We start from the raw sequence: 57,671 nt of genomic DNA on the forward strand, positions 1-57,671 counted from the left end.
CCGGATCGCCACCGCGGCGGCCTGGCAGCACCTGGGAATGGTCCCGCCGCCCGCCCCGCAGACCGGGTTCCGGCCGCCGCTCCCCGCCCAGCAGGACCTTTTCGACCGGTCCCCGGAGCCGCCGGCCGAGAAATGATTCCGTGCACATAACTTCGCGGGACTCGCCACTTGCGGAACCCGGATGACATGCTTGGCGTTGTCCGACCATGGCGGGTCGCCCTAGACTCCGCCGAGCCGCTCCTCCCAGGGGCGGTCAGACCTCCTACCTCATCGGTCGCTCCCCTGCGGCCCCGCAAAGGACCTGTCAAGCCGTGCTTACCACCCTTCTCCCCCTGCTCCTTCTGGTCGGCGTCATGTTCATCATGACCCGCAACGCCAAGAGGAAGCAGGCCCAGGCGCTTGAGATGCGCAACAACATGGGGCCTGGCTCCGGGGTCCGCACCATCGGCGGTATGTACGCCCTGGTCAAGTCGGTCAACAGCGACACCGTCGAGCTTGAGGCCGCCCCCGGCATCCACATCCACTTCGCGAAGAACGCCATCGCGGCGGTGCTGGACCCGCAGGAGTACGCGGCCATCGTGCACGGCGTCCCGGAGACCGAGGACGACATGTCGTCCTTCGAGGAGGACGCGGCCGACGAGGCCGGGGACGCCCCGGTCGAGCTCCACAAGGACGCCTCCAAGGCACTCGACCTCGACAAGTCCGTGCCGGCCACCGCCGGGGACGACAAGGTCACCGGGGACGCGGAGGACGAGGGACCGGCGGCCAAGTAGGGCCCGCAGGTGCGCTTCGCCGGCCGGACGGCACCTCCGCCGCCCGGTCCTCAGGACTAGTGGACCGCCGTGCCCGCCACTCCGCCAGGCCGCACGACGGTCCGGGGCGGCCCGGCGCCGGGCCGCATGGACAGGGAGAAACGAGAAGGTGGCAACACCCAAGTCGCGTCCTCGCGACGGACACCCAGGACGGGCGCTGGCCTTCATCCTGGTCGTCGCCGTCGCGCTGGTCGGCCTCATGTTCGGGACGGGACACCGGACCCCGCGGCTGGGGATCGACCTCGCCGGTGGCACCAGCGTCACGCTGACCGCGAAATCCAAGGACCCAAGCGCGATCAACCAGGCCAACATGAACACCGCCTCGGCCATCATGCTGAAGCGGGTCAACGGCATGGGTGTCTCCGAGGCCGAGGTCCAGGTCCAGGGCAGCAAGAACATCGTCGTCAACATCCCCAAGGGTGACGGCAAGAACGACACCCGTGACGCCGTCGCCCAGATCGGTACCACGGCGAAGCTGTACTTCCGCCCGGTCCTGGCCACCGGCCTCTCGGTTCCCCCGGAGCTGATGAAGCCGAGCGCCTCCCCGTCGGCCTCCGACAGCGCCTCGCCCGGCGCCAAGCCGTCCTCCAGCGCCCCGGCCAAGGTCTCCGGCTCCGGCAGCCCCTCGCCGAGCAGCACCAACGCCGGCCGCGCGGTGAGCCAGGCGCTCCAGGCGGACTCGTCCGCCACACCGGACAGCTCGGCCTCCGCGTCGGCCGGCGGCTCGCCCAGCCCGACCGGCGCCGCCTCGCCCGCCGCGTCGCAGCCGGCCGACGCCGTCAACGGCAACTCGGTCACCACCGGCGGCACCGTGCCGACCGACATGGAGAAGCAGTTCGCCGCGCTGGACTGCACCAAGGAAGCCCAGCGCAACCACAACTACCAGACCTCCACCACGGCCAACACCGTCGCCTGCGACCAGGACGCCAGCAGCGACGGCACCTACGCCAAGTACGTGCTCGGCCCGGTCGCCATCAACGGCCAGAACGTCTCCAACGCCGCCGCGGTCTTCGACACCCAGAACTCCAAGTGGATCGTCCAGCTGAAGTTCGACGGCACCGGCGCCAAGGCGTTCACCGCCGTCACCGGCCAGCTGGCCGCCCAGAGTGACCCGCAGAACCGCTTCGCGATCGTGCTGGACGGCCAGAACGTCTCCGCCCCCTCGGTCAGCGCGGCCATCCCCGGCAACACGGCGGAGATCAGCGGCAGCTTCACCCAGAAGGAGGCACAGGACCTCGCCAACGTGCTGAGCTACGGTGCCCTCCCGCTGGACTTCACCACCGAGTCGGTCAGCACCGTCTCCCCGCAGCTCGGCGGTGAGCAGCTGCACGCCGGTCTGGTGGCCGGCGGCATCGGCCTCGCGCTGGTGGTGCTGTACTCGCTGGTCTACTACCGCGGCCTCGGCCTGGTCAGCATCGCCGGCCTGGTGGTCTCCGCGATCCTCACCTACGCCATCATGTGCCTGCTCGGCGCGGGCATCGGCTTCGCGCTGAACCTGCCGGCGGTCTGCGGCGCCATCGTGGCGATCGGTATCACAGCGGACTCCTTCATCGTGTACTTCGAACGCATCCGCGACGAAGTCCGTGAGGGCAGCCAGCTGCGGACCGCCGTCCAGCGCGCCTGGCCGCGAGCCCGGCGCACCATCCTGGTGTCGGACTTCGTGTCCTTCCTCGCCGCCGCCGTGCTGTACGCGGTCTCGGTCGGCAAGGTGCAGGGCTTCGCGTTCACGCTCGGCCTGACCACCCTGCTCGACATCGTGGTGATCTTCCTCTTCACCAAGCCGATGATCACGATCCTGGCCCGCACCAAGTTCTTCGGCTCCGGCCACTCGTGGTCCGGGCTCGACCCCAAGCGGCTCGGTGCCCATCCGCCCATCCGTGGCGGCCGCCGCCGTCCCAGCGTCGCCAAGGAGGCCTGATGTCCCGGCTCGGCACTCTCGGCCATCGCCTCTACCAGGGCGAGATCAGCTTCGACTTCGTGGGCCGCCGCAAGCTCTGGTACAGCATCTCCGCGGTGATCCTGCTCGCCGCCATCGCGGGTCTGGGGATCAACGGCCTCAAGCTCGGCATCGAGTTCACCGGTGGCTCGGTCTACACGGTGAGCAAGCCGGGGCTGACCGTCACCCAGGCGAAGACCGCCGCCGACAAGGTGGTGGAGCACACCGAGCCGATCGTGCAGTCGATCGGCAGCAACAAGATCACCATCCAGATCAGCAAGGACGAGACCAAGAGCACCGCCGAGGTCACCGACGAGCTGGCCAAGGACCTCTCCGTCAAGCCCGACACCATCAACGCCGACCTGATCGGCCCCAGCTGGGGCAAGGAGATCTCCAAGCAGGCGCTGACCGGTTTGGTCATCTTCATGGTGCTGGTGACGATCTACCTGGCGATCGCCTTCGAGTGGCGCATGGCGGTCTCCGCGCTGGTCGCGCTGATCCACGACCTGGTGATCACCATCGGTGTATACGCCCTGGTCGGCTTCGAGGTCACCCCGGGTACCGTGATCGGCTTCCTGACCATCCTCGGTTACTCGCTCTACGACACGGTGGTCGTCTTCGACACCGTGAAGGAGAACACCCGGACGCTCGGCAAGCAGAACCGGCGCACCTACAGCGAGGCGTCCAACCACGCGCTCAACCAGACCCTGGTGCGGTCGCTCAACACCACGCTCCTGGCGCTGCTGCCGGTCGCCGCGCTGCTCTTCATCGGCGGCGGCATCCTCGGCGCCGGTACGCTCAACGACATCTCGCTGGCGCTGTTCATCGGCCTCGCGGCCGGCGCCTACTCCTCCATCTGCGTCGCCACCCCGCTGCTGGCGCAGCTCAAGGAGGAGCAGCCCGAGATGAAGGCCCTGGCCAAGCGGGTGCTCCAGCGCCGCGCCGCCGACGCCAAGGCGGCCGCTGAGAAGCCGCAGCAGCAGGACGGCGACGACGACGGCGAGGACGGCCCCGAGGCCGAGGACGACGACGCCGTACCGGCAGGTATCGTCGGTCAGCGGAACCAGCCGGTCGGCCGGCGCGGCAAGGGCCGCCCGTCCGGCAAGCGCCACTGACCGCCGACGCCACCGACCGCCGAGAAGAGGACCCTTGTGACCGCCGCCCACACGGCCACCCCGGACGCCCACCTGGCTGAGCTGCTGCTCTCCCGGATCAGGGATGTCCCGGACTACCCGCAGCCCGGGGTGATGTTCAAGGACATCGCACCGCTGCTCGGTGACGCCACCGCCTTCGCGGCGCTGACCGACGCGCTGGCGGCCCGGGTGACGGCCCTGGGAGCGACCAGGGTGGTGGGTCTGGAGGCCCGCGGCTTCGTGCTGGCCGCCCCGGCCGCCTATGCGGCCGGGGTCGGCTTCGTACCGATCCGCAAGCAGGGCAAGCTGCCCGGCGCGGTGCACTCCCGGTCGTACGACCTGGAGTACGGCTCGGCCGTGGTCGAGGTCCAGCAGGACGCCTTCACCCCCGGTGAGCGCGTGCTGGTGGTCGACGACGTGCTGGCCACCGGCGGTACCGTCTCCGCCGCGCTGGACCTGCTCCGGCAGGCCGGGGCGGAGCCGGCGGGCGTGGTGGTCCTGATGGAGCTGGGCTTCCTGGACGGCCGCAGCCGGATCGCCGGGCATCTCGGCGCCGCACCGCTGGAGGCCCTGATCACCGTCTGAGCGGTCCACCGCGCAGTCGACCGCGAGTGCAGTAGACCGAGGGCGGGTCCGGAACACCGGGCCCGCCCTCGGCGTCGTGCGGCACCCGCGCCGGAACGGATCATCCGCCGCATGGGTACCATGAAGATTCGACCCTCTGCTTCTCCGCTGGACAGAGGGGGCTCGCCCCAGGGAGCGTCTTTGCCAGAAGAGGTTGTGCCCAAGGCCGAGGCTGTCCAGGACAGCGCCCCCACCCGTGGGGACGGCTCCGCCCGGACCGCCGGCACCGACGCGCGCCCGGCCAGGGGGCCCGGCCCGGCGGCCGCACCGACCTCGACCGGGTCCGGCACCTCCCGTTCGGTCGCCCCCGCCGCCGGCGGCGGCGCGGCCCGGCAGTCCGCCTCCTCCAGCGGCCGGGTACGCGCCCGGCTGGCCCGGCTCGGCGGCCAGCGCACCAGCACCTTCAACCCGGTGCTGGAACCGCTCTTCCGGATAGTCCGGGGCAATGACCCCAAGGCGGAGCTGCGCGACATCGAGCGCGCCTACACGGTGGCCGACCGCTGGCACCGCGGCCAGAAGCGCAAGAGCGGCGACCCGTACATCACCCACCCGCTCGCGGTGACCACCATCCTCGCCGAGCTGGGCATGGACGCCCCCACGCTGATGGCCGGGCTGCTGCACGACACGGTGGAGGACACCGAGTACGGCCTGGACACGCTGCGCCGCGACTTCGGCGACACGGTCGCGATGCTGGTCGACGGCGTCACCAAGCTGGACAAGGTGAAGTTCGGCGAGGCCGCGCAGGCCGAGACCGTACGCAAGATGGTCGTCGCCATGGCCAAGGACCCCCGGGTCCTGGTGATCAAGCTCGCGGACCGCCTGCACAACATGCGCACCATGCGCTACCTCAAGCGGGAGAAGCAGGAGAAGAAGGCCCGCGAGACCCTGGAGATCTACGCCCCGCTGGCCCACCGGCTGGGCATGAACACCATCAAGTGGGAGCTGGAGGACCTCGCCTTCGCGATCCTCTACCCCAAGATGTACGACGAGATCGTCCGGCTGGTCGCGGAGCGCGCCCCCAAGCGCGACGAGTACCTGGCCACCGTGATCGACCAGGTCCAGGGCGACCTGAGGGCCGCCCGGATCAAGGCGACCGTCACCGGCCGACCCAAGCACTACTACTCGGTCTACCAGAAGATGATCGTGCGGGGCCGCGACTTCGCCGAGATCTACGACCTGGTGGGCATCCGGGTGCTGGTCGACACCGTCCGCGACTGCTACGCGGCGCTCGGGACCATCCACGCGCGGTGGAACCCGGTGCCGGGGCGGTTCAAGGACTACATCGCGATGCCCAAGTTCAACATGTACCAGTCGCTGCACACCACGGTCATCGGGCCGGGCGGCAAGCCGGTCGAGCTCCAGATCCGCACCTTCGACATGCACCGCCGCGCCGAGTACGGCATCGCCGCGCACTGGAAGTACAAGCAGCGTGCGGTAGCCGGCGCCTCCAAGGTGCGCACCGACGCGCCGGCCGGGGCCCGCAAGGGCGACCGGGCCGACATCAACGAGATGGCCTGGCTGCGGCAGCTGGTCGACTGGCAGAAGGAGACCGAGGACCCGGGCGAGTTCCTGGAGTCGCTGCGGTTCGACCTCTCCAGCAACGAGGTCTTCGTCTTCACGCCCAAGGGCGACGTGATAGCGCTGCCCGCCGGGTCCACCCCGGTCGACTTCGCCTTCGCCGTGCACACCGAGGTCGGCTACCGCTGTATCGGCGCCCGGGTCAACGGGCGGCTGGTACCGCTGGAGTCCACCCTGGACAATGGTGACCTGGTGGAGGTCTTCACCTCCAAGGCGGCCGGCGCCGGGCCGTCCCGCGACTGGCTGGGCTTCGTCAAGTCGCCGCGCGCCCGCAACAAGATCCGGGCCTGGTTCTCCAAGGAGCGCCGCGAGGAGGCCATCGAGCAGGGCAAGGACGCCATCGCCCGCGCGATGCGCAAGCAGGGCCTGCCCATCCAGCGCATCCTGACCGGTGACTCGCTGGTCACGCTGGCCCACGAGATGCGCTACCCCGACATCTCCTCCCTCTACGCCGCCATCGGCGAGGGCCATGTCACGGCGCAGTCCATCGTGCAGAAGCTGGTCCAGGCGCTCGGCGGCGAGGAGGGCGCCACCGAGGACATCGCGGAGATCACCACCCCGTCGCCCGAGCACGCCCGCCGCCGCCGCCCCAAGGGCGACCCCGGTGTCATCGTCAAGGGCGTCGAGGACGTCTGGGTCAAGCTCTCCCGCTGCTGCACCCCGGTGCCGGGCGACCCCATCGTCGGCTTCGTCACCCGGGGCAACGGCGTCTCGGTGCACCGCGCGGACTGCGTCAACGTGGAGTCGCTGGCCCAGCAGCCCGAGCGGATGATCGACGTGGAATGGGCGCCCACCCAGTCCTCCGTCTTCCTGGTCGCCATCCAGGTCGAGGCGCTGGACCGGTCCCGGCTGCTCTCCGACGTCACCCGGGTGCTGTCCGACCAACACGTCAACATCCTGTCGGCGGCGGTGCAGACCTCCCGGGACCGGGTGGCCATGAGCAGGTTCACCTTCGAGATGGGCGACCCCAAGCACCTGGGCCACGTCCTGAAGGCCGTACGCGGCGTGGAGGGCGTCTACGACGTCTACCGCGTGACCTCGGCCCGCCAGCAACGGTGACGCTGCCCCCGGCACCACGCCAGGGGCGCGGGGAACCGCGCGAACAACCCCCTACCTCCGTAGTGGGCTGAGCGCGCGGTCCCCCGCGCCCCTCGGTGGTTGCCTGGCCGAGCGTGCAGTTCCCCTGATCACCGCCCGGCATCCCGGCGGCTGCCGGGCCCATCACCGCCCCCGCCCGGGGCGGCCGCATCGCTGCGCACCGCTCGGGCGGGGGTCGGCGGATCAGCCGCTGAACTCCTCCAGCGACTTCTGCGCCTGCTGCAGCAGCTCCCGGCGGCCGGACAGCTCGGCCTCCAGCTTGGCGGCCTTGCCCGCGTTACCGGCCGCACGGGCCCGGTCCAGCTCGGCCTCCAGCTTGTCCACGGCGGCCTGGAGCAGCCCGGTCATGCCCTGGGCACGCGCCTTGGCCTCCGGGTTGGTACGGCGCCACTCGGCCTCCTCGGCCTCCCGGATGGCCCGCTCCACGGTGTGCAGCCGGGCCTCCAGCCGGGGCCGGGCGTCCCGGGGCACATGGCCGATGGCCTCCCAGCGCTCACCGATCGACCGGTACGCCGCCTTGGCGGTCCTGAGGTCGGAGATCGGCAGCAGCGCCTCGGCCTCGACCAGCAGCGCCTCCTTCTGCGTCTGGTTCTCCCGCTGCTCGGCGTCCCGCTCCGAGAAGACCGCCGTACGGGCCTGGAAGAAGACGTCCTGGGCGCCCCGGAAGCGCGTCCACAGCTCGTCCTCCACCTCCCGCTGGGCGCGGCCGGCCGCCTTCCACTCCGCCATCAGCTCGCGGTAGCGGGTCGCGGTGTCGCCCCACTCGGTGGAACCGGAGAGCGCCTCCGCCTCCCGGACCAGCTGCTCCTTGCGGGCCCGAGCCTCGTCGCGCTGCTGGTCCAGCGTGGCGAAGTGCGCCTTGCGCCGCTTGGAGAACGCCGAGCGGGCGTGCGAGAAGCGGTGCCACAGCTCGTCGTCGCTCTTGCGGTCCAGCCGGGGCAGGCCCTTCCAGATGTCCACCAGGGCCCGCAGCCGGTCCCCGGCCTCCCGCCACTGGGTGGACTCGGCCAGCTGCTCCGCCTCCGCGACCAGCTGGTCCTTGGCCGTCCTGGCCTCCTCCTGGGCCTTGGCCCGGATCGCCTTGCGCTCCTCGCGGCGGGACTCGATCTCCCCGGTCAGCGCGTCCAGCCGGGCGGCCAGCGCCGCCAGGTCGCCCACGGCGTGGGCCTCGACGACCTGGGCGCGCAGATGCTCGACCGCGGTCAGCGCGTCCTTGGGTGCCAGGTCGGTGGTACGTACCCGACGCTCCAGCAGGCCGATCTCCACCGCGATGCCCTCGTACTTCCGCTCGAAGTACGCAAGGGCCTCCTCGGGGGAGCCTGCCTGCCAGGAGCCGACGACGCGCTCTCCTTCGGCCGTCCGTACGTAGACGGTCCCCTGCTCGTCGACACGGCCCCACGGGTCGCTGGTCACAGCGCCTCCTCCACATGACCTCCGGTCCCGGCGGCACGGGGCCGCGGGGACGCGGGCGGTCGTCCACAGTTGATGTACGGCGGCCCGATGGGGCGGACCGGCCGTCCGGCATGCCGCTCTCCGGGTGCGAGGGTGACGGCCGCCGGGCCAGGGCACCCTACACAACAGCAACATAGGCGACGGGCACCAGTGCTGTCCGCATCCCGACCGGCCCTTTTCACGCGGCGCACCGGTTTTCGAGCGCCACCGGGGGTCCGGCGCACGCTCGGGCGGGCGGCGCCGGGCGGACCGGCCCGCCCGGCGCCGGGTGTCGCCCGGCCCTCAGCTCTTGGTGGCGGTCACCGAGTTCATCACGACGCCGGCCACCGGAGCGCCGTCGCCCGGCTGGTTGCGGTTGTCGGACCCGCCGGCGGCGATGTTCTTCAGTACGTCCATCCCGCCGGTGATCCTGCCGAACGGGGTGTAGTCGGCCGGAAGCTGGCTGTCCTGGTAGACCAGGAAGAACTGGCTGCCGCCGGAGTGCTTCTCCGTGGTCCGCGCCATCGCCACGGTGCCGGCCGGGTAGGTCGCACCCTCGAGGTTCTCCTCGGGCAGGGTGTAGCCGGGGCCGCCCGAGCCCTGGCCGGTCGGGTCGCCGCACTGCAGCACATAGATGCCCGAGGTGGTCAGCCGGTGGCACGAGACGTGGTCGAAGTACTTCTGCCCGGCCAGGAAGACGAAGGAGTTCACCGTGTGCGGGGCCTTGGCGGCGTCCAGCTCCAGGGTCACCTTGCCGCAGTTGGTCTCCAGCACCGCCTTGTACGTACCGCTGTCCGCGGTCAGCGCGGGCTCGGTCTTCCACTGCTTGCCGTTGGGCTTGCCCGGCGCCGCCGCCTTGCAGCCCTTCACCGACGCCGGGTCGATGGTCGGGTTGGTGGCGGACGGCTCGGGCGCGAGCGGCGAGGGGGAGGCGGTCGGAGAGGCGGCCGCGTCGACCTTCTTGTCGCCGTCGCCGGACATGGCGACACCGGCGCAGGCCGCACCACCGGCCAGCAGCACCACGGCGACCGCCGCCCCGATCACCGTGTTCCGGCGCCGGGCCCGCTGCCGGGCCTCGACCCGGCGCTGCTGCTGCCGCTCGTACTTCTCGCGGGCGAGCTGCCGCCGCCGCTTCTCGCTGTCCACCGGTGCCGTCTCCTTGCTGCTGCGGGGGGATGGTGCGTCAGGGTGCGACACGCACCTGTCGGCGGCCCAGTGTAGGGAGGCGGTACGTAAGCCGGGTATCAGCAGGCAGTGACAGTTGTGGAGGACCGGCGGAACGGACCTCGCCGGGCCGCCGGACCGGCATCTGGTTCGCAAAGCGGACCGCACCGCCGGTAGGCTGCCCGAAGACCTCAAGAGCAGCCATCCACCCGACCCGAGGACGCACGTGTTCATCGCCGGATTTCCCGCCGGAGCCTGGGGCACCAACTGCTACCTGGTCGCACCGGCCGCCGGTGAGGAATGCGTGATCATCGACCCGGGGCACGAGGCCGCCGCCGGAGTCGAGGACCTGGTGCGCGAGCACCGGCTCAGGCCGGTCGCGGTGATCCTCACCCACGGCCACATCGACCACGTGGCCTCGGTGGTCCCGGTCTGCGGCGCCCGTGGCGTCCCCGCCTGGATACACCCCGAGGACCGCTACATGATGGCCGACCCCGTCCGCGGCCTCGGCCGCGCGCTGGGGCAGCAGATCATGGGCTCCATCACGGTGGGCGAGCCCGACGACGTCCGGGAGCTCACCGACGGCAGCGTGCTCGACCTGGCCGGGCTGCGGTTCACGGTCGACCACGCGCCCGGCCATACCAAGGGGTCGGTGACCTTTCGGACGCCCGCCGCCGGAGACGTCCCTCCGGTGCTCTTCTCGGGTGACCTGCTGTTCGCCGGCTCCATCGGACGCACGGATCTGCCCGGCGGAGACCACGCCGAGATCCTGAGGTCGCTGGCCCGCGTGTGCCTGCCGCTCCCGGACGAGACGGTGGTGCTCTCCGGCCACGGCCCGCAGACCAGCATCGGCCGCGAGCGCGCCGCCAACCCCTACCTCCAGCAGGTGGCAGGCGCCGCCGCCGGGGCCCCCGAGGCCCCGCGACGAGGAATGTGACGGAAGCGAAGTTGAGCACCTTCAGCGCCCCCAAGGGCACCTACGACCTGACCCCGCCGGACTCCGAGGTCTTCCTCGCCGTCCGCGAGGCCATCGCCGCGCCGCTGCGCGACGCTGGCTACGGCTACATCGAGACCCCGGTCTTCGAGGACGTCCAGCTGTTCTCCCGGGGCGTCGGCGAGTCCACCGACATCGTCTCCAAGGAGATGTACGCCTTCACCACCAAGGGCGGCGACGACCTCGCGCTGCGCCCCGAGGGCACCGCGCCCGTGCTGCGCGCGGTCCTCCAGCACAATCTGCACCGGGCCGGCGGACTGCCCGTCAAGCTCTGGTACTCCGGCTCCCAGTACCGCTACGAGCGCCCGCAGGCCGGCCGCTACCGGCAGTTCTCGCAGGTCGGCGCCGAGGCCGTCGGCGCCGAGGACCCGGCGCTCGACGCCGAGCTGATCATCCTCGCGGTGGACGCCTACCGCTCGCTGGGCCTGCGCGACTTCCGCCTGCTGCTCAACAGCCTGGGCGACCGCGAGTGCCGCCCCGCCTACCGCAGCGCCCTCCAGGACTTCCTGCGCGGCCTGGATCTGGACGAGGACACCCGGCGCCGCGCCGAGCTCAACCCGATGCGGGTGCTCGACGACAAGCGCGAGTCGGTGCAGCGGCAGCTCACCGGCGCCCCGCTGATGCGCGACCACCTCTGCGAGGCGTGCAAGGCGTACCACGAGCAGGTGCGCGAGCTGCTGACGGCGGCCGGCGTCGCGTACGTGGACGACCCCAAGCTGGTGCGCGGCCTGGACTACTACACCCGGACCACCTTCGAGTTCGTGCACGACGGCCTGGGCTCGCAGTCCGCCGTCGGCGGCGGCGGGCGCTACGACGGGCTCTCCGAGATGATCGGCGGCCCGGCGCTGCCCTCCGTCGGCTGGGCGCTCGGCGTCGACCGTACGGTGCTCGCGCTCCAGGCCGAGGGCGTGCGGATCGAGCCGCCCGTCCGTACCCAGGTCTTCGCGGTGCCGCTGGGCGACCAGGCCCGGCAGTTGCTCTTCGGCCTGGTCACCGAGTTGCGCCGGGCCGGCGTCGCCACCGACTTCGCCTTCGGCGGCAAGGGCCTCAAGGGCGCCATGAAGGCCGCCGACCGCTCCGGCGCCCGCTGGGCCCTGGTCGCCGGTGAGCGTGACCTCGCCGACGGCGTCGTCCAGCTCAAGGACCTGACCACCGGCGACCAGACCCCGGTCGCCGTCGACGCTGTCGTCACCACCCTGAAGGAGAAGCTTTCGTGATCCGCACGCACGACGCGGGTACGCTCCGCGCGGAGCACGCCGGGACCACCGTGACCCTTGCCGGCTGGGTCGCCCGCCGGCGCGACCACGGAGGCGTCGCCTTCATCGATCTGCGCGACGCCTCCGGCACCGTGCAGATCGTGGTCCGCGACCTCGACTCGGTGCACGGCCTGCGCGCCGAGTACTGCGTCAAGGTCGTCGGCGACGTCCGGGTACGCCCCGAGGGCAATGAGAACCCGGAGATCCCCACCGGCGCGGTCGAGGTCGTCGTCAGCGCACTGGAGGTGCTCTCCGAGGCCGCCCCGCTGCCTTTCCCGGTCGCCCCCGCGCAGGGCGCAGAGAAGGACAGCGGCGAGCCCGGCACGGTCAACGAGGAGGTGCGGCTCAAGTACCGCTACCTCGACCTGCGCCGCGAGGGCCCGGCCCGCGCGCTGCGGCTGCGCTCCAGGGTCAACCATGTGATCCGCACGGTGATGGAGGAGAACGGCTTCCTCGACATCGAGACGCCCAACCTCACCCGCTCCACCCCCGAGGGCGCCCGCGACTTCCTGGTCCCGGTCCGGCTCCAGCCCGGCACCTGGTACGCGCTGCCGCAGTCCCCGCAGCTGTTCAAGCAGCTGCTGATGGTGGCCGGCATGGAGCGGTACTACCAGATCGCCCGCTGCTTCCGCGACGAGGACTTCCGGGCCGACCGCCAGCCGGAGTTCACCCAGCTCGACGTGGAGATGTCCTTCGCCGACCAGGAGGACGTCCTGGAGATCGGCGAGCAGGTCGTCGCCCGGGTCTGGAAGGACGTGCACGGCTACGACCTGCCGCGCCCGCTGCCCCGGATCAGCTACGCCGACGCGATGAACCGTTACGGCTCCGACAAGCCGGACGTCCGCTTCGGCCAGGAGCTGGTCGACCTCACCGACTACTTCGCCGGCACCGCGTTCCGGGTCTTCCAGGCCCCGTACGTCGGCGCCGTGGTGATGCCCGGCGGCGCCGCGCAGACCCGCAAGCAGCTGGACGCCTGGCAGGACTGGGCCAAGGCGCGCGGCGCCCGCGGCCTGGCCTACGTGGTGGTCGACGCCGAGACCGGCGAGCTGCGCGGCCCGGTCGCCAAGAACCTCTCCGCCGAGCACCTGGCCGGGCTGGTCGAGGCCGCCGGCGCGGCCAAGGGCGACGCCATCTTCTTCGCCGCCGGCAAGAGGACCGCCTCGCAGGAGCTGCTGGGCGCCGCCCGGCTGGAGATCGGCCGCCGCTGCGAGCTGATCGACGAGTCCCGGTGGGAGTTCCTCTGGGTCGTCGACTTCCCGATGTTCGAGCCGGTGGAGGACGACAAGGGCGAGCAGATCGGGTGGACGGCCATCCACCACCCGTTCACCGCGCCCACCCCGGCGTGCCTGGACAGCTTCGACAAGGACCCGGCGAACGCGCTGTCCAACGCCTACGACCTGGTGCTCAACGGCTCCGAGATCGGCGGCGGCTCCATCCGTATCCACCAGCGCGAGGTCCAGCAGCGGGCCTTCGAGGCGATCGGCCTCTCCCCGGAGGAGGCCGCCTCGCAGTTCGGCTTCCTGCTGGAGGCGTTCAACTACGGCCCGCCGCCGCACGGCGGCATCGCGCTCGGCCTGGACCGGCTGGTCACCCTGCTCGGCGGGTACGACACCATCCGGGACGTCATCGCCTTCCCGAAGACCTCGACGGGCGGCGACCCGCTGACCGGCGCCCCGACGCCGATCACCGTCGAGCAGCGCCGCGAGGCGGGGATCGACGCCAAGCCCAAGCCGAAGGGCGAGGCGGAGCAGAAGTCCGAGGTCTGACCCCGGGCGGCAGGACCTTCCGGGCCCCGGCGACCGCGCAGCGCGGTCGCCGGGGCCCTTTCACAACGGTGTGACGTGGAGGGAGCGGGCGATGTTCGAGCGCGACGGGGTGGTCCGGGCCAGACCGGAGGAGGCCGAGGACGCCCCTGCGGTACGGCGGCTGCACATGGCGGCCTTCCCCGGGCCCGGCGAGGCGGACCTGGTCGATCTGCTGCGCAAGGACCCGGTGTGGCTGCCCGGCCTGTCCTGGGTCGCCGTCGACCACCGGGGGCTGGTGATCGGCCACGCCCTGCTGACCCGGCTGGCGGTGGGCGGCGGCGACGCGCTGGCGCTGGCCCCGGTGGCGGTCGCGCCGGAGTGGCAGCGTACGGGGGTGGGCACCCTGGTGGTCCGGGCGGCGCTCCAGGCGGCGGAGGGGGCCGGGGAGCGGCTGGTGGTGGTGCTGGGCGACCCGCGCTACTACCGCCGGTTCGGCTTCACGCCCGCCTCCGGGCACGGGGTCACCGGTCCGTACGACGTCCCCGACGCGGTCTTCCAGGCGCTGCCGCTGGCGGCGTACGACGGCGCCCCGCGCGGTGCGGCCGTCTACCCGCCGCCCTTCGACGCGGTGTGAGCCGGGAGCACCGGACCGGGCTGTCCGACCGGTGACGTAGGCTGCTGAATCGTGGAGCCCGATCTGTTCACCGCCGCCGCCGAGGAGCGTCAGGCCAGGGAGCCCGGCCGGGCACCGCTGGCCGTGCGGATGCGTCCGCGCACCCTGGACGAGGTGGCCGGCCAGCGGCAGCTGCTGGGCGAGGGGTCGCCGCTGCGGCGGCTGGTCTCGGCCGGGTCCAGCCAGGCCGCCACCTCCTCGGTGATCCTCTGGGGGCCGCCCGGCACCGGCAAGACCACCCTGGCCTATGTGATCAGCAAGGCCACCGAGCGCCGCTTCGTGGAGCTCTCCGCCATCACCGCCGGGGTGAAGGAGGTCCGCGCGGTGATCGAGAGCGCCCGCCGCGAGGTGGGCGCCTCCGGCCGGGAGACGGTGCTCTTCCTGGACGAGATCCACCGCTTCTCCAAGGCCCAGCAGGATTCGCTGCTGCCCGCCGTGGAGAACCGCTGGGTCACCCTGATCGCGGCCACCACCGAGAATCCCTACTTCTCGGTGATCTCCCCGCTGCTCTCCCGCTCACTGCTGCTGACGCTGGAGTCGCTGACCGACGACGACATCCGGGAGCTGCTGCACCGCGCGGTGGCCGACGAGCGCGGGCTCGGCGGCGCGCTGGCGCTGGCCGAGGAGGCGGAGCGGCATCTGGTGCGGCTGGCGGGCGGCGACGCCCGCCGGGCGCTGACCACGCTGGAGGCGGCGGCCGGGGCGGCGCTGGCCAAGGGCGAGCCGGAGATCACCCTGGCCACCACCGAGGTCGCGGTCAACAAGGCCGCCGTCCGCTACGACCGGGACGGCGACCAGCACTATGACGTGGCCAGTGCGCTGATCAAGTCCATCCGGGGCAGCGACGTGGACGCGGCGCTGCACTACCTGGCCCGGATGGTGGAGGCGGGGGAGGACCCGAGATTCATCGCCCGGCGGCTGATGATCTCCGCCAGCGAGGACATCGGCCTGGCCGACCCCACCGCCTTGCAGACCGCCGTCGCCGCCGCGCAGGCGGTGGCGCTGATCGGCTTCCCGGAGGCCCGGATCACCCTCTCCCAGGCGGTGATCGCGCTGGCCCTGGCGCCCAAGTCCAACGCCGCCTACCTGGCCATCGACGCGGCCCTCGCGGACGTCCGCAAGGGCCTGGCCGGGGCGGTCCCGGCCCATCTGCGGGACGCGCACTACGGCGGTGCCAAGAAGCTCGGCCACGGCCAGGGCTACCAGTACCCGCACGACCTGCCGGGCGGCATCGCCGCCCAGCAGTACGCGCCCGACGAGGTGCACGGCCGGCGGTACTACCGGCCGACCCGGTACGGCGCCGAGGCACGCTATGCCGAGGTCGCGGAGCGGGTGCGGGACAAGCTCGCGGGGGAGTAGGCGCTAGCGGACGGCCCGGTGCAGGATGCGGTGCATGGCGGTGCGCAGCTCCTCGGGGGTCTCCAGCACCCGGTCGAAGTCGAAGCGGACGTCCACGAACCGCTCCTCGTCCAGGAAGCGCACCCGCAGCCCGAAGCGGTCCAGCGCCACCGGCACCGCCTGCGGCCGCGGACCGGGCAGCCGGTCGGCGACCAGGGCGCCCAGCAGGTCCAGCCGGTCGGTGTGCGCGGCGGCCAGGTGCTGGAGCAACTCCGCCTCGTACGGCGCCAGCGGGTCGGCCTCGACCGCCGCGAGCCCGGCGGCGTCGGTCCGCGCGGTGCCCCAGAGGTCGTCCACCCGGATGCGGTCGACCTCCAGCCGCAGCAGCCGCCAGGCCGACCGGCCGGTGGGCGGTGCCATCGCCTCGTCCAGGCCGAGCGCGCCGACGGCGGGGTGCCGCCGGGCCAGCAGTCCGGCGTGCCGGGCGAAGTCGGCCGGCAGTACCGGCACCAGCACGCCGCCGGCCCAGGCGCGGCCCCGGATGCGGTGCCGCATCGCCACCGGGGCGACGTCCACCACCTCCAGCACCGCTTGCAGGCCGCCGTCCCGGTCGTGCATGGCGTGCCGGGCGGCGGGGGAGTCACCGGGGGCGAGCAGCAGCACATCGCCGTCCGGCAGCACCGTACGGGTCAGCGGGTACGGCGGGCCGGGTCGGGCGAACAGGTCCAGCCCGGGGATCTCCAGGGACGCCGAGGAGGCGTGCTCGACCAGGGTGCGGGCCCGCTCGGCGGGGCAGGGTGCGGTGGTCGGCTTCCCGTGCTGCGGCATGATGCCTCCTCAGTCGACTTAGGTGAGCCTAACCTAAATCAATTCACCGCCGCCGGGAAGACACCCCGCAGTGCACAAGTACTCCCGTACACCCGGTAACATGGCCGGAAGTGCCACGTCCCGTGCACGGGAGGCTCCCGGTCGAACCGGGCCGCCGACCGGCGTCACCAGCGGGGCGTCGGTCGGCGGCGCCGCACCTTCCGGGTGTGGACGCCTCCAGGAGCGTCGCGCACGTCCAGTGCCGCGGGCAGCCCACCACCTTTCGGCGGTGGGCCGGTCGCATGCACCGGCGGGCTCCAGCCCGGGAAGCGGCTGACCCCCTCCGCCACGGCGGCGACGGGTTTTCCCGGTCCGCAGCAGGCGACCTCCTTCAACAGTGGTGAGCCAGTCACAACTAGAGAGGTTCGGTTCACAGTGAACCAGGCACGTCCCAAGGTCCGGATCGCCCGCGCGCTGGGTATCCCGCTGACCCCGAAGTCCGTCAAGTACTTCGAGGCCCGCCCCTACCCGCCCGGCCAGCACGGCCGTGGGCGCAAGCAGAGCAGCGACTACAAGGTCCGTCTGCTTGAGAAGCAGCGCCTCCGCGCCCAGTACGACCTCAGCGAGACCCAGCTCTCCCGCGCCTTCGACCGCGCCCGCAAGGTCGAGGGCAAGACCGGTGAGGCGCTGATCGTCGAGCTGGAGCGCCGGCTGGACGCCCTGGTGCTGCGCTCCGGCATCGCCCGGACGATCTACCAGGCCCGCCAGATGGTCGTGCACGGCCACATCGAGGTCAATGGCCGCAAGGTCAACAAGCCCTCGTTCCAGGTGAAGCCGGGCTACGTCGTCACCGTGCGTGACCGCAGCAAGGAGAAGCACCCCTTCCAGGTCGCCCGCGAGGGTGGCTACGCCGGCGAGGGCCAGACCCCGAAGTACCTCGAGGTCAACCTCAAGGCGCTGGCCTTCCGGCTGGACCGCGACCCGCAGCGTCGTGAGGTCCCGGTCATCTGCGACGAGCAGCTGGTCGTCGAGTACTACTCGCGCTGACGCCGTGTGCTACTCGCGCTGACGCCGTGTGCTACTCGCGCTGACGCCATGTAGTACTCGCGCTGACGCGCGGGTACGTCACTCGTCGTACGCGGAACCGAGCCCCCGCAGCCGCTGCGCTGCGGGGGCTCGTCCGTTGCCCGGCACCCGGCCGCCCGGCGCGGAATTGCGGTCGGGAATGCGGGCAGGGGCGCGATAGGGTTCTGCTCTGCGGCTTGACGTGCGCGCCTCCACAGTCCGCGCACCGCCGGGGTCCCGCTGCCGCGGATTCCCGGCCGATGGCGAGCCCGCAGCCGAGCAGCATGTGAGGGAGCGCGCAAAGGTGTCCGTGGGAGAGCTGGCCGGTCTGGTCGTGGCCGTCTTCTGGGCGGTCCTGGTGACCCTGCTGGCCGTCGTGCTGGTACGGCTCTCCGCCGTCCTGCGCGAGACCACCACGCTGGTCAGGGCGGTCTCCGAGCAGGCGGTGCCGCTGCTGGAGGACGCCTCGGCGGCGCTCGCCGACGCCCAGCAGCAGCTGGACCGGGTCGACGAGATCACCGCCCATGTGCAGGACGCCGCCGCCAACGCCAACGCCCTCTCCTCCACCGTGGCCGCCACCCTCGGCGGACCGCTGGTGAAGGTCGCCGCCTTCAGCTACGGCGTCCGCCGGGCGGTGGCCCGGCAGAGCGGCGGCGCGGGCGTACCCGCCCCGTGGACCGGCCCGCAGTCCGACCGGGAGGCGCTCGCCGCCCTGGTCCGCGCCGAGGTGCGGTCCGCCACCGCCCCGCGCGGCGGCCTGGTCTCCCGTATCCGGCGAGCCGTGAGGGGTTGACGCAACCGTGCGACGCGTCTTCTGGATGGCGGTCGGCGCCGGCGCCACCGTCTGGGCCATGAACAAGGCGAACGAGGCCGCCCGCCGGCTGACCCCGGACAGCCTGGCCGGCACCGCCGCCCGCGGCGCCCTCAACCTGGGCGAGGCCGTGCGGTCCTTCGCCGGCGAGGTACGCACCGGCATGGCCGAGCGCGAGTACCAGCTCCGCGCCGACCTCGGGCTGGACGGCACCGCCGTGCCGCCCGCCGCCCAGCGGCGGCCCGCCCTGGCCGCCCCCGGCGAACCGGTCGAGTACCGAGCTATCGCGCCGGCCCCGGGCATGCCCGGCGCCGGCCCCGTCCGCCGCCTCACCTCCCCCAAGCCACCGCTCGCCCTCGAATCGACACCCGATCCGCACGAGGCAGGATTGCGCGGCCGACGTCCGCGCAGGGGCAGCACCCACAACCGGAAGGACCACTGATGGAGTCGGCAGAGATCCGCCGCCGCTGGCTGCGCTTCTTCGAGGAGCGCGGCCACACCGTCGTTCCGTCGGCCTCGCTGGTCGCCGACGACCCCACGCTGCTGCTGGTGCCCGCAGGCATGGTGCCCTTCAAGCCGTACTTCCTCGGGGAGGTCAAGCCGCCCTTCGTCCGCGCCACCAGCGTGCAGAAGTGCGTGCGCACCCCCGACATCGAAGAGGTCGGCAAGACCACCCGCCACGGCACCTTCTTCCAGATGTGCGGCAACTTCTCCTTCGGCGACTACTTCAAGGAGGGAGCCATCACCTACGCGTGGGAGCTGCTCACCTCCTCCGTCGAGGACGGCGGCTACGGCCTGGAGCCGGAGAAGCTCTGGATCACCGTCTACCAGGACGACGACGAGGCCGAGAAGATCTGGCGCGATGTCGTCGGGGTGCCTGCCGAGCGCATCCAGCGCCTGGGCATGAAGGACAACTTCTGGTCGATGGGCGTCCCCGGCCCCTGCGGCCCCTGCTCGGAGATCAACTACGACCGGGGCCCCGCCTACGGCGAGGAGGGCGGCCCGGCGGTCAACGGCGAGCGCTACATGGAGATCTGGAACCTGGTCTTCATGCAGTACGAGCGCGGCGCCGGCGACGGCAAGGACGGCTTCGAGATCCTGGGCGACCTGCCGAGCCGGAACATCGACACCGGCCTCGGCCTGGAGCGCCTGGCCACCATCCTCCAGGGCGTCGACAACATCTTCGAGACCGACACCACCCGGATGATCCTCGGCCGGGCCGGCGAGCTCACCGGGCACCGCTACGGCGCCGGTGAGAAGACCGACGTCTCGCTGCGCGTCATCGCGGACCACATCCGCACCGCCGTGATGCTGATCAGCGACGGTGTCACCCCCGGCAACGAGGGCCGCGGCTACGTACTGCGCCGCATCCTGCGCCGCGCCATCCGCAACATGCGGCTGCTGGGCGCCACCGAGCCGGTCGCCCACGAGCTGGTGGACGTCACCATCGAGGCGATGGGCCCGCAGTACCCGGAGCTGTTCGAGGACCGCAAGCGGATCAAGACGGTGGCGGTCGCGGAGGAGGCGTCCTTCCTCCAGACGCTGCGCACCGGCACCACCATCCTGGACACCGCCGTCTCCGAGGCCCGCAACGCGGGCAGCGCCGTGCTGGCGGGCGACAAGGCGTTCCAGCTGCACGACACCTACGGCTTCCCGATCGACCTCACCCTGGAGATGGCCGCCGAGCAGGGCCTCTCGGTGGACGAGGCGGGCTTCCGCCGCCTGATGAAGGAGCAGCGGGACCGCGCCAAGGCCGACGCCAGGGCCAAGAAGCAGGGCCACGCCGACGTCTCCGCTTACCGCGAGGTCGCGGACCGGGCCGGCGCCACCGCCTTCACCGGCTACAGCGACACCGCCGGCGAGGCGTCGGTGGTCGGCCTGCTGGTGGACGGCGCCCCGGCGCCGGCCGCCCATGAGGGCGACGATGTGGAGGTCGTGCTCGACCGCACCCCGTTCTACGCCGAGGGCGGCGGCCAGCTGGCGGACCACGGCCGCATCCGCTTCGACTCCGGCGCCGTCGTGGAGGTCCGCGACGTCCAGCAGCCGGTGCCCGGCGTCACCGTGCACAAGGGCTCGGTGCTGGTCGGTGAGGTGGTGCTCGGCTCGGCCGCGTACGCGCAGATCGACGAGAACCGCCGCCGCGCCGTCTCCCGGGCCCACTCGGCCACCCACCTCACCCACCAGGCGCTGCGGGACGCCCTCGGCCCGACCGCCGCGCAGGCCGGCTCGGAGAACGCCCCGGGCCGGTTCCGCTTCGACTTCGGCTCCCCGACCGCCGTCCCCGGCACGGTGCTCACCGACGTCGAGCAGAAGATCAACGAGGTGCTGGCCCGCGAGCTGGACGTCACCGCCGAGGTGATGACCATGGACGAGGCCCGCAAGCAGGGCGCCATCGCGATGTTCGGTGAGAAGTACGGCGACGCCGTCCGGGTGGTCACCATCGGGGACTTCTCCAAGGAGCTGTGCGGCGGCACCCACGTCGCCAACACCGCCCAGCTGGGCCTGGTCAAGCTGCTCGGCGAGTCCTCCATCGGCGCCGGGGTGCGCCGGGTCGAGGCGCTGGTCGGCGTGGACGCGTACCAGTTCCTGGCCCGTGAGCACACCGTGGTCTCCCGGCTCACCGAGCTGGTCAAGGGCCGTCCGGAGGAGCTGCCGGAGAAGATCTCCGGGATGCTCGCCAAGCTCAAGGACGCCGAGAAGGAGATCGAGCGGTTCCGCGCCGAGAAGGTGCTCGCCGCCGCCGCCGGACTGGCCGACTCCGCCCAGGACGTGCACGGCGTCGCCCTGGTCGCCGCCCGCGTCCCGGACGGCACCGGCGCCGACGACCTGCGCAAGCTGGTGCTGGACGTCCGCAGCCGGCTGGGCTCCCGTCCCAGCGTGGTCGCCGCCTTCACGGTGGCCAACGACCGCCCGCTGACCGTGATCGCCACCAGCGACGCGGCCCGCGAGCGCGGCGTCAAGGCCGGCGAGCTGGTCCGCACCGCCGCCAAGACCCTCGGCGGCGGCGGCGGTGGCAAGGACGACGTCGCCCAGGGCGGTGGCAGCGACCCGACCGCCGTGGACCGGGCGATCGAGGCGGTCCGCCGCCTGGTCGCCGAGCGCACCGCCTGATGCGCCGGGGCCGACGGATCGCCGTCGACGTCGGTGACGCCCGGATCGGGGTCGCCTCCTGCGACCCGGACGGGCTGCTGGCCACGCCGGTGGAGACCGTGCCGGCGGGCGGCGCCGCTCGGGCGCGGATCGCCGCCATCGCCGCCGAGTACGAGGCGATCGAGGTGGTCGTCGGGCTCCCCCGCTCGCTGAACGGGCGGGAGGGGCCCGCCGCCGCCAAGGTCCGCGCCTTCGCGGTCGGCCTGGCGGCGCTGCTCGGCCCGGTTCCGGTGCGGCTGGTGGACGAGCGGATGTCCACCGTCACCGCCACCCAGGGGATGCGCGCCTCCGGGGTGAAGTCCAAGAAGGGCCGTTCGGTGATCGACCAGGCGGCCGCCGTGGTCATCCTGCAGAGCGCCCTGGAGACCGAACGGGTGAGTGGCCGCCCGCCCGGCGAGAGTGTCGCGCCGGTGTGACCACCGCATCGCCCTAGCCTCAACGGCAAGGGGGCCCGCCGACCGCCCGGACACCGTCCGGCAGGTCGGCGGGCCCCTCGCACATCCGCCCCCGGGCCGCCCCGCCCGGCCCGCCGGTGAGGGACCCATGACCGACCAGGACCCGACCGGGGCGCCGCCCCCCGGACCCATCGACGCGCTGGCCGAACACGCCGCCACCGACCCGGGCCCCACCCCGGAGCAGCGCCGCCGCACCCGGCTGGCCTGCGGAATCACCGCCCTGCTGCTGGCCGGCACCGCCGGGTTCGGCGGGGTGCTGCTGTACGACTGGTGGACCGACCAGCAGCTGTCCGCGCCCGCCGACTACGCCGGAACCGGCACCGACCCGGTCCGCGTCGACATCCCGCCCGGGGCCAGCCTCACCCGGATCGGCCGCCTGCTGCACGACGGGGGAGTGGTGGCCAGCGTGGCAGCCTTCACCCGGGCGGCGGCCACCGACCCCGGTGCGGCCGCCATCCAGCCCGGCGACTACCCGCTGCGCCACCGGATGTCGGCGCTGGCCGCGCTGCACGTCCTCACCGACCCGGCCAACGCGGGCGGCCTGGTCGTCGTCGAGGGGCGCCGGTCCGCCCAGGTCTACGCGGCGATCGACGCCCGGCTCGGCCTGCGGGCCGGCACCACCGCCGCCCGAGCACGCGACGATGTCGCGGCCCTCGGCCTGCCGGCCTGGGCGGGCGGCCATCCGGAGGGCTTCCTCTTCCCGGCCCGCTACGGGGTGGCCAAGAGTGCCGGGGAGCTGGCCGTGCTGCGGGCGATGGTCGCGCAGGCGAAGGCCGAGTACGCGGCGGACGGGATCGGCAGCGGCGCGGCCGCGTACCAGGTGGTGGTCATCGCCAGCCTGGTGCAGGCCGAGGCGCAGCAGCCGGCGGACTTCGGCCGGGTCGCCCGGGTGATCCGCAACCGGCTGGACCGGGGGATGCCGCTCCAGCTGGACTCCGCCCTCAACTACGCGCTGGGCCGTACCACCGTGGACACCACCCATGAGGACATCAAGGTGGAGACCCCTTACAACACCTATCTGCACCCCGGTCTGCCGCCGACCCCGGTCGGCAACCCCGGTCATGCGGCGATCCGGGCGGCGCTGCACCCGACCCCCGGCGACTGGCTGTACTTCGTGACCGTGAAGCCCGGCGACACCCGTTTCACCGACAGTTACCGGGAGCAGCAGCGCAACGTGGCGGAGTTCAACCGCTACCGGCAGCAACACCGCAGCTCACCGGGCACTGACCGGCCCTGAGCTGCGTTCTCACTGAACCGGGGTGGATACGTCACCCTGTTGCGGTACGGTAACGTCTCCCTCCATGGCGGTGCGGGATAGCACGCCGGTTCGAGCAGGAGAGCGGGACGCGTCGTCCCGGACGGTCGGTGGGGAAGCCGGCCGTGGCTGTCGGCATAAGGGGATCGATGACTGACCTGGGGCGGGGCTACGGCTCCCAGGGGTGGAACTCGGGGGAGCCGCAGTACGGCGGTCCGCCGCAGGGCGGCGTCCCCGGCGGGCCTCCCCAGGCCCAGGGCGGCTACGGTCCCCAGGGCGGTTACGGGCCGCAGGGCGGCCAGGGCCAGGGCCACCCGCAGCAGGGCTGGCCCGGTGACCCGTACGGCCAGCAGGGGCCGCAGACCGGCGGCTGGCAGCAGCCCTACCCCCCGCAGCAGCCCGGACCGTACGGTGGCCCGCAGCAGCCGTACCCTCCGCAGCAGCCTGGGCCGTACGGTGGCCCGCAGCAGTATCCACCGCAGCAACAGCAGCCCTATCCGCCGCAGCAGCCACAGCCGCCGCAGCAGGCCCAGCCGCAGCAGCGGCCGCCGCAGCCCCGGCAGCCCGAGCCGCCGCAGCCCGAGCCCGACGGCTTCGACTGGGAGGCCGAGGCCGCCGCGCTGGACAACCCGTCCGCCGGGTCCGAGCCCGAGCCCGAGCCGGAGGCGGCCTGGGCGGAGGACGAGGAGCCGGAGGAGGAGCCGCAGGAGTCGTTCTTCGGCAGCGAGGACGACAGCCGGGGCGCCGAGCGCCGCCGCAAGCAGCAGGGCAAGAAGTCCGGCCGCCGCAACGGCGGCGCCTGCCTGGTGGTCTCCGTGGTGCTGGTCGGCGTCCTGGGCGCCGGCGGCTACTACGGCTACGGCTTCTACCAGGACCACTTCGGCCCGCCGCCGGACTACACCGGCTCCGGCACCGGCTCGGTCCAGGTCGAGATCCCCGACGGCGCCTCCGGCACCCAGATGGGCATCGCGCTCCAGAAGGCGGGCGTGGTCAAGAGCGTCGACGCCTTCATCAAGGCGTACGAGGGCAACGACCGGGCCAAGACCATCCAGCCGGGCTTCTTCACCATGCCGCTCCAGATGTCCTCGGCCGAGGCGGTGAAGTTCCTGATCGACTCGGCGGGCGGCGATGTGCTCATGGTGCCCGAGGGCCGCCGGGCCACCGAGATCTACGCCATGATCGACGCCAAGCTGCACCTGGACAAGGGCACCACCGCCCACACGGCCAAGGTCGACCTGAAGAAACTGGGCCTGCCGAGCTGGGCGCACGGCAACCCGGAGGGCTTCCTCTTCCCGGCGCGCTACCCGGTGGGCAAGGACACCAAGCCGCTGGCCCTGCTCAAGCAGATGGTCAGCCGGTCCAACGACGAGTTCAGCAAGCTCGGCTTCGCGGACGGCTACAAGAAGGACGGCCTCAAGTCGCCGTACGAGCTGCTGACGGTCGCCAGCCTGGTCCAGGCCGAGGGCCTCAACTCGGAGGACTTCGGCAAGATCGCCCGGGTCGTCTACAACCGGCTGAAGCCGGACAACGAGGAGACCCACGGCTACCTTCAGTTCGACTCCACGTACAACTACGCCCGCAACAACCGGACGCTGCATGTGACTGTGGCCGAGATGAAGGCGTACAAGAGCGACCTCAACACCTACTACATCCAGGGCCTTCCCTCGCGGCCGATCAGCAACCCCGGCGAGGAGGCCCTCCAGGCGGCGATGGACCCGACCCCGGGCACGTGGATGTACTTCGTCTCGGTCACACCGACCGACACCCGGTTCGCGACCACCTACGCCGAGCACCAGAAGAACGAGAAGGACTTCGAGGCCGAGTTGAAGAAGAGCAACGGATGACCGGCACCAGGCGCGCGGCCGTGCTCGGGTCGCCCATCGCGCACTCGCTCTCGCCGGTGCTGCACAACGCCGCGTACGCCGCCCTCGGGCTGGACAACTGGTCGTACGGCCGCCACCAGGTGGACGAAGCCGGGCTGCCCGGCTTCCTGGCGGCGCTGGACGTCGAGGGTGAGGGCTGGGCCGGGCTCTCGCTGACCATGCCGCTGAAGCGCGCCGTGATCCCGCTGCTGGACGAGGTCAGCGCGACCGCGCTGGCGGTGGACGCGGTCAACACCGTGGTCTTCACCGAGGACGGCCGCCGCACCGGCGACAACACCGACATCCCCGGCCTGGTCGCCGCGCTGGCCGAGCGCGGCATCGACAAGGTCGAGACCGCCGCCGTGCTGGGCGCGGGCGCCACCGCCTCCTCCGCGCTGGCCGCGCTGGCCCGGGTCTGCACCGGCGAGGTCACCGCGTACGTCCGCACCCCGGAGCGGGCGGCCCAGATGCGGGACCTGGGCGACCGGCTCGGCGTCGCCGTCCGTACCGCCCCCTGGGAGCGGGCCGTCGAAGCGCTCGCCGCCCCGCTCACCATCTCCACCACCCCGGCCGGGGCCAACGACGACCTCGCCTCCGGCGTCCCGGCCCGGCCCGGTGCGCTCTTCGACGTGCTCTACCACCCCTGGCCCACCAAGCTCGCCGCCGCCTGCGCCGAGCGCGGCGGTACGGTGCTGGGCGGCCTGGACCTGCTGGTCCACCAGGCCGTTCTCCAGTGCGAGCGCTTCACCGGCGTCGCCCCCGCCCCGCTCGCCGCCATGCGCGCCGCCGGCGAGGCGGCCCTGGCCGGGAACTGAGCGCTGTCCGCACAGCGGAACGGGCTCCGCGGCACCCCCGCGGCGTGAAAGGATCAGGGTCAGGACGCCATACAAGCCCGGCCCGTCCGCACCCGGGCCGACGACGAAGGAGCTCCGTTGGGTAGGTTGCGCTGGCTGACGGCGGGGGAGTCCCACGGCCCCGCACTGGTCGCGACGCTGGAAGGGCTGCCCTCCGGTGTACCGGTCACCACCGACCTGGTGGCCGACGCGCTGGCGCGCCGCCGGCTGGGCTACGGCCGCGGCGCCCGGATGAAGTTCGAGCGCGACGAGGTGACCTTCCTCGGCGGGGTGCGCCACGGGCTCACCCTGGGCAGCCCGGTCGCCGTGATGGTGGGCAACACCGAGTGGCCCAAGTGGGAGCAGGTGATGTCGGCCGACCCGGTGGACGCCGACATCCTCGCCGGGCTGGGCCGCAATGAGGCGCTGACCCGGCCGCGCCCCGGCCACGCCGACCTGGCGGGCATGCAGAAGTACGGCTTCGACGAGGCCCGGCCGATCCTGGAGCGCGCCAGCGCCCGGGAGACCGCGGCCCGGGTCGCCATCGGCGCGGTGGCCCGCTCGTACCTGAAGGAGACCACCGGCATCGAGCTGGTCTCGCACGTGGTGGAGCTGGGCGCCGCCCAGGCCCCCGCCGGGGTGCTGCCGCTGCCGTCGGACGAGGCCCGGCTGGACGCGGACCCGGTCCGCTGCCTGGACGCGGACGCCGCCGAGCGGATGGTCGCGGAGATCGACCAGGCCCACAAGGACGGCGACACCCTCGGCGGCGTGGTCGAGGTGCTGGCGTACGGCGTGCCGCCGGGCCTGGGCTCGCATGTGCACTGGGACCGCCGACTGGACGCCCGGCTGGCCGCCGCCCTGATGGGCATCCAGGCGATCAAGGGCGTCGAGGTCGGTGACGGCTTCGGGCTGGCCCGGGTGCCCGGCTCGCAGGCGCACGACGAGATCGAGCCCGGTCCGGACGGCGTCCGGCGCCGCTCCGGCCGCTCCGGCGGCACCGAGGGCGGGCTCAGCACCGGCGAGCTGCTGCGGGTGCGGGCCGCGATGAAGCCCATTGCCACCGTGCCCCGCGCGCTGGCCACCCTGGACGTGCGCACCGGCGAGCCCGCCCAGGCCCACCACCAGCGGTCCGACGTCTGCGCGGTGCCCGCCGCCGGCATCGTGGCCGAGGCGATGGTGGCCCTGGTGCTGGCCGACGCGGTGGCGGAGAAGTTCGGCGGCGACTCGGTCGCCGAGACCCGCCGCAACGTCAAGGGCTACCTGGACAATCTGATCATCCGCTGAAGGACGCCGACACCGTGACCGAGAACCAGCCCCGCAGCACCCCGCTGGTGGTGCTCGTGGGCCCGATGGGGGCCGGCAAGACCACCGTGGGCCGACTGCTCGCCCAACGCCTCGGCGTGGTCTTCCGGGACACCGACGAGGACATCGAGCGCAGCGCGGGCCGCCCGATCTCCGAGATCTTCGTGGACGAGGGCGAGGAGGGCTTCCGGGCCCTGGAGCGGGCGGCCGTGCGGGCCGCCCTCTCCGGGCACCCCGGCGTCCTCGCCCTCGGCGGCGGCGCGATCCTGGACCCGGGCACCCGGGCCCTGCTCACCGAGCACCCGGTGGCCTTCCTGGACGTCGGCGTGCACGACGGCGTCAAGCGGGTCGGGCTGGACGCGCCCCGCCCGCTGCTGGCGGTCAACCCCCGGGCCCGCTGGCGCGAGCTGATGGAGGCCCGCCGCCCGCTCTACCTGGAGGTGGCCCGCGCGGTCGTCCTCACCGACGGCCGCGACCCCGGCGAGGTGGCCGCAGCCGTCCTCGAAGCACTGGAGCTGATGACCGCATGACCGACACCGACACCGCCACCGGCGGCACCCAGGCCGCCCCCGTCCGCATCCCGGTCGGCGGCGACGCCGGACACCAGCCGTACGAGGTGCTGGTCGGCCGGCATCTGCTGGGCGAGCTGCCCGCGCTGATCGGCACCCGCGCCCGCCGGGTCGCGGTGATCCACCCGGAGGCGCTCTCCGCCACCGGCGAGGCGATCCGCGAGGACCTGGCCGCGCAGGGCTACGAGGCCATCGCGCTCCAGGTGCCCAACGCGGAGGAGGCCAAGAGCGCCGAGGTGGCCGCGTACTGCTGGTCGGTGCTCGGCCAGACCGGCTTCACCCGCAGCGATGTGGTGGTCGGCGTCGGTGGTGGCGCCACCACCGACCTGGCCGGCTTCGTCGCGGCCAGCTGGCTGCGCGGGGTGCGCTGGATCTCCATGCCGACCACCCTGCTCGGCATGGTGGACGCGGCGGTCGGCGGCAAGACCGGCATCAACATCGCGGAGGGCAAGAACCTGGTCGGCGCCTTCCACCCGCCGGCCGGGGTGCTCGCGGACCTGGCGGCGCTGGAGACCGTGCCGCGCCACGACTACGTCTCCGGACTGGCCGAGGTGATCAAGGCCGGCTTCATCGCCGACCCGGTGATCCTGGACCTGGTGGAGGCCGACCCCGAGGGCGCCACCGGCCCGGGTGGGCCGCACACCCTGGAGCTGATCGAGCGCTCCATCCGGGTGAAGGCCGAGGTGGTCTCCGGCGACCTCAAGGAGTCCGGCCGCCGCGAGATCCTCAACTACGGCCACACCCTGGGCCACGCCATCGAGCGCAATGAGCGCTACAAGTGGCGCCACGGCGCCGCCGTCTCGGTCGGCATGGTCTTCGCCGCCGAGCTGGGCCGGCTCGCCGGCCGGCTGGACGACGCCACCGCCGACCGGCACCGCACCGTGCTGGCCTCGGTCGGCCTGCCGCTCAGCTACCGGGCGGACGCCTGGCCGCGACTGCTCGACGCGATGAAGATCGACAAGAAGTCGCGCGCCGACCTGCTGCGCTTCATCGTGCTGGACGGCCTCGGCAAGCCCGCCGTGCTGGAGGCCCCCGACCCGTCGCTGCTGGCCGCCGCGTACGCGGAGGTGGCCGGATGACCCGCGTCCTGGTGCTCAACGGCCCCAACCTCGGCCGGCTCGGCAGCCGCGAGCCCGATGTGTACGGCAGCACCAGCTACGCCGGGCTGGTCGAGCGCTGCACCGCGCTTGGCAAGGAGCTGGGGCTGGAGGTCGAGGTCCGGGAGACCAACGACGAGGGCGAGATGATCCGCTGGCTGCACGAGGCCGCCGACGGCCGCATCCCGGTGGTCCTCAACCCCGCCGCCTTCACCCACTACTCGTACGGCATGCGGGACGCGGCGGCGCAGCGCACCGCGCCGCTGATCGAGGTGCACATCTCCAACCCGTACACCCGGGAGGAGTTCCGGCACCTCTCGGTGATCGCCGGGATCGCCTCCGGCACCATCGCGGGCTTCGGCCTGGGCTCCTATGAGCTGGCGCTGCGGGCGCTGGCCGAGCAGTCGGCCGGCGGCTGAGCCGTCGTCAACACGCGGGCGGCCGGCCCGGTGGCGGTCTGTGCCCGCCGCCGGGCCGCCGTGTATTGTCCGCGCCGGAGGTGTTCGTGACGCAGCACGCCGGGGGAGCACCACCGCCCCCCCATCCGCCCACGCCGTACGGGACGGGACCGCAGGGCCCACCGCCCCAGCCGCCGGGCTGGCCCGCCCCGCACCACCAGCCCCACCCGCAGCACCAGCAGCCCCACCAGCACCCGCACCCCCAGCACTCCGGCCACCACCCCGCCGTGCCGCCGCCGCCCCAGACGCCCCCGAGCCCCGTCCCGCCGAGCCCTGTGCCGCCGAGCCCCGTGCCGCCGAGCCCGGCGCAGCCCCCGGTGCCCGCACACGCCCCGGCCCCGCCCGGCGCCACCGGCCACTTCCCGCTGCCGCCCGGCACCGCCGCCCAGCTCCCCCCGGCGGGCCCGCCGCACCCGGCCGCCCCACCCGGGCCGATCGCGGTGCTGCTGATCGGCCCGGCCGGCGCGGGCAAGACCACCGTGGCCCGGCACTGGGCCGGACTGCGCCCCACCCCCACCGCCCACATCAGCCTGGACGACGTCCGCGAGTGGGTGCGGGCGGGCTTCGCCAACCCGCAGTCCGGCTGGAACGACAACTCCGAGGCGCAGTACCGCCTGGCCCGCCGCACCTGCGGCTTCGCCTGCCGCAACTACCTGGCCAACGGCATCTCCTGCGTCATCGACGACGCGGTCTTCCCCGACCGCCCGGCCATCGGCCTGGGCGGTTGGAAGCGCCACATCGGCCCCGGCATGATCCCGGTGGTGCTGCTGCCCGGTCTGGAGTCGGTGCTGGCCCGCAACGCCCGGCGCAGCGGCACCCGCCGGCTGGCCGACGAGGAGGTCGCCCGCATCCACGGCCGGATGGCCGGCTGGTACAACTCCGGGCTGCCGATCATCGACAACAGCCGGCTGGACGTCCCGGCCACCGCCGCCGAACTGGACCGGGTGATCACCGCCCGGTTGACGGGCCACCCGCACCGCTGAGCCCCGGCCTGCGGGTTTCCCCGGTCCGGCGCACCACCACAGGCCGTACCGGCTGAACACACGTACGCTGCCAGCATGGCCGATGTGCACACAGCCCGCCGCGAGCGCCTACGGGAGCGGTGCGGGGCCCTGGGGGCGGACGCCGCGCTGGTGACGCGCCCGGCGAATGTGCGGTATCTGACCGGCGCCGAACCGGACGGGTCGGCGCTGCTGCTCACCCGGGACCGGGCCGTGCTCGCCGTCCCCGAGGAGCCCCTGCCGGACGCCGCCGAGCAGCTGCTCCAGCAGCCCGACGAGGTCCAGCGGCTGGAGGTCCCCCCGGGCGCCGACCCGGCCGTGGCCGCCGCGTCCACCGCCGCCCGGCACCGGGTCGAGGTGCTGGCGATGGAGGAGCACGAGCTGACCGTGGCCCGCCACCGGGCGGTGGTCGAGGCGGCCGCCCCGGCGCGCCCCGCCGACCTGGACCGCGCCGTGGAGCAGCTGCGGCTGGTCAAGGACGAGGAGGAGATCACCGGGCTGCGGATCTCCGCCGAGATCGCGGACCAGGCCCTCGGCGAGCTGCTGGAGTCCATCCTGGTGGGCCGCACCGAGCGGCACCTGGCGATGGAGCTGGAGCGCCGGATGGTCGACCACGGCGCCGACTGCGCCGCGTACCCGGTCTCCATCGCCACCGGCAGCCACGCCGGTCTGGTCGGGCATGTGCCGACCGACCGCCGGGTGGAGGAGGGCGACTTCCTCACCGTGGCGCTGGGCGCCCGCTACCGGGGCTACGGCGCCTCGGTCGCCCGTACCTTTGTGATCGGCACCGCTCCGGCGCAGTGGCAGATCGACCTGCACGCCGTGGTCTTCGCCGCCCAGCGGGCCGGCCGGGAGGCCCTGCAACCGGGCACGCCCTGCGGCGAGGCGGACCGCGCGGTGCGGGAGGTGCTCCAGTCGGCGGGGTACGCGGAGGGCCCGCCGAGGCCGGTCGGACACGGCATCGGGCTGGAGATCGAGGAGGAGCCGCGCCTGGGACCCGGCGACATGGGTAAACTGGATGCTCGTGTGCCGGTCACCGTCGGCCCAGGGGTCCACCTCCCGGGTCGCGGCGGGGTCCGGATCGAGGACACGCTCGTCGTCCGCCCCCTGGGGGAGGGCGGTCCCGAGCTGCTCACCATCACCACCAAGGAGCTCCTCGCCCTGTGACCCCTCCGGGGGAGGCAGGCCGCACATCCCTTGGTTCCTTGACAGCTATATGCAGGAGTTAGTGCGACCGTGGCGACCACGAACGACCTCAAGAACGGCATGGTGCTCAAGCTCGACAACGGCCAGCTCTGGTCCGTCGTAGAGTTCCAGCACGTCAAGCCCGGCAAGGGCGGCGCCTTCGTCCGCACCAAGCTCAAGCACGTGCTCTCCGGCAAGGTCGTCGACAAGACCTTCAACGCCGGTACCAAGGTCGAGACCGCCACCGTGGACAAGCGCGGTATGCAGTTCTCGTACAAGGACGGCTCGGACTTCGTGTTCATGGACACGGACACCTTCGAGCAGCTGCCGATCAGCCCCGAGGTGGTCGGTGACGCCGCCAACTACCTGCTGGAGGGCTTCGAGGCCGTCGTCGCCATCTACGAGGGCGCGGCGCTGTACGTAGAGCTGCCGGCCTCCGTCGAGCTGGTCATCGAGTACACCGAGCCCGGTGTGCAGGGCGACCGCTCCACCGGCGGCACCAAGCCGGCCCGCCTGGAGACCGGCTACGAGATCGGGGTGCCGCTCTTCATCACCACCGGTGAGAAGGTCAAGGTCGACACCCGCGACGGCAGCTACCTCGGCCGGGTGAACAGCTAACCGTGTCCGCAGCACGCACCAAGGCCCGCCAGCGCGCCTTCCAGATCCTCTTCGAGGCCGACCACCGGGGTGTCGACCCGCTGGGCGTCCTCGCCGACTGGGTGCGCCGTGCGAACGAGCCCAAGCCGGACGAGGGCGTCCCGCAGGTGGGCGAGTACACGATGCAGCTGGTCGAGGGGGTCGTGGAGCACGCGCCCCGGATCGACGAGCTGATCGCCACCTACGCGGTGGGCTGGACGCTGGACCGGATGCCCATCGCCGACCGCAACATCCTGCGACTCGGCGCCTACGAGCTGCTCTGGGAGGACGGCGTCCCCGACGCCGTCGTGCTGGACGAGGCCGTGGAGATCGCCAAGGAGTTCTCGACCGACGACTCCCCGGCCTTCGTCAACGGGCTGCTGGGCCGGCTCAAGGAGCTCAAGCCGTCGCTGCGCCGCTGACCGGCGGCGCGAGACGCGCACCGGGCCCGCCGCGCGCCCCCTGGACCGGGGGACGCGCGGCGGGCCCTCGTCGTGCCCGCGCGGCCCGCTGCGGATACGCGGACGGCCGGGTCGGCCCACAGCGCTGCTGCGGGCCGACCCGGCCGTCTGGGTGCCCCTGGGGGCGCCGGCGTCAGGCGGACTCGTCCTCGCGGACGGCACGGCGCGCGTCCGGGTTGAGCACGCCCCAGCTGATCAGCTGCTCCGTCAGGATCGACGGGGACTGGTCGTAGATCACGGCGAGGGTGCGCAGGTCGTCCTGGCGGATCGAGAGCACCTTGCCGTTGTAGTCGCCGCGCTGGCTCTGGATGGTCGCCGCGTAGCGCTGGAGCGGCCCGGCCTTCTCGGACGGGACCTGGACCAGGCGCTCGAGGTCGAGCACCAGCCGAGGCGGCGGCTCGGCGGCGCCGCCGGGGGTGCTGCCGGGCAGCAGCTCCTGCACCGGCACGCCGTAGAACTCTGCGAGTTCGGCCAGGCGCTGCACGGTGACGGCACGGTCGCCGCGCTCGTACGACCCGACCACCACGGCCTTCCAGCGCCCCTGGGACTTCTCCTCGACACCGTGCAGGGAGAGACCCTGCTGGGTGCGGATGGCGCGGAGCTTGCCCCCGAGCTGTTTCGCGTAGTCGCTGGACATTGGTCTCCCCGGACGAGATAGCGAGATGGTGACTGACCGGCACGGCTGGCCTGTTCGACGTCCGGTCCGTAACTCACTGTGAGGTTACGCAGAGTAATAAGCGTTCGTCAAGCCGAATGGGGCAGCCGTGCGAATAGCCGGCGGCGAACCCGTGCCGCACCGCCCCGAACCCCGCCTGAGCTGCGGCTTCGCCCAGCCGGGCCAGGCCCGCGCGGGCATCGGAAGATCCCACTGGTAGGGTTGGTACCGGCCCTGCCCCGCAGTACCGGCGGGCCCTCCCTTTGATTGTCCGCACCACCCGACACACCCGACATCCTTTAAGGCCCGTCCCGTGAGGCGGGGAAGGAGGTCCGCTTCGGCATGACCGAATCCCACGACCAGGGGTCCGCACTGCGCGCCCCGCACCAGGTCCTCGACGAGTCCGACATCACCCGGGTGATCACCCGCATCGCGCACGAGATCGTCGAACGCGCCAAGGGCGCCGAGGACGTCGTCCTGCTCGGCATCCACACCCGGGGCGTCCACCTGGCCCGCCGACTGCGCGCCAAGCTCGCCGCCATCACCGGCCGCGACATCCCGCTCGGCACCCTGGACATCACCATGTACCGGGACGACCTGCGCCTCAAGCCCGCTCGGGCGCTGGAGCACACCGAGATCCCGCCCGGCGGCATCGACGGCCGGCTCGTCGTCCTGGTGGACGATGTGCTCTTCTCCGGCCGGACCATCCGCGCCGCCCTGGACGCGCTCAACGACATCGGCCGGCCCCGCGCCGTACAGCTCGCCGTCCTGGTCGACCGCGGCCACCGCGAGCTGCCGATCCGCGCCGACTACGTGGGCAAGAACCTGCCCACCTCCCTGCGCGAGGCCGTCAAGGTCCAGCTGGCCGAGACCGACGGCGGCGACGCCGTGCTGGTCGGGGACCGCGACTACGCGGCCCGCTCCTCCCAGGCGCTGGTCGCCGAGGACGGCGCCACCGATGCCGAGCAGCAGTCCGCACCGCACCTCCCGGAGTAAAACCGCGTGAAGCGCCACCTCGTCTCCGCCTCCGACCTCACCCACGACGACGCGCTGCTCATCCTCGACACCGCCGAGGAGATGGCCCAGGTCTCCTCCCGGGCCGTCAAGAAGCTGCCGACCCTGCGCGGCCGCACCGTCGTCAACCTCTTCTTCGAAGACTCCACCCGCACCCGCACCTCCTTCGAGGTCGCGGAGAAGCGGCTCTCCGCCGATGTCATCAACTTCTCCGCCAAGGGCTCCTCGGTCTCCAAGGGCGAGTCCCTCAAGGACACCGCGCTGACCCTCCAGGCGATGGGCGCCGACGCCGTCGTCATCCGGCACAGCGCCTCCGGCGCCCCGCTGCGGCTGGCGCGTTCCGACTGGCTGCACGGCAGCGTCATCAACGCCGGCGACGGCACCCACGAGCACCCCACCCAGGCGCTGCTCGACGCCTTCACCATGCGCCGCCACCTCGCCCCCGGCCTCGGCCGCGACCTGTCGGGCCGCCGGATCACCATGGTCGGGGACATCCTGCACAGCCGGGTCGCCCGCTCCAATGTGCTGCTGCTCAGCACGCTGGGCGCCCAGGTCACCCTGGTCGCCCCGCCGACCCTGGTCCCGATCGGGGTGGAGAGCTGGCCCTGCGAGGTCTCCTACGACCTGGACGCGGTGCTGCCCAAGTCCGACGCGGTGATGATGCTCCGCGTCCAGCGCGAGCGGATGAACGCCGCCTTCTTCCCCACCGAGCGCGAGTACTCCCGCCGCTACGGACTGGACGGGCTGCGGATGGCCGCGCTCCCCGAGCACGCCATCGTGATGCACCCCGGGCCGATGGTCCGTGGCATGGAGATCACCGCCGAGGTCGCGGACTCGCCCCGCTGCACCGTGGTCGAGCAGGTCGCCAACGGTGTCAGCGTCCGGATGGCCGTCCTGTACCTGCTGCTCGGCGGCGCCACCCTCGCAGACCACCCGATCCGCACCGACGCCAGCGGCGCCGCCGCCGAGGAGAGCACCTCGTGACCAGCCACCTCATCAAGAACGCGAGCGTCCTCGGCGGCGCCCCGCAGGACGTCCGGGTCGCGGACGGCCTGATCCAGGAGGTCGGCACCGGCCTCACCGGCGCCGACACCGAGACCGACGCCACCGGCCTGGTCCTGCTGCCCGGCCTGGTCGACCTGCACACCCACCTGCGCGAGCCCGGCCGCGAGGACGCCGAGACCGTCCTCACCGGCACCCGGGCCGCCGCCCGCGGCGGCTTCACCGCCGTGCACGCCATGGCCAACACCTTCCCCGTCGCCGACACCGCCGGCGTGGTCGAGCAGGTCTGGCGGCTCGGCCGCGCCTCCGGCTACTGCGACGTACAGCCGGTCGGCGCCGTCACCATCGGCCTGGCGGGCAAGCAGCTCGCGGAGCTGGGCGCCATGCACGACTCGGCGGCCGGGGTCCGGGTCTTCTCCGACGACGGCAAGTGCGTCGACGACGCGGTGATCATGCGCCGCGCGCTGGAGTACGTGAAGGCGTTCGACGGCGTGATCGCCCAGCACGCCCAGGAGCCCCGGCTGACCGAGGGCGCCCAGATGAACGAGGGCACCGTCTCCGGCGAACTCGGCCTGGCCGGCTGGCCCGCCGTCGCGGAGGAGGCGATCATCGCCCGCGATGTGCTGCTCGCCGCGCACGTCGGCTCCCGGCTGCACGTCTGCCATGTCTCCACCGCCGGCTCGGTGGAGATCATCCGCTGGGCCAAGGCCAAGGGCTGGCGCGTCACCGCCGAGGTCACCCCGCACCACCTGCTGCTCACCGACGAGCTGGTCCGCTCCTACGACCCGGTGTACAAGGTCAACCCGCCGCTGCGCACCGAGGCCGATGTGCTGGCGCTGCGCGAGGCGCTGGCGGACGGCACCATCGACGCCGTCGCCACCGACCACGCCCCGCACCCGGCCGAGGACAAGGACTGCGAGTGGGCGGTGGCGGCCATGGGCATGGTCGGCCTGGAGACCGCGCTCTCCGTCGTCCAGCACGCCATGGTCGACACCGGCCTGATGGACTGGGCGGGCGTCGCCGACCGGATGTCCTTCCGCCCGGCCCGGATCGGCCGGCTGGCCGGACACGGCCGCCCCGTCTCGCCGGGTGAACCGGCCAACCTGGTGCTCGTCGATCCCGCGTACCGTGGAACGGTGATCCCCGACGCCTTCGCCACCCGCAGCCGCAACACCCCCTACCGGGGCCTCGACCTGCCCGGACGGGTCCGCGCCACCTACCTGCGCGGCGTGCCGACCCTGCTCGACGGGCAGCTGGCCGCCCCGGAGGCCGTCGCCGGAGCCACCGCGTGACCGGCGCCCTGCTCCTGCTCGCCGCACCGCCGCACTCCGCACCGGTCCGGCACTGGAACGACTACCTCGGCTGGAGCGCCGGACTGGTCCTGGTCGTCCTGCTGGTCTACTGGCTGATGCGCCAGGGCTGGAAGTGGCGCTCCACCCTCCAGTCCGACCTGCCGCCGCTGCCCGAGCCGCCCGAGGACCCCGGCCCGGCCCTGCGCACCGGCACCGGCCGCTACCACGGCACCACCACCGCCGGGGAGTGGCTCGATCGGATCGTCGCCCACGGCCTGGGCGCCCGCAGCCTGGCCGAGCTGACGCTCACCCCACGCGGACTGCTGGTCCGCCGCCCCGGCAGCGACGACCTGTGGATTCCGGCCGAGGCCCTGGTCGGGGCCCGTACCGACTCCGGGATCGCCGGCAAGGTCGTCCCCTCCGGCCTGCTGGTGGTCACCTGGCTGCTCGGCGACCGGCAGCTCGACTCCGGCTTCCGCGCCGACCAGCCCGACCAGCATCCCGCGTGGGTGGCGGAGATCGACCGCATCGCCGCCGCCCCCGCCGCAGCACGCAACACGACGGAAGGCACCTCATGACCGCACCGGCCCCCACCACGACGACGCGGCTCCGCGCCGTGAGCCGGGAACGCGTCCCCGCGGTCCTGGTCCTTGAGGACGGCCGCGTCTTCCGCGGTCAGGCATACGGAGCGGTCGGCGAGACCTTCGGCGAAGCGGTCTTCAACACCGGCATGACCGGCTACCAGGAGACCCTGACCGACCCGTCCTACCACCGGCAGGTGGTCGTGATGACCGCCCCGCAGATCGGCAACACCGGCGTCAACGACGAGGACCTGGAGTCCCGGCGGATCTGGGTGGCCGGCTTCGTGGTCCGCGACCCCGCCCGCGTCCCGTCCAACTGGCGCTCGGTGCGCTCGCTGGACGAGGAGCTGGTCCGGCAGGGTGTCGTCGGCATCAGCGGCATCGACACCCGGGCGCTCACCCGGCACCTGCGCGAGCGCGGCGCCATGCGGGTCGGCGTCTTCTCCGGCCCCGCGCTGGCCGACGAGGCGGAGCTGCTCGCCCGGGTCCGCACCGCCCCCGAGATGGCCGGCGCCGACCTCTCCGCCGAGGTCGCCACCGTCGAGCCGTACGTGGTCCCGGCCGTGGGGCCCGGCGGCGAAGCCCTGCCCGTCGGCAGCGCGCGGTTCACCGTCGCCGCCCTCGACCTGGGCATCAAGGCGATGACCCCGCAGCGGATGGCTGAGCGCGGCATCGAGGTGCACGTGCTGCCCGCCACCGCCACCCTGGACGACGTCTACGCCGTCAACCCGGACGGCGTCTTCCTCTCCAACGGCCCCGGCGACCCCGCCACCGCCGACCTCACCGTGATCCAGGGCGTCCTGGAGCGCCGGACCCCGCTGTTCGGCATCTGCTTCGGCAACCAGCTGCTGGGCCGCGCGGTCGGCTTCGGCACCTACAAGCTCAAGTACGGCCACCGGGGCATCAACCAGCCGGTGCAGGACCGCACCACCGGCAAGGTCGAGGTCACCGCGCACAACCACGGCTTCGCCGTCGACGCCCCGCTGGACCGGGTCAGCGACACCCCGTATGGCCGGGTCGAGGTCTCCCACGTCTGCCTGAACGACGACGTGGTGGAGGGACTGCGGCTGCTCGACACGCCCGCCTTCAGCGTCCAGTACCACCCCGAAGCGGCAGCCGGCCCGCACGACGCCGCCTACCTGTTCGACCGCTTCGTTGAGCTCATGGAGGGCCAGCGTGCCTAAGCGCACCGACATCCAGTCCGTCCTGGTCATCGGCTCCGGCCCGATCGTCATCGGCCAGGCGGCCGAGTTCGACTACTCCGGTACCCAGGCGTGCCGCGTGCTCAAGGCCGAGGGCCTGCGCGTCATCCTGGTGAACTCCAACCCGGCGACCATCATGACCGACCCGGAGATCGCCGACGCGACCTACGTCGAGCCGATCACCCCCGAGTTCGTCGAGAAGATTATCGCCAAGGAGCGCCCGGACGCGCTGCTGCCCACCCTCGGCGGCCAGACCGCGCTCAACGCCGCCGTCTCGCTGGCCAAGAGCGGCGTCCTCGACAAGTACGGCGTGGAGCTGATCGGCGCCAACATCGAGGCCATCGAGAAGGGCGAGGACCGCGACCGCTTCAAGACCGTCGTGGAGGCCGTCAAGGCCAAGATCGGCCATGGTGAGTCCGCCCGCTCGGTGATCTGCCACACCATGGACGAGATCCTGGCCGGCGTGGAGACCCTCGGCGGCTACCCGGTCGTCGTCCGCCCCTCCTTCACCATGGGCGGCGCCGGCTCCGGCTTCGCCCACGACGAGCAGGAGCTGCGCCGCATCGCCGGCCAGGGGCTCGCGCTCTCCCCGACCACCGAGGTGCTCCTGGAGGAGTCCATCCTCGGCTGGAAGGAGTACGAGCTGGAGCTGATGCGCGACAAGCACGACAACGTCGTGGTCGTCTGCTCCATCGAGAACTTCGACCCGATGGGCGTCCACACCGGCGACTCCATCACCGTCGCCCCCGCCATGACGCTCACCGACCGCGAGTACCAGGTGCTGCGCGACATCGGCATCGCGGTCATCCGCGAGGTCGGCGTGGACACCGGCGGCTGCAACATCCAGTTCGCGGTGGACCCCGAGGACGGCCGGGTCATCGTCATCGAGATGAACCCCCGGGTCTCCCGCTCCTCGGCGCTGGCCTCCAAGGCCACCGGCTTCCCGATCGCCAAGATCGCCGCCAAGCTCGCCGTCGGCTACACCCTGGACGAGATCCCCAACGACATCACCGAGCAGACCCCGGCGTCCTTCGAGCCCACGCTCGACTACGTCGTGGTCAAGGTGCCCCGCTTCGCCTTCGAGAAGTTCCCCTCCGCCGACGCCACCCTCACCACCACCATGAAGTCGGTGGGCGAGGCCATGGCGCTGGGCCGCAACTTCCCCGAGGCGCTCAACAAGGCGCTGCGCTCGCTGGAGAAGAAGGGCTCCCAGTTCAGCTGGATCGGCGAGCCCGGCGACAAGGACGACCTGCTGCGCACCGCGCAGACCCCGACCGACGGCCGGATCAACACGGTGATGCAGGCCATCCGGGCCGGCGCCACCCAGCAGGAGGTCTTCGACGCCACCCGGATCGACCCGTGGTTCGTCGACCAGCTCTTCCTGCTGGACGAGATCGCCGCCGAGCTGGCCGAGGCCGAGAAGCTCACCCCGGAGCTGCTGCGGCACGCCAAGCGGCACGGCTTCTCCGACCAGCAGATCGGTGAGATCCGGGGGCTGAAGCCCGATGTGGTCCGCGAGGTGCGGCACGCGCTGGGCATCCGGCCGGTGTACAAGACGGTGGACACCTGCGCCGCCGAGTTCGCCGCCCGCACCCCGTACTTCTACTCCTCGTACGACGAGGAGAGCGAGGTCGCGCCGCGCACCAAGCCCGCCGTGATCATCCTCGGCTCCGGCCCCAACCGGATCGGCCAGGGCATCGAGTTCGACTACTCCTGCGTGCACGCCTCCTTCGCCCTCTCCGACGCGGGCTACGAGACCGTGATGGTCAACTGCAACCCGGAGACCGTCTCCACCGACTACGACACCTCCGACCGGCTCTACTTCGAGCCGCTCACCCTGGAGGACGTCCTGGAGATCGTCCACGCCGAGCAGCTGGCCGGCCCGCTGGCCGGCGTCATCGTCCAACTCGGCGGCCAGACCCCGCTGGGCCTGGCCCAGGCGCTCAAGGACAACGGCGTACCGGTCGTCGGCACCCCGCCGGAGGCCATCCACCTCGCGGAGGAGCGCGGCGCCTTCGGCCGGGTGCTGGCCGAGGCCGGGCTGCCCGCGCCCAAGCACGGCACCGCCTTCTCCTTCGCGGAGGCCAAGGCCATCGCGGACGAGATCGGCTACCCGGTGCTGGTGCGGCCCTCGTACGTGCTCGGCGGGCGCGGCATGGAGATCGTCTACGACGAGCCCTCGCTCGCCGCGTACCTGGAGCGCCACGCCGGGCTGATCTCCGAGCACCCGGTGCTGGTGGACCGGTTCCTGGACGACGCGGTGGAGATCGACGTCGACGCGCTCTACGACGGCACCGAGCTCTACCTCGGCGGCGTCATGGAGCACATCGAGGAGGCCGGCATCCACTCCGGCGACTCCGCCTGCACGCTGCCCCCGATCACCCTCGGCGGCCATGACATCAAGCGGCTGCGGACCTCCACCGAGGCCATCGCGCGCGGCGTCGGCGTACGCGGACTGATCAACATCCAGTTCGCGCTCTCCGGGGACATCCTCTACGTGCTGGAGGCCAACCCCCGCGCCTCCCGCACCGTGCCGTTCACCTCCAAGGCCACCGCCGTCCCGCTGGCCAAGGCCGCCGCCCGCATCTCGCTGGGCGCCACCGTCGCCCAGCTGCGCGCCGAGGGCATGCTGCCCGCCGAGGGCGACGGCGGCACCCTGCCGCTGGAGTGCCCGGTCTCCGTCAAGGAGGCCGTGATGCCCTGGAGCCGCTTCCGGGACGCGGCCGGGCGCGGCGTGGACACCGTGCTCGGCCCGGAGATGCGTTCCACCGGCGAGGTCATGGGCATCGACACGGTCTTCGGCACCGCGTACGCCAAGTCCCAGGCCGGGGCGTACGGCGCGCTGCCACTCAAGGGCCGGGTCTTCATCTCGGTCGCCAACCGGGACAAGCGCAACCTGGTCTTCCCCGCCCGCGCACTGGCCGAGCTGGGCTTCGAACTGCTCGCCACCTCCGGCACCGCCGAGGTGCTGCGCCGCAACGGCATCCCGTCCACCGTGGTGCGCAAGCACAGCGAGGGCGAGGGCGAGGGCGGCCAGAAGACCATCGTCCAGCTGATCCACGACGGCGGGGTCGACCTGATCATCAACACCCCGTTCGGCACCGGCGGCCGACTCGACGGCTATGAGATCCGCACCGCCGCCATCGCACGCGGTGTGCCCTGCCTGACCACGGTCCAGGCCATGGGCGCGGCCGTCCAGGGCATCGACGCGCTGATCCGGGGCGACGTGGGCGTCATGTCGCTCCAGGAGCACGCGACGCTGCTGACGGCCGCCCGGCAGAACCAGTAGCCGTACCTGTGGGGGGCACACCGTACGCGACGGGTGCCCCCCACAGCCATGTCCGACCCCCTGGAAGGCACCCCCCGTGTACCGCCTGCTCTTCGACCTGTTCTTCCGCCGCCTGGACCCGGAGAAGGCCCACCACCTGGCATTCGGCTGGATTCGGGCCGCCGCCGCCGTCCCCGGGCTGCGCGGCGCCGTCCGCCGGGTGCTCGCCGCGCCCGACCCCGCGCTGCGGACCCGGGCGCTCGGTCTCGACCTGCCGAGCCCCTTCGGCCTGGCCGCCGGCTTCGACAAGAACGCCGTCGGGATCGACGGCCTCGGCATGGTGGGTTTCGGCCATGTGGAGATCGGCACCGTCACCGGGCAGCCGCAGCCCGGCAACCCCGCGCCCCGGCTGTTCCGGCTGACGGCCGACCGCGCGCTGATCAACCGGATGGGCTTCAACAACGACGGCTCGGCCGCCGTCGCGGCCCGGTTGGCGGCCCGCCCGCGCCGCTCCACCACCGTCGTCGGCGTCAACATCGGCAAGACCAAGGTCGTCCCCGAGAGTGAAGCCGCCGCCGACTATGTGACCAGCACCGAGCGCCTCGCCCGCTACGCCGACTACCTGGTCGTCAACGTCAGCTCCCCCAACACACCCGGACTGCGCAACCTCCAGGCCGTCGACCAGCTCCGCCCGCTGCTCACCGCCGTCCGCGAGGCGGCCGACCGGTCCACCGACCGCCGCGTCCCGCTGCTGGTCAAGATCGCCCCGGACCTGGCGGACGACGACGTCGACGCCGTCGCCGACCTGGCGCTGGAACTCGGCCTGGACGGCATCATCGCCACCAACACCACCATCGGCCGCGAGGGCCTGCGCACCGACGCCGCCACCGTCGCGGCGGCCGGTGCCGGCGGACTGTCCGGCGCGCCGCTGCGGGAGCGCTCGCTGGCGGTGCTGCGCCGGCTGCGCGCCCGTACCGGCGACCGGCTGACCCTGGTCGCGGTCGGCGGCGTGGAGAGCGCGGACGACGCCTGGGAGCGCATCCTGGCGGGCGCCACGCTGGTCCAGGGCTACAGCGCCTTCATCTACCAGGGCCCGTTCTGGGCCCGGCGTATCCACCGGGGCCTGGCCGCCCGGCTGCGGGCCGGCGGCCACGCCACCCTGGCGGACGCGGTCGGCGCCGGGGTCGCCCCCGTACGCACCCCGGAGAACGAGACCCCGGAGAACGAGACCCCGGGCAACGACGCCCCGGGCAACGACACCCCAGGCAGCGACACCCCAGAGAACGACCAGTGAGGACCCCCGTGACCGCCACCCCCGCTCCCCTCGCCCCCGCCCCGATCGCCGTGGCCCTCGACGCGCCCGACCTGGCGACCGCCGTCGACTGGGCCGGGGCGGTGGGCCCGCATGTCTCCACCGTCAAGGTCGGCCTGGAGCTCTACCTCGCCCACGGCCGGGACGCGGTGCGCCGGGTGCGCGACGCCAGCGGCGGCCGGGACCTGTTCCTCGACCTCAAGCTGCACGACATCCCCAACACCGTGTTCGGGGCCGCCCGCTCGGTCGCGGACCTGGCCCCCGCCTACCTCACGGTGCACGCCTCCGGCGGCACCGACATGATCCGCGCCGCCGCCGAGGCGCTGCCGCAGACCAGGATCACCGCCGTCACCGTCCTCACCTCGATGTCCGAGCAGGACCTCGACGCCATCGGCCTGGCCGGCCCGGCGTTGGACGCGGTACGGCGGCTGGCCGTGCTCTCGGTCGAGGCCGGCGCGCGGGCGCTGGTGTGCTCGCCGCGTGAAGTCGCCGCCGTCCGCGCCGCCGTCGGCCCCGAGGTGCAGTTGATCACCCCCGGGGTGCGTCCGGCGGGTGCCGCGCTGGGCGACCAGACCCGGGTGGCCACCCCGGAGCAGGCACTGGCCGACGGCGCGGACCTGCTGGTCATCGGCCGTCCGATCACCGGAGCCACCGACCCGGGCGCGGCCGCCGGGGCCATCGCGGCGGCGCTGCGCGGCCCCGTGCAGCACTGACGGCGGAGGGTGACCGCCGTCACATCACGGGCTGCGAGCGGTTGATATGTCCGGAAAAAGGGCGGTCAGTCTTCCCTGACCAGGACTTTTCCTTCTCTTCTCCTGACGTGGGCCCCTGGGACGGGTAGTCTCCGGCGTTAGGTCGCATGTGGAGAGCGTTTCTCGTTGCTCCTCGCAGGTCAGAGCAGCTAGGTTCCTCTGCGGTCCACTTCTCAACATCCCATTCGTTCGAACCCTGAGGTGAACGGCGTGGCACTTCCGCCCCTTACCCCTGAACAGCGCGCTGCTGCGCTCGCCAAGGCCGCTGAGGCTCGCCGGGAGCGCGCCGAGGTGAAGAACCGGCTGAAGCACAGTGGTGCTTCGCTGAGCGAGGTCATCAAGCAGGGCCAGGAGAACGACGTCATCGGCAAGATGAAGGTCTCCGCGCTGCTTGAGTCCCTCCCGGGCGTCGGCAAGGTCCGCGCCAAGCAGATCATGGAGCGGCTCGGCATCTCCGAGTCCCGCCGGGTCCGCGGCCTCGGCTCGAACCAGATCGCCTCGCTGGAGCGCGAGTTCGGCGGTGCGGCGGCCTCCTGAGGCTCCGTACCCGTACCGGTGTCCCGCACGGCTCGCCGTCCGGGATAATCGGTACATGAGTGAACGTCCGCGGCTGACCGTGCTCTCCGGCCCCTCCGGGGTCGGCAAGAGCACGGTCGTCGCTCATATGCGCAAAGCACACCCCGAGGTCTGGCTCTCCGTCTCGGCGACGACCCGCAAGCCGCGGCCGGGGGAGAAGCACGGCGTCCAGTACTGGTTCACCAGCGACGACGAGTTCGACAAGCTGGTGGCCAACGGCGAACTGCTGGAGTGGGCCGTCTTCGCGGGCAACCGCTACGGCACCCCGCGCGGGCCGGTCCTGGAGCGGCTGGAGCGCGGCGAGCCGGTGCTGCTGGAGATCGACCTCCAGGGCGCCCGGCAGGTCCGCGAGTCCATGCCCGACGCCCGGCTGGTCTTCCTCGCCCCGCCCTCCTGGGACGAGCTGGTACGGCGGCTCACCGGGCGCGGCACCGAGCCGCAGGCGGTCATCGAGGAGCGGCTGGCCACCGCGAAAATCGAACTGGCTGCGGAGTCGGAGTTCGACGTCACCCTTGTCAACACCTCGGTCGAGCAGGTAGCGGCCGAACTGCTAGCCTTGGTGAACGTTGTCTGATTTCTCTCTACCCTTTCGGAAGGTTTTCGCGTGTCCTCTTCCATGACCGCGCCCGAGGGCATCATCAACCCGCCGATCGACGAGCTGCTCGAGGCCACGGACTCGAAGTACAGCCTGGTGATCTACGCGGCGAAGCGTGCGCGGCAGATCAACGCCTACTACTCCCAGCTCGGCGAGGGCCTGCTGGAGTACGTCGGGCCGCTGGTCGACACCCACGTGCACGAGAAGCCGCTGTCGATCGCGCTGCGTGAGATCAACGCCGGCATGCTCACCGCCGAGGCCATCGAGGCCGCCCAGTAGGGGCCGCCCCCACGCACACCCAAACGCCGCGGGCCGCCGGAACCAACCGGCGCCCGCGGCGTTTCCGTTCACGCAACGGAGCGCCCCCAGGGGCGCGGGGAACTGCGCGAACAACCACCCCCCGGGGTGCACGCTCTCAGGAGAGCGACCCCCCGCCCACCCCAGGGGCGCGAGGAACTGCGCGAACAACCACCCACGACGAGCGCACGTTCCCAGGAGAGCGACCCCCACCCACCCCAGGGGCGCGGGGAACTGCGCGAACAACCACCCCCCGGGGGGTGCGCGCTCCCAGTGGAGCGACCCCCCACCTCCCCAGGGGCGCGAGGAACTGCGCGAACAACCACCCCGGGCGTGCGCGCTCCCAGCAGAGCGACCCCCCGCCCACCCCAGGGGCGCGGGGAACTGCGCGAACAACCACCCACGACGAGCGCACGTTCCCAGCAGAGCACCCTGCACCCCCCGAGGCACGGGAAGCCGTGGTCGCTCTACGAAGGTGGTGGGTTCCCCGCGCCCCTGAAGCCCCCGGCCGAGCCCGCCGCCGTACCCCGTAAAGTGTGGCCAGACCACCAGGACCCCCAGCAGCGGCGGGAGCTGAGCACCATGGACGGGCGCCCCCAGGCGGAGCAGACGGAACCACCCCGTGTCGTGCTCGGCGTCACCGGCGGGATCGCCGCCTACAAGGCGTGCGAACTGCTCCGCCGCCTCACCGAGTCCGGCCACCAGGTGACCGTGGTCCCCACCGCCGCCGCCCTCCGCTTCGTCGGCGAGCCCACCTGGGCCGCCCTGTCCGGCCGCCCGGTGGCCACCGAGGTGTGGGAGGGCGTCCACCAGGTCCCGCATGTGCGGATCGGCCAGCAGGCCGACCTGGTGGTGGTCGCGCCCGCCACGGCCGACCTGCTCGCCAGGGCCGCCCACGGCCTGGCCGACGACCTGCTCACCAACACCCTGCTGACCGCCCGCTGTCCGGTGGTCTTCGCCCCCGCCATGCACACCGAGATGTGGGAGCACCCCGCCACCCGGGAGAACGTGGCCACCCTCCGCCGCCGGGGCGCCGTCGTGATCGAGCCCGCCTTCGGCCGGCTGACCGGCGCCGACACCGGCAAGGGCCGGCTGCCCGACCCCGGTGCGATCTTCGACGTCTGCCGCCGGGTGCTGGCCCGTGGCGACCTGGCCACCGCCGCCGACCTGGCCGGCCGCCGGGTGGTGGTCTCGGCCGGCGGCACCCGCGAGCCGCTCGACCCGGTCCGCTTCCTCGGCAACCGCTCCTCCGGCAAGCAGGGCTACGCCCTGGCCGCCACCGCCGCCGCCCGGGGCGCCAAGGTCACCCTGTTGGCCGCCAACACCGAGCTGCCCGACCCCGCCGGGGTGGACGTCGTCCGGGTCGGCACCGCCGAGCAGCTGCGGGAGGCCGCCCTGCGGGCCGCCGCCGACGCGGACGCGGTGGTGATGGCGGCGGCGGTGGCCGACTTCCGTCCGGCCGAGTACGCCACCGGGAAGATCAAGAAGGTGGAGGGGCAGCAGCCGGCGCCGGTCGCGCTGGTGCGCAACCCCGACATCCTGGCGGAGCTGGCCGCCCACCGCGCCAAGCCCGGCCAACTGGTGGTCGGCTTCGCCGCCGAGACCGACGACGTACTCGCCAACGGCCGGGCCAAGCTCGCCCGCAAGGGCTGCGATCTGCTGGTGGTCAACGAGGTGGGGGAGCAGAAGGTCTTCGGCGGCGACACCAACGAGGCGGTGATCCTCGGCGCCGACGGCAGCGACACGCCGGTCCCGTACGGCCCGAAGGAAGCCCTCGCGGAGACGGTCTGGGACTTGGTGCTGGCTCGCCTCACCTGACCTGCCGGGACGCCTTTTCGGCCACCTGCCGCCGCCCGTCCCGCGCCCGCGACGTCACCTGCTCGGCCCATCCACTTGGCGAGACTACGTGTCCTTTCCCAGGTCATGACCGTTAGACTCGCCCCAGAAGTCTTTCCGGACGCCCTCGCCCGCCGGGGGCGTTCAGTCAGCAGCCGCTGCAACCCCAGGGAGCGCTGTGTCTCGCCGCCTGTTCACCTCGGAGTCCGTGACCGAGGGACACCCCGACAAGATCGCTGACCAGATCAGCGACACCATCCTCGACGCGCTCCTCAAGGACGACCCCACCTCGCGGGTCGCCGTGGAGACGCTGATCACCACCGGCCAGGTGCATGTGGCCGGCGAGGTGACGACCAAGGCATACGCGCCGATCGCCGCGCTGGTCCGGGACAAGATCCTGGAGATCGGCTACGACTCGTCCAAGAAGGGCTTCGACGGCGCCTCCTGCGGCGTGTCGGTGTCCATCGGCGCCCAGTCGCCGGACATCGCCCAGGGCGTGGACAGCGCGTACGAGACCCGGGTCGAGGGCGACGAGGACGAGCTGGACCGGCAGGGCGCCGGCGACCAGGGCCTGATGTTCGGCTACGCGTGCGACGACACGCCCGAGCTGATGCCGCTGCCGATCACCCTGGCGCACCGGCTGGCCCGCCGCCTGTCCGAGGTCCGCAAGAACGGCACCATCCCCTACCTGCGCCCGGACGGCAAGACCCAGGTCACCATCGAGTACGACGGCGACCAGCCGGTCCGGCTGGACACCGTGGTGGTCTCCTCGCAGCACGCCTCCGACATCGACCTCGACTCGCTGCTCGCCCCCGACATCCGCGAGTTCGTGGTCGAGCCCGAGCTGGCCCGGCTGGCGGAGGACGGCATCGCGCTCTCCACCGAGGGCTACCGGCTGCTGGTCAACCCCACCGGCCGCTTCGAGATCGGCGGCCCGATGGGCGACGCCGGGCTCACCGGCCGCAAGATCATCATCGACACGTACGGCGGCATGGCCCGCCACGGCGGCGGTGCCTTCTCCGGCAAGGACCCGTCCAAGGTCGACCGCTCCGCCGCGTACGCCATGCGCTGGGTCGCCAAGAACATCGTCGCCGCCGGGCTCGCCCGCCGCGCCGAGGTCCAGGTCGCCTACGCCATCGGCAAGGCCGAGCCGGTCGGCCTCTTCGTGGAGACCTTCGGCACCGAGACCGCCCCGGTCGCCAAGATCCAGAGCGCCGTCACCGAGGTCTTCGACCTCCGCCCGGCCGCCATCATCCGCGACCTGGACCTGCTGCGCCCGATCTACGCCCAGACCGCCGCGTACGGCCACTTCGGCCGCGACCTGCCGGACTTCACCTGGGAGCGCACCGACCGCGTCGAGGAACTGCGCAAGGCCGTCGAGGTCTGACCCACCCCGCAACCCTCCCCGTACGCCGACGGCGGCCCCACCCTCCAGTGCGGGCCGCCGTCGACGTACGGTGCCCCAGCCCGCCCGGGGGCTACCCCCGCCTGCGCGGGGAGAACCCGACGTAGGACATCTGCCCGACGATCAGGTACGGACCACGCGCCCTCCTCGCGGGCACCCTGCGAGGCGACCGGACCACCCCCGCCTGCGCGGGGAGAACCGTCACCGGGCCAGCCATCCCGAGGAGGGGGACGGACCACCCCCGCCTGCGCGGGGAGAACCCGGGAGTCCTCATCGGGTGCGGTGGCCGGGGCGGACCACCCCCGCCTGCGCGGGGAGAACCAGGACGCGCCACCTCAGGTGGACCACTGGTACGGACCACCCCCGCCTGCGCGGGGAGAACTGGCCGCCGCCTACGCCGCGATCTGTCCGAACCGGACCACCCCCGCCTGCGCGGGGAGAACCGCAGCTCCCCCTCCAAGTCCCGCTGCGCCGACGGACCACCCCCGCCTGCGCGGGGAGAACAGCCCGAGCCGGTCCGCGAGCTGCCGCGCCTCCGGACCACCCCCGCCTGCGCGGGGAGAACCGACGCCATGTCCTTCGCCCGGGAGAAGTGCCCGGACCACCCCCGCCTGCGCGGGGAGAACGCGGATGTGCCGCCTCAGGTGGACCACTGGTACGGACCACCCCCGCCTGCGCGGGGAGAACCGACTACAAGGCGCCGACCAGCGGGAATTTCTCGGACCACCCCCGCCTGCGCGGGGAGAACTCTTCGTGACCTGCGGCTTCAGAGGAGGTTTGCCGTTTCTTGACCCAGGTGGCTCCTCATCGTCCGACCATGATGTCAGAGGTATGCGGTGGAGTAGGCGGAGCCCGAGCACGCTTGTATGGGCACGCGCAGGAGGAGGCCGAGCGTGTCGATACCAGGTCGCGGGATAGGCCCCAGGACCGGGGTGAGTCCCTGATCCTTCCGCTCCGACGGCTCGGCCGACGTCCACAGCCGTGCCGGCCCACCGCCCAACCCCGGGGGGAGCGCACGCCGTACGGGGCCCGCAACGCTGCCGGGGCAGCCCGTGCGGGGGGAACGTATCCGGCGGCGGTGGGCCGGGTGTCGGTGCCGTCTGGTACCACTGGGAGCGATGAGCAGCACCGATCCACAGCAGCCCGCCGAGGGGCCCGCGCCCGACGGGGCCGGGCCGCCGGAGCAGCTTGCCCTGATCCGGGAGACGGTCCGCCGGGCGCGGCCCCGGGCGCGCGGGCCGCGACCGCTGGCCGACGAGCTGCCGGTGGCCCGGGTGCTGGTCGACAAGGGCCTCGCCCACCTCGACCAGTACTACGACTACGCGGTGCCCGCCGCGATGGCCGACACCGCCCAGCCGGGTGTACGGGTGCGGGTGCGGTTCGGCGCCCGGGTGGTCGACGGGCGGCGCACCGGTGGCGGGCTGGTCGACGGGTACGTGGTCGAGCGGCTGGCCGCCTCCGACTACGCCGGCCCGCTCGCACCGCTCTCCCTGGTGCTCTCCCCGGAGCCGGTCCTCACCCCCGCGCTGCTGCGGCTCTGCCGCGCCGTCGCGGACCGGTACGCGGGCACCCTCCCCGATGTGCTCAGCCTCGCCGTCCCGCCCCGGCACGCCCGCGCCGAGGCCGACCCCTCACCGCCGCCGCTGCCCGCCCCGGCCGCCCCCGAGCCCGGCGGCTGGGCCCGCTACCCGCAGGGCGGCGGCTTCCTCCAGGCCCTCGCGGCCGGCGCCGCCCCCCGCGCGGTGTGGACGGCCCTGCCCGGTCCCGGCTGGCCCGAGGAGATCGCCCGCGCCGTCGCCGCCACCCTGGCCTCCGGTCGGGGCGCCCTGGTCGTGCTGCCCGACGGTCGCGCCACCGCCCGGGTCGACGCCGCCCTCACCGCCGTGCTCGGCCCCGGCCACCACACCGCGCTCACCGCCGAGCTGGGCCAGGAGGAGCGGTACCGCCGCTGGCTCACCGTCAGCCGGGGCTCGGTCCGGGCCGTCGCCGGGACCAGGGCCACCATGTTCGCCCCCGTACGCGACCTGGGGCTGCTGGTGGTCTGGGACGACGGCGACGGCAGCCACAGCGACCTGCACGCCCCCCACCCGCACGCCCGGGACGTCGCCCTGCTGCGCGCCGCCGAGGAGGGCGCGGGCGTGCTGCTGGGCGGCTTCGCGGTGACCGTCGAGGCCGCTCAGCTGGTCAGCACCGGGTGGGCCCGGCCGCTGGTCCCCGACCGGGACGGGCTGCGCCGCGCCGCGCCGCTGGTCCGCACCGTGGGGGACCGCGACCTGGCCGGGGACGAGGCGGCCCGCGCCGCCCGGCTGCCCACCCTCGCCTGGCGTACCGCCCGGGAGGCGCTGGCCCGGGGGCCGGTGCTGGTCCAGGTGCCGCGCCGAGGCTATGTACCGCGTCTGGCCTGCGCCCGCTGCCGGGAGCAGGCCCGCTGCACCCAGTGCGCCGGGCCGCTGGAGGCCCGGGGCGGCGACGGGCTGCTGCACTGCGTGTGGTGCGGCCGTCCGGAGGCCGACTGGCACTGTCCCGAGTGCGGCTCCCACCGGTTGCGGGCCCAGGTCGTGGGGGCCCGGCGCACCGCCGACGAGCTGGGCCGCGCCTTCCCCGCCGTCCCGGTGCGCACCTCCGGCCGGGACGCGGTGCTGGCCACCGTCCCCGCCGAACCCGCCCTGGTCGTCGCCACCCCCGGCGCGGAGCCGGTCGCGGCGGGCGGCGGGTACGCGGCAGCGCTGCTGCTGGACGGCTGGGCCCTGCTGAACCGGCCCGACCTGCGGGCGGGGGAGGAGGCGCTGCGCCGCTGGCTGGGCGCCGCCGCGCTGGTCCGGCCGCACCCGGACGGCGGCACGGTGGTGGTGGTCGCGGAGCCGACGCTGCGGCCGGTCCAGGCCCTGGTCCGCTGGGACCCGGCGGGGCATGCGGCCACCGAGCTGGCCGAGCGGGCCCAGCTGGGCTTCCCGCCCATCTCCCGGATGGCCGCCGTCACCGGCACCCCGGCCGCCGTCGCGGACCTGCTCGCCCTCACCCGGCTGCCGGACGGCGCGGACATTCTGGGCCCGGTCCCGGTGCCGGGGCCCCCGGAGGCGGGCGGCGAACCGCTCCAGCGGGCGCTGGTCCGGGTGCCGTCCGGCCAGGGTGCGGCCCTCGCCACCGCCCTCAAGGCGGCCCAGGCGGCCCGTCTCGCCCGCAAGCAGCCCGACCCGGTCCGCATCCGCATCGACCCCCCCGACATCGGCTGAACCCACCCTCCTGGGCAGGGACGCGAGGAACTGCGTGCCCAGCCGCCCCGCCCCCGCACCGCCAACCGTGCCCAGCCGGGCACGCCCCCCCAGGGGCGCGAGGCACTGTGCGACCAGCCGCCCACGGTGGGTTCGTGGTGCCGTGCGATCAACCTGCTACGGCGGTGGTGGTTGTTCGCGCAGTTCCTCGCGCCCCTGGGGGTGTCCGTGGCCGTGTTGTTCGGCCGGGATTCCGGGGGTGTTCGGCGGTGCCGTGGGGTCAGCTCGTTGCGGGGGTGGTGGGTTGTTCGCGGCCCTGGGGGTGCCCGGGGCGCGCCGGGGGGGTTTGGGGTTGGCGGGCGACCGGGATGGTCGGCGGGGCGGACGTGTCGGCGGGCTGGGGCTGCGCGGGGACCGCCCCCGCCGGGCGCCGCATGCCGTAGCGGCGGTGCACGGCCTGCTTGGTGACGCCAAGCGCCGACCCCACCGAGTCCCAGGAGAACCCGAGCGAGCGGTCGAACTCCACCGCCGCCGCGACCAGCGACTCCACGCTGTCCCGCAGCTCTTGGGCGAGCCGCACGGTCGGCGCCGGAGCCCGCCCGTAGACCACGAACCCGGCCGAGGTGCTCGGCCGGCGCGGCCGGTAGACGTTGCCCAGCTGGGCGGTGAGGGTGCGCAGTGCGTCAACCTGCCGACGCACCCTTTCGATGTCGCGTACGAGCAGATGCAGGCTGGCCCGCGCTCGGGCGTCGTGCGTCGTGTGGTCGGCCATAGAACCGGAGCCTCTCCAGGACGGCAGGGGGTGAGCGGGACCCTGCGGCCCCGGTCAATCTCGCCTTGACCAACGCCCGACCAGCGCCGGGGGTCACGCTTTCAGCCGATTCGGGATCGGCGGCGTCCGGCTCAGCGGGCCTGGCCGGGCCCCGTAGACTGGTACGTCGTCCCTCCTCGACCCGACGGGAGCCTGTTCCGTGGCGATACAGCCGATCCGCATCTTCGGTGATCCGGTGCTGCGTACCCAGGCCCAGCCGGTGACCACCTTCGACAAGGAACTGCGCACCCTGGTCAAGGATCTGACCGACACCATGCTGGACGCGCCCGGTTCCGGCCTAGCCGCGCCGCAACTCGGCATCTCGCTGCGGGTGTTCACGTACATCGTGGACGGCGAGCTGGGCCATCTGGTCAACCCCGACCTGTCGCTCAGCGAGGAGGAGCAGGAGGGCCCGGAGGGCTGCCTGTCGCTGCCGGGTCTGCGGTTCGACACCCGCCGGGCGCACGGTGTGGTCGCCCGTGGCTTCAACATGCACGGCGACCCGGTGACCATCGAGGGGACGCAGCTGCTGGCCCGCTGCATCCAGCACGAGACCGACCACCTGGACGGCATCATCTTCATCGACCGGCTGGACCGCGAGCAGCGCAAGGCCGCGCTGCGCGCCATCCGCGAGGCCGACTGGTCCGGTGCTCCCGCCCCCCAGGTGAAGATCTCCCCGCACAGCACCTTCGGCAGCGCCCGCTGACCGCAGCAGGCCGCCCCGCAGCAGGCCGCGCACCAGCAAGCCACCCGTAGGCAATCAGCTCACCCGCCCCCGCAGGAAGGCCCACCCACCGCATGAGGCTCGTCTTCGCCGGCACCCCCGAGGTCGCCGTCCCCGCGCTGGAGGCGCTGCTCGCCTCCGACCGGCACCAGGTGGTCGCGGTCGTCACCCGCCCCGACGCCCCCGCCGGGCGCGGCCGCCGCCTGGTGGCGAGCCCGGCGGCGCAGCGCGCCGAGGCGGCGGGCATCGAGGTGCTGAAGCCGGCCCGCCCGCGCGACCCGGACTTCCTGGAGCGGCTGGCCGCTCTCGCCCCGGACTGCTGCCCGGTGGTCGCGTACGGCGCGCTGCTGCCCCGGGCGGCGCTGGACATCCCCCGGGTCGGCTGGGTCAACCTGCACTTCTCGCTGCTGCCCGCCTGGCGCGGCGCCGCTCCCGTGCAGCACGCCGTACTGGCCGGCGACCAGGTCACCGGCGCCTCCACCTTCCTGATCGAGGAGGGGTTGGACTCCGGCCCGGTCTTCGGGGTGCTCACCGAGGAGGTCCGCCCCACCGACACCAGCGGCGAGCTGCTGGAGCGGCTGGCCCACGCGGGCGCCCACCTGCTGGCCGCCACCATGGACGGCATCGAGGACGGCACCCTGCACGCCGTCCCGCAGCCCGCCGACGGCATCACCCTCGCCCCCAAGATCACCGTCGAGGACGCCCGGATCGACTGGACCACCCCCGCCCTGAGGGTCGACCGGGTGGTGCGCGGCTGCGCGCCCGCCCCCGGCGCCTGGACCACCTTCCGTGGCGAGCGCCTGAAGCTCGCCGGTCCGGTCCGGCTGCTCACCGACCGCGCCGAGCTGGCCCCCGGCGAGCTGGCCGCCGCCAAGAGCGGCGTCCGGGTCGGCACCGGCAGCCATGAGATCGAGCTGGGCGACGTCCAGCCGCAGGGCAAGAAGCGGATGGCGGCGGGCGACTGGGCACGCGGCGTACGCATCGAGCCCGGCGAGACCCTCGGCGGCTGACCCCGACCCCCGACCCCCGCCCCACCCAGAGCCACCAGCCCCACCAGCACCACCCCTGATCCGATACGCACCTTCCGGCGAGGCCCCGCATGACCACCCCTCCCCCCGCCCCCCGTGGCCGCCGCGCCCCGCGCCCGTACCGCCGCCCCAAGAAGGACCCGGCCCGCATGGTCGCCTTCGAGGCGCTGCGCGCCGTCGACGAGCGCGACGCCTACGCCAACCTGGTGCTGCCCGGCCTGCTGCGCGAGGCCGAGCGCAAGAGCGGCCTGGACCGCCGGGACGCCGCGCTGGCCACCGAGCTGGTGTACGGGGCCCTGCGCCGCCAGGGCACCTATGACGCCGTCATCGCCGCCTGCGTGGACCGCCCGTTGCGCGAGGTCGACCCGCCGGTGCTGGATGTGCTGACCCTCGGCGCCCACCAGCTGCTCGGCACCCGCATCCCGCCGCACGCCGCCGTCTCCGCGACGGTGGAGCTGGCGCGCGGGGTGCTGGGCGACGGCCGCGCGAAGTTCGTCAACGCCGTCCTGCGCAAGATCGCCGCCCGCGAGCTGGACGCCTGGCTGGACCAGGTCGCCCCGCCGTACGACGACGACCCGGAGGACCACCTCGCCGTGGTCCACTCCCACCCCCGCTGGGTGGTCTCCGCGCTGTGGGACTCGCTGGGCCGCTGGCAGCCGGAGCACGCCGGACGCAGCGGCATCGAGGAACTGCTCGCCGCCGACAACGACCGCCCAGAGGTCACTCTGGTCGCCCGGCCGGGCCGCTCCACCGCCGCCGAGCTGCGCGACTCGCTGCCCGACGACGCGGCCGAGCCCGGCCGCTGGTCGCCGTACGCGGTCCGGCTGGCCGAGGGCGGCGACCCCGGCACCGTGGAGGCCGTCCGGGAGAACCGGGCCGGCGTCCAGGACGAGGGCAGCCAGCTGGTGGCCGCCGCGCTGGCCGCCGCCCCGCTGGACGGCCCGGACCGGCTCTGGCTGGATGGCTGCGCGGGCCCCGGCGGCAAGGCGGCCCTGCTCGCCGCCCTGGCCGCGCAGCGCGGCGCGGCCCTGGTCGCCGCCGAGCGGCAGCCGCACCGGGCCCGGCTGGTCGCCCGCGCGCTGGACGGCAACCCCGGCCCATACACAGTGATCACCGCGGACGGCACCCGCCCCGCCTGGCGGCCCGGCTCCTTCGACCGGGTCCTGGTGGACGTGCCCTGCTCCGGCCTGGGCGCGCTGCGCCGCCGCCCGGAGGCCCGCTGGCGCCGCCGCCCCGACGACCTCCAGGCGTTCGGCCCGCTCCAGCGCGACCTGCTGCGCTCGGCGCTGGACGCGGTCCGCCCCGGCGGTGTCGTCGGGTACGCCACCTGCTCCCCGCACCTGGCCGAGACCCGCGCCGTGGTGGACGACGTGCTGCGCGACCACCCCGATGTGGCGTGGGTCGACGCCCGCCCGCTGCTGCCGGCCCTCCCCGGGCTCGGTGACGGCCCGGACGTGCAGCTCTGGCCACACCTGCACGGCACCGACGCCATGTACCTCGCCCTGCTGCGCCGCGCCGCCTGACCCGGCCCCCGGCCGGTACGGACGCCGGTGACACGCCGGGGGCCGGTCGGCCGGGTGAGGCTGTATGGGTCGGTCGCGGTCGCACCGGGGCCGGGGTGGACCGGCCCGCTCCTCCCCGTACCGCCGCCGCCCGGCCAGTCGCCCTGCTGCGCCGCACCGCCTGCCCCGGCCCCCCGCCGGTACGGACGCCGGTGACACGCCGCCGTCGGCGCAATGGGCGCCGGGGGCCGGTCGGCCGGGTGAGGCTGTATGGGTCGGCCGCGGTCGCACCGGGGCCGGGGTGGACCGGCCCGCTCCTCCCCGTACCGCCGCCGCCCGGCCAGTCGCCCTGCGGGGCCGTGCGGAATGAGGCTGATGTGGTGCAAGGCGGGCGGGGCTCCGGCAAGCGGCCGGTCGACCGGTCGGAGGGGTTCGGGGAGCGGCTGCTCGGGGTGCTGCTGGACCGGGCCCATGAGATGCCGCCGCAGCTGATCGCCCCGCTGGTCGCGGAGGAGGTGGCCCGGGTCGGCGGCCGTGAGGTGTCGATCCTGCTCCAGGACTACGGGCAGCTGATGCTGGTGCCGCTGCCCGGTCGGCGGCTGGCGGTGGGGAAGGCGCAGCCGATCGGTGACTCGCACGCCGGTACGGCCTTCCTGAGCGCGACCCCGGTCGAGGTCCGGCAGGACGACGGTGTCCGGATGTACCTGCCGCTGCTGGACGGCAGCGACCAGGTGGGCGTCATGGTGCTCACCCTGGACACCGTCGACGACCACGATCGGCGGCTGCTGCGCAGGCTCGCCGGCCTGGTCGCGGACATGCTGGTCACCAAGCACAGCTACACCGACCAGTTCTTCCTGGCCCGGCGCAGCGAGCCGATGAGCGTGGCGGCGGAGATCCAGTGGTCGCTGCTGCCGCCGCTGGCGATGTCGGTGCCGCAGGTCGAGGTGGCCGGCATCCTGGAGCCCGCCTACGAGGTGGCGGGCGACAGCTTCGACTACGCGCTGAACGACGACATCCTGCACCTGGCCACGCTGGACGCGATGGGCCACGGCCTGGACGCCGCCACGATGGCCGTCGTCGCCGTCGGCGCCTACCGGCACGCCCGGCGGGCCGGGATCGACCTGTCCGAGATCTACGCCTTCATGGACCGGGCCATCGCGGAGCAGTTCGGCCCGGACCACTTCGTCACCGCGCAGATGATGCGGCTGAACACCGCGACCGGCGTTCTCCAGTGGGTGAACGCCGGGCATCCGGCGCCGCTGCTGATCCGCGGCCACCGGGTCGTCCAACAGCTGGTCAGCCCGACCACCCTGCCGGTGGGGTTCGGCGGTGAGGAGCCCCGGATCAGCCAGCAGCAGCTGGAGCGCGGGGACCGGGTGCTCTGCTTCACCGACGGCCTGATCGAGGAGCACCGGACCGGCGGTGAGCAGTTCGGTGAGCAGCAGCTCATCGACTGGGTCAACCGCATCGAGTGCGCCGAGCAGGGCGTGCGCGCGGTGGTGCGCTCCCTCTCGCACACCTTGAAGCAGCAACGCGGCGGAACCACCAGCGACGACGCCACCCTCTTCATGATCGAGTGGCGTGGCGGTGCGGCCGACCATCTCGCCACCCTGGACTGAGCAGCCGTCCGGGCGTCCCCATGGCGGCCGCACCGCCGGGATCGTCCGGGTCAGTTGTAGACCCGCGCCCGGAGGTCGTACAGCTCGGCGTACAGGCCGTCCCCCGCCGCCAGGTCGGCGTGGCTGCCCAGTTCGGAGACGCGTCCCTGCTCCAGCACCACGATCAGGTCGGACATCCGCACGGTCGAGAACCGGTGCGAGACCAGCAGGGTGATCGCCCCGGTGTCGCCGCGCGCCTCGGCCGCGAGGTCCGCGAACC

At 73.2% G+C, this 57,671-nt stretch carries 51 protein-coding genes and 1 CRISPR repeat array (1 of these 52 running past the window's edge); of the genes, 45 read left to right on the forward strand and 6 right to left on the reverse strand.

All coding sequences use genetic code 11. The features are described 5' to 3' along the window. From ruvB to ACIQGZ_RS10120, 6 genes are all read left to right on the forward strand, one after another. Nucleotides 1-136: the 3' portion of a Holliday junction branch migration DNA helicase RuvB gene (gene ruvB / locus ACIQGZ_RS10095; protein ID WP_402600609.1), read on the forward strand. Its footprint begins 989 nt before the window's first position; the window shows 136 of its 1,125 coding nt (coding positions 990-1,125); its start codon lies off the left edge, out of view; its stop codon occupies nucleotides 134-136. 175 nt (nucleotides 137-311) lie between these two features. Beyond that, the gene (gene yajC, locus ACIQGZ_RS10100) at nucleotides 312-773 is read left to right on the forward strand and encodes a preprotein translocase subunit YajC (RefSeq protein ID WP_402600610.1); all 462 of its coding nucleotides are present in this window, start codon (nucleotides 312-314) and stop codon (nucleotides 771-773) included. 148 nt (nucleotides 774-921) lie between these two features. Next, nucleotides 922-2,730, forward strand: a complete 1,809-nt coding sequence (gene secD / locus ACIQGZ_RS10105) for a protein translocase subunit SecD (RefSeq protein ID WP_402600612.1) — start codon at nucleotides 922-924, stop codon at nucleotides 2,728-2,730. Continuing rightward, the gene (secF, locus tag ACIQGZ_RS10110; protein ID WP_402600614.1) at nucleotides 2,730-3,863 is read left to right on the forward strand and encodes a protein translocase subunit SecF; all 1,134 of its coding nucleotides are present in this window, start codon (nucleotides 2,730-2,732) and stop codon (nucleotides 3,861-3,863) included. Before secD ends, secF begins: the two co-directional genes overlap by 1 nt. Nucleotides 3,864-3,899: 36 nt before the next feature. Continuing rightward, nucleotides 3,900-4,466: an adenine phosphoribosyltransferase gene (locus ACIQGZ_RS10115; protein WP_402600616.1), complete on the forward strand. Its 567-nt coding sequence runs from the start codon at nucleotides 3,900-3,902 to the stop codon at nucleotides 4,464-4,466. Nucleotides 4,467-4,646: 180 nt separating this feature from the next. Continuing rightward, a complete protein-coding gene (locus ACIQGZ_RS10120) occupies nucleotides 4,647-7,142 on the forward strand; it encodes a RelA/SpoT family protein (protein WP_402600618.1) in 2,496 nt (831 codons plus the stop codon). A gap of 222 nt (nucleotides 7,143-7,364) precedes the next feature. Here ACIQGZ_RS10120 and ACIQGZ_RS10125 read toward each other — a convergent pair whose 3' ends face one another. Both ACIQGZ_RS10125 and ACIQGZ_RS10130 read right to left on the reverse strand, forming a co-directional pair. Continuing rightward, entirely contained in the window at nucleotides 7,365-8,594 is a 1,230-nt protein-coding gene (locus ACIQGZ_RS10125) for a DUF349 domain-containing protein (protein WP_402600619.1), read from the reverse strand. A 321-nt stretch (nucleotides 8,595-8,915) separates the two neighbouring features. Further along, nucleotides 8,916-9,758, reverse strand: coding sequence for a peptidylprolyl isomerase (locus ACIQGZ_RS10130; protein ID WP_402600620.1), 843 nt, complete (start codon nucleotides 9,756-9,758; stop codon nucleotides 8,916-8,918). Between the two features lie 244 nt (nucleotides 9,759-10,002). On the opposite strand from ACIQGZ_RS10130, the gene ACIQGZ_RS10135 reads away from it, so the two are divergent. From ACIQGZ_RS10135 to ACIQGZ_RS10155, 5 genes are all read left to right on the forward strand, one after another. Further along, entirely contained in the window at nucleotides 10,003-10,713 is a 711-nt protein-coding gene (locus ACIQGZ_RS10135; protein ID WP_402600621.1) for an MBL fold metallo-hydrolase, read from the forward strand. An 11-nt stretch (nucleotides 10,714-10,724) separates the two neighbouring features. After that, complete coding sequence (gene hisS, locus ACIQGZ_RS10140) at nucleotides 10,725-11,987, forward strand: histidine--tRNA ligase (RefSeq protein WP_402600622.1); 1,263 nt, start codon at nucleotides 10,725-10,727, stop codon at nucleotides 11,985-11,987. Beyond that, on the forward strand, nucleotides 11,984-13,792 hold the full coding sequence (aspS, locus tag ACIQGZ_RS10145) for an aspartate--tRNA ligase (protein ID WP_402600623.1): 1,809 nt from the start codon (nucleotides 11,984-11,986) through the stop codon (nucleotides 13,790-13,792). Before hisS ends, aspS begins: the two co-directional genes overlap by 4 nt. A 91-nt stretch (nucleotides 13,793-13,883) precedes the next feature. Further along, nucleotides 13,884-14,405: a GNAT family N-acetyltransferase gene (locus tag ACIQGZ_RS10150; RefSeq protein ID WP_402600624.1), complete on the forward strand. Its 522-nt coding sequence runs from the start codon at nucleotides 13,884-13,886 to the stop codon at nucleotides 14,403-14,405. Nucleotides 14,406-14,456: 51 nt separating this feature from the next. Next, the gene (locus tag ACIQGZ_RS10155) at nucleotides 14,457-15,803 is read left to right on the forward strand and encodes a replication-associated recombination protein A (protein ID WP_402600625.1); all 1,347 of its coding nucleotides are present in this window, start codon (nucleotides 14,457-14,459) and stop codon (nucleotides 15,801-15,803) included. A gap of 3 nt (nucleotides 15,804-15,806) precedes the next feature. Here ACIQGZ_RS10155 and ACIQGZ_RS10160 read toward each other — a convergent pair whose 3' ends face one another. Beyond that, nucleotides 15,807-16,610: a DUF2470 domain-containing protein gene (locus tag ACIQGZ_RS10160; protein ID WP_402600626.1), complete on the reverse strand. Its 804-nt coding sequence runs from the start codon at nucleotides 16,608-16,610 to the stop codon at nucleotides 15,807-15,809. 414 nt (nucleotides 16,611-17,024) lie between these two features. On the opposite strand from ACIQGZ_RS10160, the gene rpsD reads away from it, so the two are divergent. The 16 genes from rpsD (at nucleotide 17,025) to nusB (ending at nucleotide 32,690) form a co-directional block, all read left to right on the forward strand. Continuing rightward, nucleotides 17,025-17,636 carry a 30S ribosomal protein S4 gene (gene rpsD / locus ACIQGZ_RS10165; RefSeq protein WP_111490706.1) on the forward strand — a complete coding sequence of 204 codons (612 nt, stop codon included), beginning with the start codon at nucleotides 17,025-17,027 and terminating at the stop codon, nucleotides 17,634-17,636. A 322-nt stretch (nucleotides 17,637-17,958) separates the two neighbouring features. Beyond that, nucleotides 17,959-18,447: a DUF948 domain-containing protein gene (locus ACIQGZ_RS10170; protein WP_402600627.1), complete on the forward strand. Its 489-nt coding sequence runs from the start codon at nucleotides 17,959-17,961 to the stop codon at nucleotides 18,445-18,447. A 7-nt stretch (nucleotides 18,448-18,454) separates the two neighbouring features. Then, the gene (locus ACIQGZ_RS10175) at nucleotides 18,455-18,907 is read left to right on the forward strand and encodes a DUF6167 family protein (RefSeq protein WP_402600628.1); all 453 of its coding nucleotides are present in this window, start codon (nucleotides 18,455-18,457) and stop codon (nucleotides 18,905-18,907) included. Next, nucleotides 18,907-21,576, forward strand: coding sequence for an alanine--tRNA ligase (alaS, locus tag ACIQGZ_RS10180; protein WP_402600629.1), 2,670 nt, complete (start codon nucleotides 18,907-18,909; stop codon nucleotides 21,574-21,576). Before ACIQGZ_RS10175 ends, alaS begins: the two co-directional genes overlap by 1 nt. Beyond that, complete coding sequence (gene ruvX / locus ACIQGZ_RS10185) at nucleotides 21,576-22,031, forward strand: Holliday junction resolvase RuvX (RefSeq protein WP_402600630.1); 456 nt, start codon at nucleotides 21,576-21,578, stop codon at nucleotides 22,029-22,031. The genes alaS and ruvX overlap by 1 nt, the downstream gene beginning before the upstream one ends. A 127-nt stretch (nucleotides 22,032-22,158) precedes the next feature. Then, the gene (gene mltG / locus ACIQGZ_RS10190) at nucleotides 22,159-23,307 is read left to right on the forward strand and encodes an endolytic transglycosylase MltG (RefSeq protein ID WP_402600631.1); all 1,149 of its coding nucleotides are present in this window, start codon (nucleotides 22,159-22,161) and stop codon (nucleotides 23,305-23,307) included. A gap of 167 nt (nucleotides 23,308-23,474) precedes the next feature. Continuing rightward, complete coding sequence (mltG, locus tag ACIQGZ_RS10195; RefSeq protein WP_402600632.1) at nucleotides 23,475-25,169, forward strand: endolytic transglycosylase MltG; 1,695 nt, start codon at nucleotides 23,475-23,477, stop codon at nucleotides 25,167-25,169. After that, nucleotides 25,166-26,002, forward strand: a complete 837-nt coding sequence (locus ACIQGZ_RS10200) for a shikimate dehydrogenase (protein ID WP_402600633.1) — start codon at nucleotides 25,166-25,168, stop codon at nucleotides 26,000-26,002. Before mltG (ACIQGZ_RS10195) ends, ACIQGZ_RS10200 begins: the two co-directional genes overlap by 4 nt. A 117-nt stretch (nucleotides 26,003-26,119) precedes the next feature. Further along, nucleotides 26,120-27,304 (forward strand): chorismate synthase, encoded by a 1,185-nt coding sequence (aroC, locus tag ACIQGZ_RS10205; protein WP_402600635.1) that lies wholly within the window; start codon nucleotides 26,120-26,122, stop codon nucleotides 27,302-27,304. A 65-nt stretch (nucleotides 27,305-27,369) separates the two neighbouring features. Next, nucleotides 27,370-27,852 (forward strand): shikimate kinase, encoded by a 483-nt coding sequence (locus ACIQGZ_RS10210; protein WP_402600756.1) that lies wholly within the window; start codon nucleotides 27,370-27,372, stop codon nucleotides 27,850-27,852. Then, nucleotides 27,849-28,970, forward strand: coding sequence for a 3-dehydroquinate synthase (aroB, locus tag ACIQGZ_RS10215; protein WP_402600637.1), 1,122 nt, complete (start codon nucleotides 27,849-27,851; stop codon nucleotides 28,968-28,970). The genes ACIQGZ_RS10210 and aroB overlap by 4 nt, the downstream gene beginning before the upstream one ends. Then, nucleotides 28,967-29,407 carry a type II 3-dehydroquinate dehydratase gene (aroQ, locus tag ACIQGZ_RS10220; RefSeq protein ID WP_402600638.1) on the forward strand — a complete coding sequence of 147 codons (441 nt, stop codon included), beginning with the start codon at nucleotides 28,967-28,969 and terminating at the stop codon, nucleotides 29,405-29,407. Before aroB ends, aroQ begins: the two co-directional genes overlap by 4 nt. A 65-nt stretch (nucleotides 29,408-29,472) precedes the next feature. Then, nucleotides 29,473-30,429 carry an AAA family ATPase gene (locus ACIQGZ_RS10225; RefSeq protein WP_402600640.1) on the forward strand — a complete coding sequence of 319 codons (957 nt, stop codon included), beginning with the start codon at nucleotides 29,473-29,475 and terminating at the stop codon, nucleotides 30,427-30,429. Between the two features lie 75 nt (nucleotides 30,430-30,504). Continuing rightward, nucleotides 30,505-31,614, forward strand: a complete 1,110-nt coding sequence (locus ACIQGZ_RS10230) for a M24 family metallopeptidase (RefSeq protein WP_402600641.1) — start codon at nucleotides 30,505-30,507, stop codon at nucleotides 31,612-31,614. Between the two features lie 69 nt (nucleotides 31,615-31,683). Then, on the forward strand, nucleotides 31,684-32,250 hold the full coding sequence (gene efp, locus ACIQGZ_RS10235; protein WP_402600643.1) for an elongation factor P: 567 nt from the start codon (nucleotides 31,684-31,686) through the stop codon (nucleotides 32,248-32,250). A gap of 2 nt (nucleotides 32,251-32,252) precedes the next feature. Continuing rightward, nucleotides 32,253-32,690 carry a transcription antitermination factor NusB gene (nusB, locus tag ACIQGZ_RS10240; protein ID WP_402600644.1) on the forward strand — a complete coding sequence of 146 codons (438 nt, stop codon included), beginning with the start codon at nucleotides 32,253-32,255 and terminating at the stop codon, nucleotides 32,688-32,690. A gap of 172 nt (nucleotides 32,691-32,862) precedes the next feature. Here nusB and ACIQGZ_RS10245 read toward each other — a convergent pair whose 3' ends face one another. Next, nucleotides 32,863-33,366, reverse strand: coding sequence for a transcriptional regulator (locus ACIQGZ_RS10245; RefSeq protein ID WP_402600645.1), 504 nt, complete (start codon nucleotides 33,364-33,366; stop codon nucleotides 32,863-32,865). A gap of 360 nt (nucleotides 33,367-33,726) precedes the next feature. On the opposite strand from ACIQGZ_RS10245, the gene pyrR reads away from it, so the two are divergent. The 14 genes from pyrR (at nucleotide 33,727) to ACIQGZ_RS10315 (ending at nucleotide 51,749) form a co-directional block, all read left to right on the forward strand. Beyond that, a complete protein-coding gene (gene pyrR, locus ACIQGZ_RS10250) occupies nucleotides 33,727-34,380 on the forward strand; it encodes a bifunctional pyr operon transcriptional regulator/uracil phosphoribosyltransferase PyrR (RefSeq protein ID WP_402600646.1) in 654 nt (217 codons plus the stop codon). A gap of 6 nt (nucleotides 34,381-34,386) precedes the next feature. After that, nucleotides 34,387-35,382 carry an aspartate carbamoyltransferase catalytic subunit gene (locus tag ACIQGZ_RS10255; RefSeq protein WP_402600647.1) on the forward strand — a complete coding sequence of 332 codons (996 nt, stop codon included), beginning with the start codon at nucleotides 34,387-34,389 and terminating at the stop codon, nucleotides 35,380-35,382. Continuing rightward, the gene (locus ACIQGZ_RS10260; RefSeq protein WP_402600649.1) at nucleotides 35,379-36,692 is read left to right on the forward strand and encodes a dihydroorotase; all 1,314 of its coding nucleotides are present in this window, start codon (nucleotides 35,379-35,381) and stop codon (nucleotides 36,690-36,692) included. The genes ACIQGZ_RS10255 and ACIQGZ_RS10260 overlap by 4 nt, the downstream gene beginning before the upstream one ends. Continuing rightward, nucleotides 36,689-37,270, forward strand: coding sequence for a hypothetical protein (locus ACIQGZ_RS10265; RefSeq protein WP_402600650.1), 582 nt, complete (start codon nucleotides 36,689-36,691; stop codon nucleotides 37,268-37,270). The genes ACIQGZ_RS10260 and ACIQGZ_RS10265 overlap by 4 nt, the downstream gene beginning before the upstream one ends. Next, nucleotides 37,267-38,457 (forward strand): glutamine-hydrolyzing carbamoyl-phosphate synthase small subunit, encoded by a 1,191-nt coding sequence (carA, locus tag ACIQGZ_RS10270; protein WP_402600651.1) that lies wholly within the window; start codon nucleotides 37,267-37,269, stop codon nucleotides 38,455-38,457. Before ACIQGZ_RS10265 ends, carA begins: the two co-directional genes overlap by 4 nt. Next, nucleotides 38,450-41,764: a carbamoyl-phosphate synthase large subunit gene (carB, locus tag ACIQGZ_RS10275; RefSeq protein WP_402600653.1), complete on the forward strand. Its 3,315-nt coding sequence runs from the start codon at nucleotides 38,450-38,452 to the stop codon at nucleotides 41,762-41,764. The genes carA and carB overlap by 8 nt, the downstream gene beginning before the upstream one ends. Before the next feature lie 76 nt (nucleotides 41,765-41,840). After that, entirely contained in the window at nucleotides 41,841-43,037 is a 1,197-nt protein-coding gene (locus tag ACIQGZ_RS10280; protein ID WP_402600654.1) for a quinone-dependent dihydroorotate dehydrogenase, read from the forward strand. An 8-nt stretch (nucleotides 43,038-43,045) separates the two neighbouring features. Continuing rightward, nucleotides 43,046-43,768: an orotidine-5'-phosphate decarboxylase gene (pyrF, locus tag ACIQGZ_RS10285; protein ID WP_402600656.1), complete on the forward strand. Its 723-nt coding sequence runs from the start codon at nucleotides 43,046-43,048 to the stop codon at nucleotides 43,766-43,768. A gap of 249 nt (nucleotides 43,769-44,017) precedes the next feature. Next, nucleotides 44,018-44,344 carry an integration host factor, actinobacterial type gene (mihF, locus tag ACIQGZ_RS10290; protein WP_055588796.1) on the forward strand — a complete coding sequence of 109 codons (327 nt, stop codon included), beginning with the start codon at nucleotides 44,018-44,020 and terminating at the stop codon, nucleotides 44,342-44,344. A gap of 55 nt (nucleotides 44,345-44,399) precedes the next feature. Then, nucleotides 44,400-44,957 (forward strand): guanylate kinase, encoded by a 558-nt coding sequence (gene gmk, locus ACIQGZ_RS10295; protein ID WP_402600657.1) that lies wholly within the window; start codon nucleotides 44,400-44,402, stop codon nucleotides 44,955-44,957. Between the two features lie 30 nt (nucleotides 44,958-44,987). Continuing rightward, entirely contained in the window at nucleotides 44,988-45,257 is a 270-nt protein-coding gene (gene rpoZ, locus ACIQGZ_RS10300) for a DNA-directed RNA polymerase subunit omega (RefSeq protein ID WP_055591510.1), read from the forward strand. A 600-nt stretch (nucleotides 45,258-45,857) separates the two neighbouring features. Beyond that, complete coding sequence (gene coaBC, locus ACIQGZ_RS10305; protein WP_402600658.1) at nucleotides 45,858-47,093, forward strand: bifunctional phosphopantothenoylcysteine decarboxylase/phosphopantothenate--cysteine ligase CoaBC; 1,236 nt, start codon at nucleotides 45,858-45,860, stop codon at nucleotides 47,091-47,093. Between the two features lie 196 nt (nucleotides 47,094-47,289). Beyond that, a complete protein-coding gene (metK, locus tag ACIQGZ_RS10310) occupies nucleotides 47,290-48,498 on the forward strand; it encodes a methionine adenosyltransferase (protein WP_402600659.1) in 1,209 nt (402 codons plus the stop codon). A 188-nt stretch (nucleotides 48,499-48,686) separates the two neighbouring features. After that, a CRISPR array of direct repeats spans nucleotides 48,687-49,264; the repeat unit is 29 nt; unit sequence CGGACCACCCCCGCCTGCGCGGGGAGAAC. Between the two features lie 370 nt (nucleotides 49,265-49,634). Continuing rightward, nucleotides 49,635-51,749, forward strand: coding sequence for a primosomal protein N' (locus ACIQGZ_RS10315; RefSeq protein WP_402600660.1), 2,115 nt, complete (start codon nucleotides 49,635-49,637; stop codon nucleotides 51,747-51,749). A gap of 259 nt (nucleotides 51,750-52,008) precedes the next feature. Here the strand turns inward: ACIQGZ_RS10315 and ACIQGZ_RS10320 are convergent, their stop codons facing one another. Continuing rightward, complete coding sequence (locus ACIQGZ_RS10320; protein ID WP_402600662.1) at nucleotides 52,009-52,500, reverse strand: hypothetical protein; 492 nt, start codon at nucleotides 52,498-52,500, stop codon at nucleotides 52,009-52,011. A gap of 199 nt (nucleotides 52,501-52,699) precedes the next feature. Between ACIQGZ_RS10320 and def the strand changes: the two genes are divergently transcribed. From def to ACIQGZ_RS10340, 4 genes are all read left to right on the forward strand, one after another. Further along, nucleotides 52,700-53,245, forward strand: a complete 546-nt coding sequence (gene def / locus ACIQGZ_RS10325; protein ID WP_402600664.1) for a peptide deformylase — start codon at nucleotides 52,700-52,702, stop codon at nucleotides 53,243-53,245. Nucleotides 53,246-53,337: 92 nt separating this feature from the next. Beyond that, nucleotides 53,338-54,273 carry a methionyl-tRNA formyltransferase gene (fmt, locus tag ACIQGZ_RS10330; RefSeq protein ID WP_402600665.1) on the forward strand — a complete coding sequence of 312 codons (936 nt, stop codon included), beginning with the start codon at nucleotides 53,338-53,340 and terminating at the stop codon, nucleotides 54,271-54,273. A gap of 89 nt (nucleotides 54,274-54,362) precedes the next feature. Continuing rightward, entirely contained in the window at nucleotides 54,363-55,814 is a 1,452-nt protein-coding gene (locus ACIQGZ_RS10335) for an RsmB/NOP family class I SAM-dependent RNA methyltransferase (protein WP_402600667.1), read from the forward strand. Between the two features lie 356 nt (nucleotides 55,815-56,170). Continuing rightward, nucleotides 56,171-57,412, forward strand: a complete 1,242-nt coding sequence (locus ACIQGZ_RS10340; protein ID WP_402600669.1) for a PP2C family protein-serine/threonine phosphatase — start codon at nucleotides 56,171-56,173, stop codon at nucleotides 57,410-57,412. A 50-nt stretch (nucleotides 57,413-57,462) separates the two neighbouring features. Here ACIQGZ_RS10340 and ACIQGZ_RS10345 read toward each other — a convergent pair whose 3' ends face one another. Continuing rightward, nucleotides 57,463-57,588: a hypothetical protein gene (locus tag ACIQGZ_RS10345; protein ID WP_402600670.1), complete on the reverse strand. Its 126-nt coding sequence runs from the start codon at nucleotides 57,586-57,588 to the stop codon at nucleotides 57,463-57,465. Nucleotides 57,589-57,671: the final 83 nt, after the last annotated feature.

Origin of the sequence: Streptomyces sp. NPDC092296 (assembly GCF_044755465.1) — a bacterium.
GTDB lineage: Bacteria > Actinomycetota > Actinomycetes > Streptomycetales > Streptomycetaceae > Peterkaempfera.

Bases quoted from the DNA above. Each gene is read 5' to 3' on its own strand.
- secF (WP_402600614.1), top strand. From the start codon at position 2,730: ATGTCCCGGCTCGGCACTCTCGGCCATCGCCTCTACCAGGGCGAGATC.
- ACIQGZ_RS10150 (WP_402600624.1), top strand. From the start codon at position 13,884: ATGTTCGAGCGCGACGGGGTGGTCCGGGCCAGACCGGAGGAGGCCGAG.
- ACIQGZ_RS10160 (WP_402600626.1), bottom strand. From the start codon at position 16,610: ATGCCGCAGCACGGGAAGCCGACCACCGCACCCTGCCCCGCCGAGCGG.
- alaS (WP_402600629.1), top strand. From the start codon at position 18,907: ATGGAGTCGGCAGAGATCCGCCGCCGCTGGCTGCGCTTCTTCGAGGAG.
- ruvX (WP_402600630.1), top strand. From the start codon at position 21,576: ATGCGCCGGGGCCGACGGATCGCCGTCGACGTCGGTGACGCCCGGATC.
- mltG (WP_402600631.1), top strand. From the start codon at position 22,159: ATGACCGACCAGGACCCGACCGGGGCGCCGCCCCCCGGACCCATCGAC.
- mltG (WP_402600632.1), top strand. From the start codon at position 23,475: ATGACTGACCTGGGGCGGGGCTACGGCTCCCAGGGGTGGAACTCGGGG.
- ACIQGZ_RS10200 (WP_402600633.1), top strand. From the start codon at position 25,166: ATGACCGGCACCAGGCGCGCGGCCGTGCTCGGGTCGCCCATCGCGCAC.
- ACIQGZ_RS10210 (WP_402600756.1), top strand. From the start codon at position 27,370: ATGGGGGCCGGCAAGACCACCGTGGGCCGACTGCTCGCCCAACGCCTC.
- aroB (WP_402600637.1), top strand. From the start codon at position 27,849: ATGACCGACACCGACACCGCCACCGGCGGCACCCAGGCCGCCCCCGTC.
- aroQ (WP_402600638.1), top strand. From the start codon at position 28,967: ATGACCCGCGTCCTGGTGCTCAACGGCCCCAACCTCGGCCGGCTCGGC.
- ACIQGZ_RS10230 (WP_402600641.1), top strand. From the start codon at position 30,505: ATGGCCGATGTGCACACAGCCCGCCGCGAGCGCCTACGGGAGCGGTGC.
- ACIQGZ_RS10245 (WP_402600645.1), bottom strand. From the start codon at position 33,366: ATGTCCAGCGACTACGCGAAACAGCTCGGGGGCAAGCTCCGCGCCATC.
- pyrR (WP_402600646.1), top strand. From the start codon at position 33,727: ATGACCGAATCCCACGACCAGGGGTCCGCACTGCGCGCCCCGCACCAG.
- carA (WP_402600651.1), top strand. From the start codon at position 37,267: ATGACCGCACCGGCCCCCACCACGACGACGCGGCTCCGCGCCGTGAGC.
- gmk (WP_402600657.1), top strand. From the start codon at position 44,400: ATGAGTGAACGTCCGCGGCTGACCGTGCTCTCCGGCCCCTCCGGGGTC.
- coaBC (WP_402600658.1), top strand. From the start codon at position 45,858: ATGGACGGGCGCCCCCAGGCGGAGCAGACGGAACCACCCCGTGTCGTG.
- ACIQGZ_RS10315 (WP_402600660.1), top strand. From the start codon at position 49,635: ATGAGCAGCACCGATCCACAGCAGCCCGCCGAGGGGCCCGCGCCCGAC.
- ACIQGZ_RS10320 (WP_402600662.1), bottom strand. From the start codon at position 52,500: ATGGCCGACCACACGACGCACGACGCCCGAGCGCGGGCCAGCCTGCAT.
- fmt (WP_402600665.1), top strand. From the start codon at position 53,338: ATGAGGCTCGTCTTCGCCGGCACCCCCGAGGTCGCCGTCCCCGCGCTG.
- ACIQGZ_RS10335 (WP_402600667.1), top strand. From the start codon at position 54,363: ATGACCACCCCTCCCCCCGCCCCCCGTGGCCGCCGCGCCCCGCGCCCG.
- ACIQGZ_RS10345 (WP_402600670.1), bottom strand. From the start codon at position 57,588: ATGTCCGACCTGATCGTGGTGCTGGAGCAGGGACGCGTCTCCGAACTG.